Raw genomic sequence first — 49113 nt, 5'->3', positions numbered from 1 at the left:
CTCTTCAGTTCAATTCCAAGCAAATTTTCTGGCACGCAAGATCAAAGAAACATCAAGATATCTCTCGTCTTGCAGTGCAAGTGTTTGGCCATCGACCGAGCACTTACACCTATCGGTTATTCGTTTTGTTAAAGATCGGTGCAGATCGCTGCGTTTCGTTTCCGCCGCTGCGTTGTCTGCTGAGGAGGCGAACTATACGTCACGCCCCTAAACCCGTCAACACCTTTTGCGAGAAAAACCGCCATTTCCGCAAACAAAACCTACAAACCTTTGATTTGTAAAGAACCGGTCATTATTAGGCAGGAGCGATTTCTTCCGTACCCCCTGCCTAACCTTGCTCCAAGGGGGCGAACTAAATGCGAAAAAGCCCCGTAAACCGGGGCTTTTACTGAAATGGGCGCCGGCTTTCAGGTAGGCGCCCACGCCAAGATGGCTCAAAAGCCTTGTTCAGCTGCGGTAGTCCGCATTGATTTTCACATAATCATAAGAGAAGTCGCAGGTCCAGACCGTAGCCCCCGCCGCGCCGCGCCCCAAGTTCACCCGCACAAGGATTTCCGGCTGGGCCATCACGCGCTGGCCGTCTTCTTCTTTATATAGAGGATTGCGTCCGCCGTTGACGGCGACCAGCACATCGTCCAGATACAGCTCCAGCCGATCAACATCCAGGTCCTGCACCCCAGCGTAGCCGATGGCGCACAAGAGGCGCCCTAGATTGGGATCGGAGGCGAAGAAAGCGGTTTTCACTAGCGGGGAACGCGCGATGGCGTAAGCGACGTCCTTGCATTCTTCGAACGAGCGACCGCCCTCGACCTTGACGGTGATGAACTTGGTGGCGCCCTCTCCGTCGCGGACGATGGCCTGGGCCAACGCCGTGGCGACTTGAACCAGTTCCACCTTTAACGCTTGGTAGGCTGCCTGCTGCGGAGAATCGATCAACGGACCGCCGCTCTGACCGGTGGAGATCAGGATGAAGCTGTCGTTGGTGGAGGTGTCGCCGTCCACTGAGATGCAGTTAAAGGAAACATCGGCCACTTCCTTCACCAATTGACGCAGCACCGGACGGGTTACCGCGGCGTCGGTGGCGATGAAGCCCAGCATGGTGGCCATATTGGGATGGATCATGCCAGCGCCTTTGGAGATGCCGGTGATGTTGACCGGGTGGCCCTCCAGCGTCAGGCGGGCGCTGACCGCTTTGGGCGCGGTGTCCGTTGTCATGATGGCGCGGGCGGCGTCGGCCCAGTCCGCGCCTTGTCGGCCCGGCAGCGCCACGGTGATCTTGTCTACCGGCAACGGCTCCAGAATCACGCCGGTGGAGAAGGGCAGAATCTGTTCAGGTTGGCAGCCCAGCTCATCGGCCAGCGTCCGGCAGACTTGCAGCGCGTCGCTACGGCCTTGTTCGCCGGTGCCGGCGTTGGCGTTGCCGGTGTTGACGACCAGCGCGCGGATTTGCACGCCGGCGTCCAGATGCTTTTTACAGATTTGCACCGGCGCGGCGCAAAAGCGGTTTTGGGTGAACACGCCGGCAACGGTGTTGCCCTTGTCCAGACGGATGACCAGCACGTCGTTGCGGTCGGCTTTCTTGATGCCGGCGGCGGCGACGCTCAGTTCCACGCCGGGAATGGGGAAGAGATGTTCGCCGCTGACAGGCTTGAGGTTTACTGCCATCTATCGCTCCAGATCAATCAATATTATTCGCATCGATTGTAGCGGATTTGTTCCGCCGGACTGGAAACTAAAACGGCTGGCGAATCAGCCCGCCTCGGCCGCCGCCGCGCTCAATAATTCGAGCAGCGCCTCGCCGTAGCGCGCCAGCTTGAGTTCCCCCAAGCCATAGACCTTGGCCAGGCCGGCACGGGAAGTCGGATGCTTTTCCACCAGGTCTCGCAAGGTGCGGTCGGAGAACACCGCGTAGGCCGGCACATTGTGTTCGTCCGCCATTTGTCGGCGCCAGCCGCGCAGCGCCTGCCACAGCCGCTCTTCGCGTTCGGTGCGCAGCCAACGGTCGGCGCTGGCTGTGCTGCGCGACGCTTTGTCGTCGGCCACCGGCCGCAGATAGACTTTTTCCTGACCTTTAAGCACGCCGCGGCATTCATCGCTCAACACCAGCGATTGGCCGCGGGCGATGTCGACATGCAGCAGCTTGCGCGCTACCAGTTGGCGAACGATGGAGCGCCAGACGCGTTGGTTGTAATCGCGGCCGATGCCGAAGGTGGACAGCTTATCGTGGCCGTAATGGCCAACGCTTTGATTGGCGCGGCCCAGCAGCACGTCGATCACATGGCCGGCGGAAAAGCGCTGCTCCACCCGGTAAATGCAGGACAGCAGCTTTTGCACCGCCACGGTGGCGTCGAAGGTGATGGGCGGATGCAGACAGTTGTCGCAATGGCCGCAAGGGCGACTCTGTTCGCCGAAATGCGCCAGGATGTGCTGGCGGCGACAGGACGCGGCTTCGCAGAAGGCCAGCATGGCGTCAAGCTTGCCTAATTCCACCTGCTTTTGCAGTTCGGCCATTTCCCCGCCCTCTATCATTTGCCGCAGTTGCACCACGTCGTTGAGTCCGTAGCACAGCCAACTGGCGGCGGGCAGGCCGTCGCGGCCGGCGCGGCCGGATTCCTGATAGAAGTTCTCCGGGCTCTTGGGCATGTCGATATGGGCGACGAAGCGCACGTCCGGCTTGTCTATGCCCATGCCGAAGGCGACGGTGGCCACCATGACCACGCCTTCGTCGCGCAGGAATTCGCGCTGATTCGTCTCGCGCTGCTGATGGCTGAGACCGGCGTGGTAGGGCAGCGCGTGAATGCCGTTGTCGCACAACCATTGCGCGGTGTCTTCCACGCGCTTGCGCGACAGGCAGTAGACGATGCCGGCGCTGCCCGGGTATTCGTTGCGGATGAAGTCGAGCAGCTGCTTCTTGGCGTTGTGCTTTTCCACCACTTGGTAGAACAGATTGGGCCGGTCGAAGCTGGATAGAAAGACGCGCGCGTCCTGCAGCTTCAAATAATCAATGATGTCGGCGCGGGTTTGTTCGTCGGCGGTGGCGGTCAGGGCGATGCGCGGCACTTGCGGGAAACGTTCAGCGAGGAAACCCAATTGCTGGTATTCCGGACGGAAGTCATGGCCCCAGTGGCTGACGCAATGCGCTTCGTCGATGGCGAACAGGCTGATGTTCAACTGCGATACGAACTCTTGGAAGCGCGGCGTCAGCAAGCGTTCCGGCGCCACGTACAAGAGGTCCAGCGAGCCGGCGCGCGCCTGGCGCGCAATGTCGCGCGCTTCGTCCAGCGGGGTGGCGGAATTGAGACAGGCGGCGGCCACGCCCTGTTCCACCAGGGTAGCCACTTGGTCCTGCATCAGCGCGATCAGCGGCGACACCACGATGGCGACGCCCGGACGCATCAGCGCGGGGATCTGGAAACAGAGGCTTTTGCCGCCGCCGGTGGGCATCAGCACCAGCGCGTGGCCGCCCTGGGCGACGTGATCGACAATCTCCCCTTGCTGCCCGCGGAATTCGGGATAGCCGAAGATATTATTGAGTAGGGAGAGCGCGTCCTGCATAAGCCGTCTTCTTGCGAGAAGGGGACTATTGTACGGCAAGTGGCCGGCAGCGTCCCGTCTCGGGCGCAATGGGCAAAAAAAGGGCCGCTGGAGTGCAGCGGCCATAAAGTTGGATGGAGACAATGTGAAACGAAGAGGAAAAATGCTCTCGCACTACCATGGACCTGTGGGACACTCGCGAAGTTCCGTTTTTTACATTTATTTTTGGCGTTCTTTTGTAAAAAAATACTTACATGGCATTGAGGATTTTTTGCGGTGCAATGCTGTCGAAGGCTTCCAATCGACAGCCTCCGTCCGGCGCCGCCCAAACCGCTCCGCGCGCCAGGCTTGGAGCCTTTCTTCCGCTGTGCGACACTGACCGACGATTTCGTGGAGGCATCAATGCGTAATATTTGGCCCGTCCTGTTGGCGGCCGCAGTGATCAGCGGCTGCGCCAGCGCCCCCAGCAAAGCACCCAGCCCGTCGACCGTCGGCAAGCCTGTTCAATCCGGCGCCAGCCCGGCCAACGCCGAATGGCAAAATCTGGGGGTTTCCCCCAACGGCAACATTCTGAACGAGCTGGACAAGTTGTCGGTCCGCAAACAGGGCCAAGTGGTCAGTTTCCGAGACCGCAAGACCATCTTCAATCTGAAGAAGGAAAACTTCCTGTCCACGCCGCGCCACAAGGTGTCGATCAATACTTGGCAGATAGACTGCTCGCAACGCACTTTCCGCCTGCTGGACATGGTGTTGTTCGATGAGAACGGCCGCCAGATCGCCAGCTTCACCTATAATGACGCTCAGATAAAACCTATGCCGGTGGTGCAGAATTCGGCCAGCTATCAACAAATGTTGCTGGTATGCAAGGGCGACCCGGGGTTCTGAACCCGCTTTACCCTGCCCGCTCGCGGCCCGGCCCCGCGGCGCGCCAAACGCGAGCGGACGTCTTCTGCGTAGCGGCCCCGCCGCCCAACCGGCCCCATGCCTGGAGCACCCATGCAAGCGATCCGACGAGTGGTCTTCAATCAAAAAGGGGGGGTGGGTAAATCCACCATTACCGTCAACCTGGCCGCCGTCGCCGCCAAGCAGGGCAAACGGGTGCTGTTGGTGGACCTGGACCCGCAAGGCAACGCCAGCCATTACCTGATGGGATCCGCCGCTAGGGACGAAGCGCCGTCGCTGGCCGGCCTGTTCGAGCAAATGCTGAGCATTTCCATGTTCAGCAAGGAGCCGTCTGACTTCGTCCGCGCCACGCCGCTGCCCGGGCTCAGCCTGCTGGCCTCGCACCCGGACCTTGCCGAACTGATGGGCAAGCTGGAAGCGCGCTACAAAATGTTCAAGCTCAAGGAGGCGCTGGACAGTTTGAGCGGCCAGTTCGACGAAATCTGGATCGACACCCCGCCGGCTTTGAACTTCTTCACCCGCTCGGCCTTGATCGCCGCTGACCGTTGCCTGATTCCCTTCGACTGCGATGCCTTTTCCCGCCAGGCCCTCTATAACCTGAGAGTGAACACCGAGGAAATTCGCGCCGATCACAACCCCGAGCTGTTCATTGAAGGCATCGTGGTCAACCAGTTTCAGGCCCGGGCCAGCTTGCCGGTTCGCCTGGTGGAGGAACTTAAGCAAGAAGGCCTGCCGGTGCTGTCCTCTCCGCTGTCTTCATCCGTGAAAATCCGGGAGTCACACGATGCGGCGCTTCCCATGGTGTACCTGGACCCTCGCCACAAACTGTCGCGCGAGTTCGAGGCCCTTTATCAGGAGCTGGCGCGGGATGGGCGGCAAGCCTAAGCGCCCCGGATCGCCGTCTGTCGGCTCGCGCGGGGGCGGCTCTCCTTGAATCGCCTGAGCTCGCTGCTGGTCAGCGGCCTGCTGAGCGTCGGCCTGCTGTCCGCCGAATACTGGCTGATGATCAACGATGAACGCGCCGAGCTCATCGACCGTCAGCATTACTGGGGTGAACTGAGCGCCGAACTGCTGCGCGTGCGAGTGCAGGCGATGCTGGACCACTCCGCCGTGCTGGCGCAAAGCCTGGCCAACAGCCCTCAGCCACGCTCTCTGGCCGTGTTAGCGCGCAGCACCATACGCGACGATACGCCCTTCGGCGGGCTGGGCATCATCGAATATGTGCGCCCGGAGCTGCGCGAGGCGTTCGAGAGCCGCATCGCCAACAGTATTCGCGTGCTCCAGGACCGGCATCTGGCGCCCAGCCCCCGCCGCCCGCTGTACTATCCAATTTCCAGTTATCTGCCTGACGACAGCAACGCCCTGCCCCAAGGCCTGGACCTGGGCGGCGTCGGCAACGCCCGTCGCAAAATGGACCTGGCGCGCCACAGCACCCAGCCGGTGCTGATGCCGACCACGCTGCCCGGCAGCAACGGCAGCCGTCTGGACATCGTGGTGCGGCTAAACGACGACAACACGCTGCTGCTGTTGAATCTGCGCAAGGACAAGTTAATTCAGGACAGCCAGCGCGAACCCGGCACCGCCAGCCCCTTGCGCCATGTGCGCATTGTCGCCTGGACCCAAGAGCAGCCCGACGCGCCCTTGCTGGACTCTCAGCCCACCCGGCCGCTGCCGTCGACGCCGCCCCTGTACACCATCCGCCACAATCTGGGCGGCAACGAGATTTTATTCGGCGCTTACCCGCAGGGCGTGGCCGATCCCGGCATGCGTCTGACCCACTGGGCCATCCTGGCCACTACCGCCGGCTTTTTGCTGGCGATGTTCTGGTTCCAGCAACAACAGGCCCAATCCCGCCGCCGGATGCAGGATCAGCTCAAGCGCAGCCAGCAGCAGCTGGAGATGAATACGCGCACGCTGCGCGAGCAAATCAACGACAGGGTGATGTCCGAGCAAGCGCTGGCGCAAAGCGAGGCGCGCCAACGCGCCATCCTGCAGGCCAGTTCCGACGCCATCATCCTGATAGACCACCAAGGCCTGGTCTTGCAGATCAACCCGGCGGCGGTACGCTTGATCGGCCAATCGGCGGACATGGTGCGTCAACTGCCGATAGGCAAACTGCTGGACGAGTTGTACGACCGCAATCCGGCGCGCAGCTTCGAACACATCGCCCAAGAGCATGAAGGCCGGCCCTTCGAAGCCAGCTTGCGCCGCAGCGACGAGCATCTGCTGCCGGTAGAGTTGTCTCTCAGCCGGGTCACTTTGCCGGACGATTGGTTCTACGTGGTGGTTTGCCGCGACATTTCCATCCGCAAGGAACAGGAAGCCGCGCTGATCGAGCTGAAAAACAGCCTGGCCGAGCAGGTGGAAGTGCAAAGCCGCCAGCTGTCCGCGCTGCTGGACGCCAGCCCAATGGCGATGGCCTACATCGTGGATCGCAATCTGCTCCAGGTGAACCGCGCCTTTCTCGACCTGTTCGAGCAGCGCGAGGAAGCCATCCTGGGCCACAGCACGATGCCCTTCTTCGAATCGCCGGAACAATGGGAGCGCACCGGCAAAGCGCTGTACAGCCTGCTCAACGATGGCAAGGTGGTGCAGACCGAACAAAGGCTGCGCACCGGCACCGGCAAGCTGTTCTGGTGCCGGCTGTACGGCAAGGCCATCAACCCATCGGTGCCTAAGCTTGGCACCATCTGGCTGTACCAGGACTTTTCCGCTCAGCGCGCGCTGGAGGAAACCCTGCGCCACGCCAAAGTGCTGGCCGAGGAAAACAGCCGCGCCAAAACCGAATTCCTGGCCAATATGTCCCATGAGCTGCGCACGCCGCTGCACGCCATCCTCGGCTTTACCGAGATGGGTCAGGCCCGCTCTCGCGGGCAGAACGACGACAAGATGGCGCAATACTTCAGCCGCATCCAGAGCAGCGGCAACCGGCTGCTGACGCTGCTCAACGATTTGCTCGACCTGGCCAAGATGGAAGTGGGCCGCATGGAATACACCATAAGCCGCAACAATCTGTGCCAATGCCTGCGCGATATCTGCGACGAAATGACGCCGCTGGCCGCGCTCAACGAAATCCGCATCGATCTGAACTGCTCGTCGGAACAGCTGAGCGCCGACATCGATCCCTTCCGCATCGGCCAAGTGATGCGCAACCTGTTGTCCAACGCCATCAAGTTCAGCCCCCGCGGCGGTGAAATCGGCGTCAACGCCTGTTTGCGCCAGGACGACGACGGCGAGAACATCCTCGTCACCGTGGAGGACGCCGGCCCCGGCGTGCCGGAGTCCGAGCTGGAAAGCATTTTCGACAAATTCATCCAGAGCAGCAGCACCAAGACCGGCGCCGGCGGCACCGGCCTGGGGCTCGCCATTTGCCGCGAAATCATCACTGCCCACCATGGGCGCATCTTCGCCAGCAATTTGCCGACACACGGCGCGCTGTTCACCTTCATCATTCCGCGCACCCGGCCGGCCGGCGCCACGGAGGACACCAACCATGCCCCACAAACTACTACTCGTTGACGACGAACCCTTCAATCTGGAGCTGATGGCCGAGCTGCTGCAGGACGCCGGCCACGAAGTGGTCCAGGCGGAGGACGGCGAAACCGCACTGGCCATCTTGCAACGCGAAGGCGAAACCTTCTCCACCGTTTTGCTGGACAAGATGATGCCCGGCATCAGCGGTTTCGACGTGCTCAAGCGGATCAAAAGCGAACCGCGGCTTGAGTTTTTGCCGGTCATCATGCAAACCGCCATGGGCGCGGCCTCCAGCGTGCAGGAAGGGCTGGCCGCCGGGGCCTTCTACTACCTGACCAAACCGTTTTCCCGCGACATGCTGCTCGCCATTGTCGAAGCGGCGATAGGCCACTGGGACCGCTACGCCCATTTCCGGGAGCTGGCCAATCTGCACGTCGACGCCTTGCGTCATCTGAACAAAGCCACCTTCACCTGCCGCAGCCACAAGGAAGCCCAAACCGTCACCGCCCTGTTGGCCAAAACCTGCGCCCATCCGGAGCGTGTGGCCACCGGTCTGTTCGAACTACTGGTCAACGCCATCGAGCACGGCAATCTGGACATCAGCTTCGACGAAAAAAGCCACTACATGGCCGAAGGGCAATGGGAGGCCGAGCTGGCTCTCCGCATGCAGGATCCAGTGCTGGGACTGCGCCAAGTCTGCGTGGATTTCAGCCGCGAACCGGAACAGATGCGTTTCACTATCAGCGACATGGGCGCGGGCTTCGATTGGGAGCGTTACCAGAACGCCGAGCCCGCCTCGCTGATGTCCAGCCACGGTCGCGGCATCCTGATCGCGCGCAAGCTGTCCTTCGACGGCCTGCACTACCAGGGGCGGGGCAATATCGTGGTAGCCCACGTCAATAGCGGGGACTGAGAGTCTGTGCAATGCCTGCCGCTGTTGGGCGGGAACGACGCATGCGCGGCGTTCCCGAGTGAGTCCGCCAGGCGCCAGGCTCAAGGCGGCTCGCCGCAATCGCCGCGCTCACGCCAGTAACGGCGCTGACTGTCGCGCCAACAGCTCCACTCCACCCCGTCGCCGAACGCCAAGGTCAGCGCGCCGTCCAGATCGGTGCGCAGCACGGCGACGCCGGCCTCCTCCACCCGCCTCAGCACAGACGGATGCGGATGGCGGTAGCGGTTCAAATAGCCGGCGCTGATCAGGACCACTTCCGGCCGCGCCGCCGCCAACCAGGCGGCCCCGGTGGAAGTGCGGCTGCCATGGTGGCCGGCAGCCAACACCGTGCTGCGCAGGCGCAGGCCAGGTTGATCGGCCAGCATGCGTTCCACCGCCTCCGGCGCATCGCCGCTGAGCAAGAGCGCGTGCCTCATGCCGGCCACTCGCAAGATACAGCTCTGCGCGTTCTCGTCATTGGCCGGCGCCGTGTCCGGCGGGCCCAGCACATCGAAACGCACCCCGTCCCATGCCCAGCTCTGTCCGGGACGGCAGCCGTCGCCGCTCAATCCCAGCCCCGGCAAGGACTCCGGCTGGCCGGCCAGCACCCGCCCCACCGGCAAAGCCGTAGCCAGCTCGGCGGCGGCGCCGTCGTGATCGCTATGGTGATGCGACAGCACCAAGCCATCCAGTTCCTTCACCCCCAAGCCGCGCAACTGCGGCAACAGGACTCTCTCTGCCCCGCCAAGACCGGTATCGAACAACAAGGAACGGCTCCGGGTTTGCACCAGCACCGCCAGGCCCTGGCCCACATCCAGCATGGTGGCGCGGAATTCGCCCTGTGCCGGCGGCGGGGGCTGGTAAGCCAACATCGGCAGCAACATCAAAGCCGCCAGCCCTCGTCCCGGCACGCCTCGCGGGGCGATCAGCCACGCCGACCCCAGCAAGGCCAGCAAGAACAGCGGCAGAGGCGTTCCGGCCAAAGACAAGGCCGGCGCTTGCGCCAACCACTCCACCCCCCAGTAAAAGCCGCGCACCAGCCAGGCGGCCAAATGCAGCGGCCACTCCAGCGGCAACAAGGCGGCGGCCAAAGCCAGCGGCGTCAGCAACAGCGACACATAGGGGATGCCCAGCGCGTTGGCCAGCGGCGACACCAGCGGAATGCCGCCGAACCACCAAGCCAGCGGCGCCAGCGTGCATACGCCCGCCGCCCACTGTCCCGCCAACGCCGCCTGCCATTTGCCCGGCGCGCGGCGTCTGGCGATGGAGCTGGCTATCAAGGCGGCCACCAGGCCGAAGGACAGCCAAACGCCAGGCGCCAGCACGCAGAAAGGATCGATCAGCAAGACCACCGCCAAGGCCAGCCACCAGATGCGAAACGGCGACAAGCCGCGCCGCAGGCACAGCGAGGCCAGCCCGACGCCCAGCATAAATAGCGTGCGCTGGGTCGGTACCGAAAAACCGGCCAGCAAGGCATAGGCCCCCGCCGTCAGAAAAGCCCCGCCGGCAATCAGCAAGCGCGGCGGAAAGCCCAAGACCGGCAGTCTTCGCGACAGCCAGGCCAACGCCGCCGCCGCCAAACCCGCCAACATGGTGATGTGCAGGCCGGAGATCGAAACCAGATGCGTCAGCCCGGTAGCGGCGAACAAGCCCCAATCCTCTCGCGCCACGCGTTGTTGCGCGCCCACCGTCAACGCGGCGATCAAGGCCGCTTCGCGCGATTCGCCCAACACCCGCTCTATGCGCGCCACCAAGGCGGCGCGCGCGCGATCCACCCAGGCCAGCGGCGCGCGGCTGTCCTCCAACCGGCGCTCGCCCGGTCTCAACGAACCGCTGGCCAACACGCCTTCCGACCACTGCCATTGTTCCACGTCGAAACCGAATGGATTGGCCGTGCCGCGGCTGCGCTTGAAACGCGCCTCCGCCCGCCAGCGGCTGCCCGTCGGCCAATCCCGTTGAAGAAAATCCGTCAGCCGCACGGTTTGCGGCAAGTTGACGCCCGGCGTCAGCGTGCGCTCCACCTCCATGATCAGCCGCGTCCCATACTCGCCGGCCTGCGGCAGGCCACGCACTTCGCCTATGAAGACGATGGAACGCTGCTGCCAGTCGGGCGGCAGTTGCTGCGCCATACGGTAGTCGGCGCGCCAGGCGGCGTAGCCCAGCCCCAGCAGAAAGGCGGGAATCAGGGCGGCCCAAGGCCCTGCCCGCGACGGCAGGCAGGCCGCCAGCGCCGCGGCGCCCACCGCCAGGCCCAAGCACCCCGTCGCGGTGGGCAAGGCCGGCAAGGCAGCGCAAATGGCGATGCCGCATAGCAGTGCGATCAAGACAGGCATGCCGGCATCTTAGACAGCGATGCCGCGCCATCGCAATCTATTAAACACATTCACTAAACTACCGGCCACTCATCATGCTATATGTATTTTTCGCGCGCAAAAATCGCACTCATAGCAGATAAATATCAAAAAAATAACAAGTACAAATGCGTATTGCATTAGCAGACCGCTGGGCTACACCTAGGACAAGCGCTTTCAAAAACGCCCGGTCGCCACGACGCCCCGCTTGGCCCCGAGCAGTCTGAAGCGCGGCAGCCGGCCTCACTTTAAACACCGTTTTCCCATCTGGCAGCTGCCAGGCGGATCACTCTCAGGAGGAACACATGGACGCATACATGGGCACCATTACGGTCTACGGCTTCAATTACGCGCCGCAGGACTGGGCGCTGTGCCAGGGCCAGACCTATCAGGTATCGCAGTACGAAGCCTTGTACTCGCTACTGGGCACGCTCTATGGCGGCACCGCGTCGCAAAACTTCAAGTTGCCCAATCTGACCGGCCGCATGGCCATTGGCACCGGTCCCGCCCAACCCGCCTATAATCTGCCTGCCTACAACCCCGGTCAGTTCGGCGGCACCCAAAACGTGGCGCTCAGCGTGGCCAACTTGCCGGCTCACTCCCATACCGCCACCTCCATGGCGGTGACCTTCCACGCCGCTGGCACGCCAACGCCTGCCACCCCGGCTAGCGCGCCCAGCGCCAGCAATCCCTACTTGGGCGCTTCCGGCGCCGGCACCGGCTTGGCCACCATCTGGTCCACGGCGCTGAACAACCCGGTGTCGGTGCAAGGCTTGTCCGCCACCGGCAATACCGACCTGACCGGCGGCAACGCTCCGGTCAGTGTGCTCAACCCCTTCCTGGCGCTGAATTTCTGTATCGCCATCAACGGTCTGTATCCGGTTCGTCCATAATCACAATATGCGGCCCTCGCCGCTTCCGGCCGCCTCTCCGCCGCAGGGGCGGCGGCCTTTGCCTTCAGGGGACTTCGCCATGCTCGCCACCGTCCAAGCCGAAGATTTCATGCATCTGCTCGGCAAGCACTGCATCTTCCGCAACCCGCAACATCCCGATATTTCGCTGCAAGTACAGGCCGTCAAGTTGCGGCCGCAGGCTCAATCACCGCACCAGACCGCGCGGCGCACTCCTTTTGTGGTGGAGCTGGCCGCCGAAGGCGCCACCAATCTGGAAGACGCGGTGGGCCAACTGGAGCTGCCGGCCACCGAGCACAGCGACGCCATCCGCCTGGATCTGGTGTGGATAGGCCGGGTGATTCCCGCCGGACGCGACCCGGCTCTGGCCTACTTCCAGCTGCCTTTCAACTGAGCGCCTGTGCAAGTCCCGCGATCTCGCGAGCTAAGGCGAGACAAGGCGAAAACCGCTGAGAAAGCGGAGTGTACATACGGTACATGAGCATTTCGAAGCCGTTTTCAACGCCCTTGTCTAACTATTCCGTCAACGCGCAGCAGATCGTGAACAGGTTCTAAGCCGGCCCGCCGGGAGCGGAAGCTCCCGTCAGGCCGCCGACGCTACAACCCGACTCGAGCCTCGCCCTGCGGCGAGTGGCGCTCGGGCCGCCATACCAGCTTGTCCGCCATGTCGCCGGCTTCTTCCAGTACAAAACCCAATTGGTGATAGAGCCGGCGCGCTTGCACATTGCTGTGCCACACCACCACCGCCAACGGCGCGCGCACTTGCCAAGCCGCCTGCTGCAAGCCCATCAGCACCTCCTTGCCGTAACCCAGGCCGCGCGCTTCCGGCACCATGGCCAGGAAGATGATGCGCACTTCGTTATGGCCGAAATCCACCATCACCACGCCGACGCTGGCTCCGGTTTTTTCAATGACGAAGTGCATCGCATCCGGATAGTTGTCGCCTGCGCCGCGTTGCAGCACCTGGTATTGCTGTTCCTGCACAGTGCGGATCAGTTCCTCCTCTCCGTCTATCAGTTGCAAATCCGGACGGGCGCTGCGGTAGAGGCCGGCAATGAAGGCCTCGTCGAGATGTCGCGCCGGGCGCAAATGCAGGCCTTCGGCCAGCGAGGAAGTGTTCAAGAATGAGGACATGATGAACGGCTCCTTTCCAAAACCTGTTGCGGGACGCGCCGACGGCGCGCCCGTTTCGTTCTACGCGCCAACGCGCGCAAGGTCTTGCAAATCAGGCGAAACCCGCCCTTACAACCCCGCCTCCCGGCGGAACACCGCCAGCAACTGACGCAACCCGCGCTCCAGCAAGCTGTAACGCTCGCCTTGCAGCCTCGCTACGCCGGCCAGTTCCCGCAGCGGCGCGCCGCTGCGGTCGCAGCGCTCCAGCCGTACGCGGAAGGTGGCCACCAGCGGCACCAGGCCGCGGTCCCGTTGCTCGGTGGGAACCGGCCCGCCATAGGTGGAGGCTAGCAAGGGCTGGTCCAGCAATGGCAGATTCAGCCTGTCGATCTGGCCCAGCCTGCATTCCACGCTCCAAAACTCCCCGCCGTCGGCGACGAAGCGGGCGACATGCCCCGGCTTGAGTCCGTTCAGCGCCGCCTCCTCGACAAAGGCCTCACCCTTGACCCCGTCGGGCCCCACCACGTCCAGCAGATGTTCGCCCTCGGCCAGCGCGGTGCCGGCGCGCAGCGCATCGCTGACGTCCACGACTCGACCGGCGAAAGGCGCCGCCAGAGTCAGCCTGGCCATCTGCTGGCGCAAAGCGGTCACTTGCTCCTCCGCCACCTGCCATTGCTTGCGCAAGGCGGGACCACGCTGTTGCAGCTCCAGGTCGAACGGTTGCTGCGCGGTCTGCCAGGCCAGATCTCGCTCACGGGCGCCGGCCAGCGCCAGTTGCGCCTCCAGCATCGGCGAGCTGAGTCTGGCCATGATCTGCCCCGCCTTGACCAGTTGACCGTCGCGCACCAAAACTTCGGCCACTTCGCCTGCCGCCGGCGCGTACAGCCCCTGCGACTGCAAGGCGCCCAGCACGGCCGGGCTGGCCACCTCGCGCTGCCACGGCAGAATCAACGCCAGCGTCAGGACCAGCAAGGCCGCGGCGCTGCGGCGGGTTGCGCGGCCCCAGCGCAGATCGGCTCGGCGCTGCCACCACACCATCAGTTCGCCCACCACCGGGCGGGCGATGAACCATCCCAGCTCCACCGCCAGCAACAGCATGCCCAAGGCCTTGAAGAACAAGTGGTAGACCAGGAAGGCGATGGAAAGAAACAACACCAGCCGGTACAGCCAGGTGGCCCAAGCGAACAGGATCAGCCCGCGTCGGCGCGCGGCCGGGAAGTGCTCCGGCACCGGGTCGTCCAGACCCAACAAGGTTTTGCGCAGCTGCCAGCGCGCCAGCGCGAAAGCGCGATTATGCAAGTTGGGCAGACCAAGATAATCCGCCAGCAGGAAATAACCGTCAAAGCGCATGAAGGGGCTGGCGTTGATCGCCAACGTCGCCAACCAAGTGGTGGTGGCCAGCAGGAAAACCCCCGCCCGCAATGGACCGTCCGGCAAGAAGCTCCACAACAAGGTGGCCCAGGCGGCCAGAACCAGCTCCGCCAGCATGCCGGCGCCGCCGATCAGCAGCCGCTGACGGCGCGCGTTCAGCTTCCACGCATCGTTGGTGTCGGTGTAGAGCACCGGCATCATCACCAAAAACGCCACGCCCATGGCCGGCACCCGGCAACCGAAGTGGCGCGCGGTCAGCGCGTGCCCCATTTCGTGCAGGATTTTGGCCAGGCTCAGCGACAGACCGATGCCTATGGCGGCGCTGACCCCGCCATAGGCGGAAAAAGTGTGGGTGAACTCGTCCCAGCGCCGGGACACCAAGGCCAACGCCAGCAGCAGCACCGCACCCATCGCCATCCAGAAACGCGGATGGAACAGCCAGCCGGTCCACGGCAGCAGACGATTAAGCAGGGCCTCCGGCCTCAACAGCGGCACCCGGAAGAACAGGTAGTTCTTCAACAGCCACATCGCGCGGCTGGGTCGGTTGGCCTCGCGCAACTGCCACAGCCAGCCGTTCTGCTCGACGCTGACGGCCTGCAGCAGTTGGTGGCGGGACAAGAACAACAGTACGGCTTCGATGTCTTCCGCGCCAAGTTGCAGCGTGGTTTCGGCATTGACGGCTTGCAGCACCGCCTCGGCGGTGCCCAGCCGCCAACGCGACAGGATTTCGAAACTGGCCCAGCCCAATTGATAGAAGCGGTGGGCGCAGGGATCGTGCAAGGTCCAGCTAGGCGCGCCGTCGGCCAGCACCGGGCCAGGATGCAGCGTCAGTTCCTGACGCAGCGCGGGTAAGGCGGGAGATGGCATGCTCACCACCCCAGCCATTGCCGCGCGGCGGTCAGCGGCCGGCGCAAAGCGTAATAAATCAGCGGCACCCAGTCGCCGTAGACGCGGGCGGTGCCCATCTGCCCCAAGCGCGGCTTGTCGCCGTCAACGAAGCGGGCTTGCAGCCGGTAGGCGAGCAGGCCACCCTCCACCGCCTCGGCCTTATAAGCGACGCGGAGGATTTCGGCGTCGTAGGACTCGGTGGGCGAGGCATTGGGATAGAGGGTGATCTTGCCGCCGGGGGCCACATCTATGGCTTCCGCCGCCGGCAGCCAAGCGGCCAGTTCCACGTGGGCGGGGTCCGCCAGGGTCATCACTTTTTCACCCACCGTCACCGCCTTGCCCTGCCAGTCGTTTCGATCGGAAAACACCACTACGCCGGCGCTGGGCGCGGTGACGTGCAATCGTTGCAGTTCCAGGCCGGTGTATTCGGCGGCTATGCTTTTTTCTTCCAGCTTGGCGCGGTCCTGCGCCATGGCCAGCTTGCCCTTGTCGTCGGTGACCGCCAGCTGGGCGCTGGCCCGAAAGCTTTCTTGCGCGGCGTCTCGCTCGCGCGCGGCCATGGCGAACTGACCAGCCAGCGAGGTGGCGTCCAGATCAAACAAGGGGTCGCCGGCTTTGACGCGCTGATTGGGTTGCACCTGGATGCGGTCTATCACCCCGCTGAGCGGCGCGCGCAGCAGCACCGGGTTTTGCGGCGTCACTTCTCCGCGCGCCAGCACGCTGAGGCGTATCGGCATGCAGGCCAGCAACAGCGCCGCGATGAACAACCTCCTCTGCTTGCGACCGGGCCTCAGCCATTGCTGCGCCAGCTCCCGCCAGTTGCGTCTGGGCGCGAAACGCAGCAACGCATGGCCGTAGCCGTGAGCCAACTCTTCCGCCAACTTGCGCTCGTAATCGCTCCACGGCATTTCCCGCGCCAGCAGCCAGGCGCCCTGCTCGCCCAGAGGCAGCCACAGCGCGTGGGCCGGCAGCCAAGAGGACCAATCCTCGGCCAGCTCCGTCGGCAGATCGCCGGCTTCGAGCAAGCGGCTGTCCTGTCCGACTTCTGGCCCGCCAGCCTCCGCCAAATGGCGGAAGACGCGGGACAGCCATTGCATGTAAGGCGCGGTGGGATCCAGCTCCGCCAGGCCGGACAACGCCGTCACATGGCGATGCAGACCCTCGCGCCAGACCGCCGCCTGGCGGTATGGCAGTAGTTGCTGGCTTTCGTTGACGATGATGAAACCCAGCTGCTCTGCGCTGACCGCGTCGCGCGCGCGGTGCAGTAGCTGCAGCAGGCCGGCTAGTTCCCGGCTTCTATCGGCGTGCCCCATGCACCGCCTACTTGAAGCTGGCCCAGCCGCTCATCCCCGGCAGCAGGCTGGCGCCGTTGCCTTCGATGACGCCCACCGCGAGGATGGACTGGCTGACCGGATCTATCTGCGCGCCCAGGCGTTCTATCCTGGCCGGGAAGCTGGCGCCCAGCTCGTCCACCGCCACGGTGAACTTGCTGCCGGACTTGAGCTTGGCCAGCCATTTGGACGGCACCAGCATGCGCAGCTCCAGCGAGCCGGAGTCGACGATGTCCAATACCGGATTGCCCGGGCTGACATATTGGTGCACCGCGGCGATGCGGCGCGCCACGCGGCCGTTGAAGGGCGCGCTGATCACGCATTTGCCGACGATGGTCTGCATATAGCTGGCGTCGGCGGCCGCTTCCTTGGCTTTGCCCTGGGCCTGGGCCACGTCCAGCGCGCCGGCGGAATTGAGCTTGGCCAGTTGGTTGTTCACCTTGAGCAACTGGCTGGCAGCCTCCAGCGAGGCCTGGGATTTGCGCAACTGGGCGCGGTAGCTGCCGCAGTCGAACTGCACCAGAGCCTGGCCCTTGCTGAAGCTGGCGCCCTCAGGCACCGGCAAGGCCGCGATCTTGGCCGCCACCTCGCCGGACAGGGTCACGGCGTTGCGCGCCATCAACTGCACGCGGATACGGCCGTCGCTGGCGTTGGTCACCGGCGCTGGCAACGGTTTGGCCGGCGGCGTCGCTGCCTGGGCCCAACCCGCCGCCAGCAGGCAGACCGTAGTCCGAAATACCGTCAACTTCATGGCTTGCTCCCCGCCACCTGACCCTGCCAACGCATTTCCGCGCCCTTGAAGGCGGCGGACAAGGCCGGCAGATCATAGCTGGCGGTGCTTTCCGGCAGCGGGTCCATCCCCAGGCTGGAGCCCATCTGGCCGTAGGCGTTTTGCAGATCGCCGTAGCTTTGGTACAGCCGCAGCGTGGAGAATACCGCGTTGGCGTCGGCCAGGATCGCCGGCAGGCGGCCCTGCACGCCGCTGTCTGTGGCGTTGCGGTTCTGCACGTAGATGCGTTGCTCCACGTCGTTGAGTTCTTGTTCCAGCCCGAACTGGCGCGAGCGGCCTTTGAGATCGAGGTAGGCCACGTGCACCTGGGTCAACACCGCCATGTTCAGCGCCATGCGCTGGGTCTTGGCCACTTGCAGCTGGGCGTCGGCGGCCTTGGTGATCGGCCCGGCGCTGAACAGATTGAGCAGGTTCCAGCTGATGCGCAGGCCGGCGTCGCTCCAGGAGTTGTTGACCAGGAATTTATTGCTGTCGTAGTTCTGTCCGATGCTGAATTCCAGGCCCGGCAGCAGCTTGGCGATGGCCTTGCGGGTTTCGGTGACGCCGATGCGCTCGTTGTAACGCGCCTCGTTCAATTCCGGCCGATTCAGCAGGGCCATTTCCTCCATCTGCTCCAGCTTCAGGCCCAAGGCCGGAGTGGGCAGCCCTGCCGGCACCGCCACCTTGAAATCGGTGCCCGGCGGCACGTTCATGATGGCGGCCAGCTTGGGTTTGGCCTGGGCCAGCGCGTTGCGGATCATGCCCATCTGGCGGATCACGTCCAGCAGTTGACGGCGGTAGTTCAGCGCTTCCAGCGGCGCGCGCAGCTTCTGCTTCTCCACCTGTCTCGCGTCTTCCAGCGCGCGGTTGGTTTCGGCCAGCAGCGAATCGATGCGGCCCTCCAGCTGCTGCGCGCCCACCGCCTGCCACCAGGCTTCACGCACTTGCTGCATCAGTTGCTGCGCCACTTTGCGCTTGCGCTGCTGCAAGATCAGCATGCGGTCGGACTGCTGCTGCGCGGTGTAGTAGCTGACGCCGAAGTCCAGCACGTTCCAGCTCAAGTTGAGGTCCGCGGTATGGCTGCGCTTCTCCGAGGAGATGGACGGCACCAGCGATTGTTCTCCGGTGGCGACGTTCTGCGACGAGGAGGCGTTGTCCTTGTTGCGCGCGGTGTAGCCGGCGGCCAGCGCCAGCTTGGGCAACATGTCCAGGCTGGACAGGTCCAGCTGACGCTGCGCCATCGCTTCTTCCATCAATTTGACCCGGTAATCCAGGTTGTACTTCAACGCGCGCGCCATCGCCTCTTGCAAGGTCACCGGCCCGGCCAGCGGTTCCTGGCTGCCGAACATGGCCTGGCGATCCGCCGCCAGCGTGGCTTGGCGATCTCCCAGGCTCATCGGCGTAGGCGTCACCGCGCAACCGGTCAAAGCCAGCGCGGTCAGCGCGGCCAGCGTTCGAAGAACGCCGAGGCCGGCCCCTCCCCCCTGTGTTTGTTGCGTCATATCGTCCCCTGTGCGTTTGTTTGTTTAGTGAAGTTATGGATGAAACCCGCGGTCAAACCACGTCCTCCGCCTGCAGCCATTCGGCAATCTGCTGGTCGAAAGCGGGTCTGCCATGCTGGCGGAATTGCTCGTGCAAAGCAGGTTTGCCGGCCGCCGCAACCTTCTCCGTTGCCGCGGCCGCCTGCCCGCCCGCGCCGGTTTTCAACTGCATATGCGTGACGCCGCGATGGCCGTTTTGGTCGCTGACCGTCACTTCCAAAGACAGGGATCGGCTCCAGCCTGCCGGCGGCGTGCCGCTGAAACGACCGGTCTGAGGATCGAACTTCAGCCAGGTCGGCAACGGCTGACCATTGCTCTGACGCACCTGAATGTTCAGCACCGCGTCCGGGTTGCGGGTAATCACGGTGCCGGGCGGCAGGCTGAAGTTGAAGCCCTGCCCGGCCACCAACGGCCGCACGCCCAGATCCGGCATCACTTGCAGCGGCGCGCCCGAGGTGCCGCCCAGATTGGAAACAAAGGGCAGGCCGGCGTTGCCTCGTCCAAACGGTTCGCTCGGCGTCGGCGCGAAACGGTCCTGGCCAAAGGAAAGCTGGACGGGATTGCTCGTCAGAGGCCCTACCGGACCTTGCGGCGTCTGCGCGGGGCCGTTGCTCACCCCGCTCACCGCGGCCAGCACGATATTGGGCGTAATGGGCGCGATGTTGATGACCGGCGCCGTGTTGGGCTGCGGCGGCGCTTCCGCCGGCGGCAACGGCGGCAGCACCACCGTGGTGGCGGAGCTTAGTTGATAGGCCGGAGCCACCGTCTGCTGCTGGGTCACGTTGCCGGCCAAATCAGCCGCCACGCCGGACTTGAGCGCCAGCGCCACTGAGCCCGCGCCGCCCACCCCGGTCAACTGCACCACGTAGTGGCTATCGCTGATGCGGACGATATTGCCGATGCTGGCGCGGGCGCCGCCGCTGGTGATCACGCTCAGATCGCTGGCGTTCAGGCCCACGATGGGTTTGTTCAGCACCAGGTCGTAACGCAGGCTGCTGGCGGAGCTGGAAACCGGGTCCAAGCGGGTGAAGGACTGCGGCGCCGGCGCGGCGGTGTCCACGGTAAACGTGAACGACGCCGACTGCGCGCTGATGTTGCCCGCCACGTCGGTGGCCGTGGCGCGCACGCTGTGGTTGCCGTCCGCCAACGCCTGACTCAGATTGAACAACCAGACGCCGCTGCCGTCGGCGGTGGCGGTGCCGACCTGCACGCCGTCGATAAACACAGCCACCTTGCTGCCGGCCTCGGCCAGGCCAGTCACGCTGGGACGGTTGACGTTGGTGATGCCGTCCCGGTTACTGGAGCCGGAGTCGGTGGCCTGAGTCAGGCCGGTATTCGCCGGGCCGTCCGGCGCAATGGTATCCACCGTGATGACGTAGGCCGTCGACTGCCCGCTGGCGTTGCCCGCCAGATCGGTGGCGGTGGTGCGGATGCTGTGATTGCCGTCCGCCAGAGAGCTGCCAAGGTTGTAGCTCCAAGCCCCGCTACCGTCCGCCGTCGCCGTGCCCACCGCCGTGCCGTCCACGTACACCGTCACCGTGCTATTAGCTTCCGCCGTGCCGGTAATCGTCGGCTGGTTGTTGCCGGTGACGCCGTCGCTGTGGCTGGACCCGGTATCGGTGGCGCTGCTCAAGCCAACCCCGCTAGGCGCGGCAGGCGCGGCGGTGTCCACGGTAATGCTGTAAGCCGTCGACTGGCCGCTGGCGTTGCCCGCCAGATCGGTGGCGGTGGTGCGGATGCTGTGATTGCCGTCCGCCAGAGAGCTGCCAAGGTTGTAGCTCCAAGCCCCGCTACCGTCCGCCGTCGCCGTGCCCACCGCCGTGCCGTCCACGTACACCGTCACCGTGCTATTGGCTTCCGCCGTGCCGGTAATCGTCGGCTGGTTGTTGCCGGTGATGCCATCGCTGTGGCTGGACCCGGTATCGGTGGCGCTGCTCAAGCCAACGCCGCTAGGCACGGCAGGCGCACTGGTGTCCACAGTGATGCTGCGCGAGGTGGACTGGCCGCTGGCATTGCCGGCCAGATCGGTCGCAGTGGCGCGGATGCTGTGATTGCCGTCGCTCAAGGGCGTGGAGATGCTATAGCTCCAGGCTCCGCTCCCATCCGCCGTCGCCGTGCCCACCGCCGTGCCGTCCACGTACACCGTCACCGTGCTATTGGCTTCCGCCGTGCCGGTGACCGTGGGATGATTGTTGCCGGTGATGCCGTCGCCATGGTTGCTGCCGGTATCCGTCGCCGTACTCAAAACCACGCCGGACGGCGTCGCGGGCGCGCTGCTGTCTATCACCACGTTGTAGGCGCTGGATTGGCCGCTGCTGACGCCGCCGCTGCTGACCACGGCGGTGATCGCGTGCGCGCCGGAACTCAGGCTGGAGACAAAGCTGTAACTCCAGGCCCCGCTGCCGTCAGCGACCGTGCTATCGATGGGCACCCCATCCACATAGATGATGACAAGGCTGTTGGCGATCCCGGTGCCGGTCACCGTGGGCGTAGTGTTGCTGGTGACGCCGTCGCTTTGGCTGCTGCCGGTGTCGGTGCCGCTGGTCAGGCCGGAGACGCTGGGCGGCATCAGTTGCAAGGCAATATTGCGAGTAGCTGCGGCGCTGTTCTTGGTCCCGTCGTTGACGGTGAAACTGACGGTGCGAACGCTGGTGTTGGGCGAACCGGCGGTGTCGTTGTAAGTGACCGCGCGCAAGGCCGCCTGCCATTGCGCCAGCGTGGCCGTCGCGCCGCTGGACGTCAGCGTCAGCACCCCGGTGCCGGCGTTGTAACTGGCCGTGATATTGCCGAAGGTGCTGCCGCTGGTGTTGCTGAAGGCCAGCACATCCTCGCCGCTGTGGAAGTTGCCGGTAATGGCCACCGTGGCGCTGGCCAAAGTGGTGTTGTCCAGATCGGACACGGTCAAACCGCCGTCCACCGGCGTGGCCGCGCCGCCCACCACATAGGCGCCGGCGCTGCCGGTAGTGGTGGCGATAGGCGTTTGATCCGTAGCCGCCACAGTGACGCTCCGGGTCACGGCGGCGCTGTCCTTGCTACCGTCGTTGACGCTGAAGCTGATGGTGCGGGTGGCGGTATTGGGCGTCACCGCAGTGTCGGTATAAGTGACCGCGCGCAGCGCGGCCTGCCATTGGGCCAAGGTGGCTGTAGCGCCGCTAGAGGTCAGCGTCAGCACTCCGGTACCGCTGTTGTAGCTGGCGCTGATGTTGCCCATGGTGCTGCCGTTGTTGACGAAGGCCAACACGTCCTGACCGCTCTGGAAGTTGCCGGTAATCGCCACCGTGGCGCTGGCCAAAGTGGTGTTGTCCAGATCGCTGACCGTAATACCCGTGTCCACCGCCACCGGCGTGGACGTCGTATTGTCCCCGGCGGTGAAGGCCGCACTGCCGCCGCTGGTGTTGGCGATCGGGGTTTGATCGGTTGCTGCCACCGTCACACTGCGGGTCACCGCCGTGCTGTTCTTGCTGCCGTCGTTGACCTGGAAGCTGACGGTGCGGGTGGCGGTGTTGGGCGTCACCGCCGTGTCGGTGTAGGTCACCGCCCGCAAAGCCGCCTGCCATTGCCCCAGCGTGGCCGTGGCGCCGCTGGACGTCAGCGTCAACACTCCGGTGCCGCTGTTGTAACTGGCGGTGATGTTGCCGAAGGTGATGGCGCTGGTATTGCTGAAGGCCAACACGTCCTGGCCGCTCTGGAAGTTGCCGGTAATCGACACCGTGGCGCTGGCCAAAGTGGTGTTGTCCAGATCGCTGACCGTAATGCCCGTATCCACCGCCACCGGCGTGGACGTCGTATTGTCCCCGGCGGTGAAGACCGCGCTACCGCCACTGGCGGTGGCGATCGGGGTCTGGTCGGTGGCGGTCACCGTCACCGCGCGGGTGACGACGCTGCTGCTGGCGCTGCCGTCATTGACCTGGAAGCTGACGGTGCGAGTCGCAGTGTTGGGGCTTACCGCGCTGTCGGTGTAGGTCACCGCCCGCAAAGCCGCCTGCCACTGCGCCAACGTGGCGCTGCCGCCGCTGGAAGTCAGCGTCAGCACCCCGGTGCCGGCGTTGTAGCTGGCGGTGACGTTGCCCATGGTGCTGCCGTCGTTGGTGAAGGCCAGAACGTCCTCGCCGCTCTGGAAGTTGCCGGTGATGGACACGGTGGCGCTGACCAGGGTGGGACTGGCGCTGTCGGTGACGGTGAGGCCGCCATCCACCGCCACTGGGGTGGAGGCGGTATTGTCGCCGGAAGTGAAGGCGGCGCTGCCGCCGCTGGGAGTCACCACCGGCACCACCGCCACATTGACGGTGGAAGCCAAGGCCAGCGTGGTGGTGTCCACCCCGCCGTTGCTGGTGCCGCCGTTGTCCTTGACGCTGGTCAGCGTCACCACGCGGTTGCCGGCGGTGGGGCTGCCGTTGCTGTCTCGATAGGTGATGCCGTTGACCACGCTGGCCGCGGTGCTGCCGGATATGCCGCTGCTGCTGATGGATACGGTAGCGGTGCCGCCGGAGAGGGAGACGGTGACACTCAGGCCGTTGCCGCTGGTGGTGACCGAGTTGCCATTGCTCAGCGCCACATTGCTGCCGTCTATGGACAGGATTTCGCTGCTGCCGTCATGCAAACCGGACACGGTCAGGGTCAGCAGGATGATGCTCTGGCTGGATTCAATTGCGCTAACGCTGGCGCCGCTGAACACCGCCACAGCAGAGCCGCCCATGGCGAAGGTGGGATTGCTGGCGGTGGCGCTGGTGGTGGGCGCGTCGTTGACCGCCGCCACCGCCACCGTCACATTGCTGGAGCCCGTGCCGCCGCGGCCGTCGTTGACGCTGACGTTGACTGTGCGGGTAGCGGTGTTGGGATCGTTGCTGGTGTTGTTGTAAGTCAGCGCCGCCACCAGCGTGGCCACCCGCGACGGGGTGGCGTTGCTGTTGAAGGTGACGATCAGATCATGACCGCCGACACCATCTCCGCTGGCGGCGATTACCCCTATGCTCACCCCGCCCACCGTCACCACGCTGCCCACGCTGGTGCCGCTGGACAAGGTCACCGTGCCGCTGGTGTCGATGCCCAGCACATCCAGGCCGCTTTGGCCGTTGGCGGAAATGTGCACGGTCAGATTGCCGCTGTTGAAGTTGGGGGTATCGCTATCCGTCACCGTGACCGCGGTGCCGGTATCCAGTTTCACCGCGCCGCCTTTCTCGGCGAAGGTGGGATTGTCGCCGTTGAGGTTGCCTATCACCGGCGCGGCGTCCGCCGCCACCGTCACCGTCTTGGTCACCGCGCTGCTGTTGATCGCGCCGTCGTTGATGGCGAAGCTGATGGTGCGGGAACTGGTGTTGGGCGACAGCGAGCTGTCGGAATAGGTCACCGCGCGCAAGGCGGCCTGCCACTGGGCCAGGGTGGCCGTGGCGCCGCTGGAGGTCAGCGTCAGCACCCCGGTGCCGCTGTTGTAGCTGGCTGTGATATTGCCCATGGTGCTGCCGTTGTTGGTGAAGGCCAGCACGTCCTCGCCGCTGTGGAAGTTGCTAGTGATCGACACCGTGGCGCTGGCTTGAGTGCTGCTGTCGGAATCGGACAACGTGATGCCGCTGTCCACCGTCACCGCAGTGCCGGTGCCGCTGCTATAGGCGCTTGAACCGCCGCTGGCGGTCAGCGCCGGCGCAAAACCGAAATTGATGGCGTTGATGGCGCCTATGCCTATCATGCCGGTCACATTGTGACCGTTGGCCGCCAACACCCGGAAGGAATCAATGCCCTGGAAAGCGCTGTTGCCGGAGACATTGAAAGTCACCAGCCCGCCGCTGCCTTGCAACACGTCGCCCACGTTCAGCGTCAACGTCGCGCCGCTGACCGCGGAACCGTTGATATAGCCAACCAGTTGCAGATTGCCGCCGGCGGTGCCGGAGTCGAAGCCATTCAGCACGACGCCGATGGAATTCAAGGTGAAGCGGCTGCTATCGTTGGACTTGACGCTGAAATAGGAGATGGGAATGGTGCCGTCGCTATAGCCGTCCACCGTTTCCGTGGTCACCGAGCCGGCTTTTTCGACAATAATCGTCTGGCCGCCGTTATTGGTGGAACCCAGTTGCAACGAGAAATCCCAGCCCTGGAGGTTACCAGCGTTCACCACGCTGCCGGATGGGTTATAGGTGTTGCCATCCGATGTGGTGAAATCGGTGGTGCCGGTTACCGGCCGCGCCAGCAAGGCGTCGTAGCTAAAATGCAAGGCATCCACGTCGATATGGCCGCTGTTGCGTTCCAGCGTCCAGTCGCCGCCCAGCCTTGCCGCGCCGGTGGCGTCGGTGGACGCGGCCACGTCGGCCTGGGTATAGCGGGACAAGGCGCTGACGAAGGCGGCCCCGCTGCTGCCGGCGGCGATGTCGCAACCGTAGAGCAGAATATCGCCGTCGGCGCGCAAGGCTTGGCCTATGGTTTTCAGGTCCGCCTGACGGCTATCCAGCTTGGCGGTGGTCAGCTCCACGCTGCCCAACATCAGATCCCCGCTCTGTCCATGGGAAATCACATGGATGGCGGCGTAGCCGTGATGGGTTTTCGCCCATTCCGCCATCTGGCTCAGGCCGTCCTGGCCGGCATTGAGCACCACTACTTCCATGCCGGCCGGCATTTGCGACAGCAGGCTCTGGTAATTGACGACATTGGACTCGACAAACACCACCTGTTTGGCCGGCGCGGCAGGCGCCAAGGCCGCGGCGAACTTCTCCGCCAGCCTCTCCACCGCGGCGGACCGCGGCGCGGCCGGCGTCTCCGCCGGAGCCGGTCGCTCCATGGGGTGCGGCGCGTCCGCATGCGCCGAGGCGGCGGCGGCCGTAGCGGCCGCCGCGCCGTCGAACATCAACCTGGGCTCCAAGGCCTGCAACAGCAGGCGGGAGCGTTTGAGAACCGGTGTCTTCTTATTACTGCCTTGCGATTGCCCCGCTGATTTCCACCACCCCATCACGCTCTCCCCGATCATTTCGGCTTAAAGCACCGGTCGAACCACGCCTATGACTGCATCCAAAAAGCTGCTCAGCGGATTAGAACCTGTATCAAAGCAAAAATAAATGACAATTAAATAAATTCAAATCAGAACAACTGCGACAACGTAACAAACCAGGCCGCCTGTAAGCTGACAAAAGCTGTCAGCCGCAAGGAAGAAGGCCCCTCTTTAAAAAATAGTTGTTCCTCACGCGAAGTAAGCTAAGTGCAAATACGTAGCGCGCACAATATTTATTCAACATATGAAATATGCCGTGGCTTGCCCTCGTCCGCGCCATCCCGTATCGTTCGTCCGCTGTCCGCCCATCCAAGGATTTCTCCATGCCCGCCACCCCGCTGTATTGCGCCGCCGACGCGCGCCAGGACGCCGCCCGCGCGCTGGCCGAACGCTTTGCCCTGCCTCTGCTGACGCAGAGGCCCGAGCAAGGCTATTGGCTGGAACTGGGCGAAGAACGGCTGGAACTATTGACCACCGGCAAGCACGGCGCGGTGTATGCGGAATTCGTCGAAGGCGCGGCCAAGCATCGCCGCGAGCAGGGCGGCGGCCGCGGCCAGCCGGTGGCCAAGGCCATCGGCCTGAAAGGCGCCAAGGAACTGCCCTATGTGGTGGACGCCACCGCCGGCCTGGGCCGCGACAGCTTCGTGCTGGCCGGATTGGGCTGCCGCGTCACCTTGGTGGAGCGCTCGCCGGTGGCCGCCGCGCTGCTGGCCGACGCGCTGGAACGCGCCGCCGGCCACCCGGACACCGCCGACATCACCGCGCGCATGCAACTGGTGCACGCCAGCTCCATCGCCTGGCTGGCCGCGTTGAGCGAGACCGAACGGCCGGATGTGGTCTTCGTCGACCCGATGTTTCCGGATACCGACAAGAAAAGCGCGGCCGCCAAAAAGGACATGCAAGCCTTTCAGCAGGTGATAGGCGACGACCAGGACAGCGCCGCGCTGCTGCAAGCCGCCATCGCCGCGGCCAAGTACCGCGTGGTGGTGAAACGGCCGCGGCTGGGCGCGGCCATCGAAGGCGTGAAGCCATCTGCGGTGCTGGACGGCAAATCCACCCGCTTTGATCTTTACGTGATCAAGGCCTTGCATCCCGTTCAGGGCTGACGCCATCGGGCGCTTGCGCCCGCTCGTTCATCCCATAGTCCCGCAACACCGTCGCCACCCGTAGCCGGTAATCGGCGAACAAAGCCTCCCGGCCCTGCCGCTGCGCCGCGCGGTGCGGCTCCAGCCGCCGCCAGAACGACAACGACAACATCTTTTCCGGTCGATTCAAGCTGGCGAAACGCTCGATGGACAAGAAACCGTCCGCTTCCGCCAACTCCCGCCCCAGACGCTCCGCCCAGCCCAGATACCCGTCCCGGCCGCCCTCGGCCAGTTCCACCTCGAAAATTACCGCAATCATTCCGCACTCCCTTCCTCGTCGTAGATGCGCACGCGCGCATTGGACAGCCGGCGAAAACGCGCCGCCGCCGTCAAGGTTTTCCAATCCGGCCGCATCGCCGCCAAGGCGGCCAAGCCGCCGCGGGCAATCTCCAACGCCAGCGCCTGGCCCGGACACGCATGCCGGCCCGCGCCAAACATCAAGCCTTCGCCCGGCCCTGCCGGGTCCAAAGCCGCAGCGGCCAGTACCACTAATAATGAAGCGCCGGCCGGCACCGTCTGCCCGCCGTGAGACCACTCCCCCACGGTAAAGCGACGGGTGTTGTGCAAGACCGGATCCTGCCAGGCCAGCCAGGCCCAATCCGCCGCCGCGCCCGCCGCCAGCGGACAGCCATGGGCCTGATACCAGACCGCGGCGGCGAACAGACCGGCGCCGGCGTCCAGGCTCTGGAACAGCAGGCCGATCACATTCGCCGTCAGCGCCGCCTCCTCCTCCGTCCACTCGCGTCGCAATACCGCCAATAGGCCGCCGGACCGCGGCAAAGCCTTGGCCACCCGAGCCTGCAAAGCCGCCAAAGCCTTCCCCCCGCTCGCCAGCGCCTCGGCGTCGGCATCCGCCGCCAAGGCCCGCGTCAAGGCCGCCACCTCCGCGACCAAACCCGGCGCGTCCTCCATAGGCAGCCCCAGCAAACCCGCCAGTGACAGCACCGGCAAACCCTGCGCCATCCGGTCCAGCAAGCCTCCATTCAATGGTTCGCGCGCCAGCCAGTCTCGCGCCAGACTTTCCGCCAAACCTCCGGCCTCCGCGCCCGCCACCGTCGCCAAGGCCCGGTTCAAGGCCGCCTTCAAGGCCGGATGGCGAGGCGCCTCGCTCATCCGCGCCCACAGACAGAAAGTCCGAGCCACGCCGCCGTCGCCCAGTAGCGGCGGCGCGGGCTGCTCCAGCGGCCGCACCCGGCATGTCGCTGAAGCCAGCGCCGCCTGTACCGCCGCGTGGCCGGCGGCCACCCACAACCCCAGGCCGGCATCAAAATACAATGGCTGTCGCTGCGCCAGATCCCGGTAATAGGGATAGGGATGGGCGTGGACCACCGCCGCCAGCGGGTCCGAGGGCCAGGCGCTCACGCCGCCGCTCCCAGATACCGCCGCCGCGTCAGCTCCACGCAGCGCGCGCGCGAGCTACCCGCTCGTTCATGCGGCGCAAACGGCGCCGCTACCTCGTCCAGCCAATCCACCGCCCACGCCAGGCGCTCACGTTCGGCCGGCGCCAACCCGGGCCGGCGTTGACGATCCGTCAACGCGTCGATCAGCGACACCAGCGCCTCCTTCTGCGCGACCTCCCCCGGCAAGCCGGCGCGGGTGCACACCCCGTAGCTTCCGGCCAGGAAATCCCGCCACACGGCCGCCAAGTCCGGCTCCGCCTCGGCAGGAGGCAGCTCCAACGCCGCCAGCCCCTCGCGCCACGCGCTCTCAAAGCCGGTACGCAAACGCTCCGGCTCGCCGCCCAAGGCCAGCGCCTGCCCCAACCAACACAGCATGCCTCGCGGATACCAGGCCGACTCCGCGCTCAAGGCCGCCGAGCCCATGCAGGACGCCGCCTCCCCGGCCAGCGTCAGCCGATACGACGGCCACGGCGCCGCGCCGGCCCGCTGCCAGCCGCGCAAAGTGTCCAGGCTCACGCCGCTGCGCGCCAACAGCTCCGGTTCCGCCAGAAAATGACGGCGCAAATAGTCCAGCAAATCCTCCACTCCCGCTCTCCTTGTTCCAACTTGACGATGGGTTTATCGTAGCCGGCGGCGTCCGCCAAAGTTTCAGCCAAGGATGAACCATGCTTGCAACCCCGCACGACCGCATACCCGACATCAGCCGCCTGGCCAGCCTGCTGGCCGATCCCGGCCGCGCGCTGATGCTGCTGCTGTTGCAAGACGGCCGCCTCTACCCGGCCAGCGACCTGGCCCAGGCCGCCGGCCTGTCGCCGCAAGCGGCCAGCAACCATCTGGCCAAGCTGCTGCACGGCCAGGCGGTGCGGGTGGAACAGCGCGGCCGCCACCGCTATTACGGGCTGGCCAGCCCCGCCATCGCCCATGCGCTGGAAGCCTTGTCCGCCGCCGCCGGCCACCACGCCGCGGTGCGCCCCAAGGGCAACGCCGACATCCGCCTGGCGCGCAGCTGCTACGACCACCTTGCTGGCCGGCTGGGCATCGTCGTCGCCGACTTCCTGCAACAGCAGCAACTGCTGCAACGGCGCGAGGAGCGCGAGTTCGCGGTGACGCCGGCCGGCTCGGACTGGCTGGCGGCGCGGCTGGACATTCAACTGGACGGCATCGCCCGTCCGCGCCGGCCGCTGGCGCGGGCCTGCCTGGACTGGAGCGAACGCCGCGACCACATCGCCGGCAGCCTGGGCGCGGCCCTGTGCCAGGCCTTTTTGCTGCGCGGCCTGACCGAGCGCCGCAACGACAGCCGCGCCTTGCGGATCACGCCGGCCGGTTACGCCTTCTTGAAGCAGGAATGCGGAGTGGGCAGCGAGCAGCTGCGGGGGGAGTGAGGGGGATATAAGGTGGGTATCGCCGGACGGCGATACCCACGCGGCGGAGGTCAGCGATTGCGCAGGCGGATGCGACGGAAACGCGCCTCCAGCTTGAGCCGTTGTCCCAGCGCCAGATAGAACTGATGTTGGCTATCGACATGGCGGTAGACCCTGACCCGGTCGGCACCCAACAGCATCATGATTTCCAGATAGTTGAAGAAACCCATCCACTGGCCGCGACCATCGCGGTCGTCAAAATCGATGTCGCGCGCCACACGGCTGAGCAGGCCCTTGCCGACGTATTCGCGGTTGTCCTTCATCCATTGCAGCAAATGCGCCGCACATTCGCGGCCGTAGGCGCTGTCGGCGGGGTAATCCTTACGGGGCGTGGGCATTTGCCAGTAATGCGCATAGGTGCGGCCGGGGCAGAAACGAACAAAGGGAAGCAAGGCTTCCTGCTGCTCCAGCGAGTGCAGTTTGTAGCGGCGGCGACGGGGGAAGTTTTGAGCGTGATGCATGGTGTTTCTCCTGCTGTGACACAAGATAAACCACCTGCCGGGGGAAGCTGAGGTGAGGCAGGCGCGTGGCAGGATTGGCGTACCGGGCTAGCATTAAACCGGCGAGTGCATGGCACTCTCCTCCCACACGCCTGCCGAATGGCGCTGCCATGGCAAAGCAGCCCACGCAGCATGCTGCGTAGGCCCAGGGTTAATGCTAGCGACGGGACGCCAATCCCGTGTGCCGCTTGTTTTGGCGACAACGGGGGGATTGTTGCCGAGGGGGCGGTTGGGGTCAAGGTGGGGTGGTTGCTTTGCTTGAGCGTGGCTTACTTGTTGAGTGATCTGGTTTTGAATCCGCTACGCGGATATTGATTTAGGTGCCGCTTTCCGCGCGGCGAACGGGGAGGGGGCGGGCCGCCGCCCCCTTCCATCCCCGCTCGTCCCCCAGGACGCGAAACCCGGAGCGCGCCCCGCGAGGACACTTGGACGCTACACAAGGTGGTCTTTTTTGAATAAGAGGGGTCGTTTAGCAAAGTGGGGCATTTCTGTGGGTAACTTGGCCCCATTGCTCTTGTCTGTGGATAAGCCTAGCTCCCTATAAAGAAAGCATGTATCCGACGCGCCCCAGGTCCCTTCAAGCCTGCCGACGGGTGGCAGGCCCGAGGTCTTAAGCGGCTGCTTGTTCGAGCAGCGCGACGTTAGCGCGGTGCGAGTTCAGCCGCGCCTCGGGCCTGACGGGAACCGGCGGGAAGCCGTAGGCCAGGCTTGCAGGGCGGCCTTTGGGGTGAAGGGGAATTTGGCCGCGCAAATTCCCCTTCCTGCCCGCCGGGCAGCCCCGGCAATCAAAAATATCATCCGCGCAGCGGATTCAACAAAACAACTCTCTCCAAGCACAAAGCTATCTAAAGACCGTAAGCCCCTCCACAAAACCAATCCCAAGCCATCGGCACACCCCCGCCTCCCCTGCTACACTAAACCCCCGCCATGACCCCGGCATTCCTGCCATGCACACCGCCCCCGCCCTCATCATCATCGACATGCAACAAGGCATGAGCCGCCCCGAAGCCGGCCCGCGCAACAACCCCCAGGCCGAAGCCAATATCGCCCAACTGCTGAACGCCTGGCGCCAGGCCGGCGCGCCGCTGGTTCACGTGCGCCACATTTCCCGCACCCCCGGCTCACCGTTCTGGCCCGGCCAGCCCGGCGTCGAATTCCAGCCGGCGCTGACCCCGCTGGCGAGCGAACACGTCATGGAAAAGAACGTGCCGGACGCCTTCGCACACAGCGGCCTGGAACGCTGGCTGCGCGTGCGCGGCATCGAACAACTGCTCATTGTCGGCGTCAGCACCAACAACTCGGTGGAAGCCACCGCCCGCAGCGCCGGCAACCTCGGCTTCCGCACCCTGGTGGCCGCGGACGCCTGCTTCGCCTTCGACAAAGTGGACTACGCCGGCACACCCCGCAGCGCAGATGAAGTGCACGCCATGGCGCTGGCCAATCTGGACGGCGAGTACGCTCGCGTCGTTGAATGCGCCGACATTCTGCGGCAACTGCAATAAACCCTGATCAGGAGCTCAACCATGCAATTCGGTTACACCATTCTCTACGTCTCCGACGTCGCCGCCTCGCTGGCCTTCTTTGAAAACGCCTTCGGCCTGAAGCGCCGCTTCCTGCACGAATCCGGCGATTACGGCGAGCTGGACACCGGCGCCACCACTCTGGCGTTCGCCGCCCACCCGCTGGGCCGGATGAATCTGCCGGAAGGCTATGTGGCGGCGGACGCCTCGCCGCTGCCGCTGGGCATGGAAATCGCGCTGGTCACCGACGACGTGGCCGCCGCGCACGCCCAGGCCTTGCGCCACGGCGGCGTTGAACTGCAAGCGCCGTCGCTCAAGCCCTGGGGCCAGACCGTGTCCCATCTGCGTTGTCCGGATGGCTTGCTGTTGGAGTTGTGCTCGCCCATTTCCTAAAGAACCTGTTCAAGGTCTGCCGCGCTTCGGCGATACGGCGTTGAAAACGTCTTCGGAATGCTCATGCACTTCTTGTAGATTCCGCTTCCTCAGCCGTTTTCGCCTTGCCTCGCTCTTGCTCGCGAGACTTTGAGCCGGCTCTAAAGCGCCAGCCCAGAACCAGCAACAACACAGCGCCGGCCACGGCGGCCAACGTCAGTTGCGGCCACGGGCCGAAGCCGCGCAGCGGAAACAACAGCAGGCCGGCGGCGGCCAGCGGTACGGACGCCGTCAGGCCCTGGCGGACCAGCCTTGGCAACAGGCCCTGACCCAAGCGGGCGGCGAGCAGGCCGCCGGTCAGCCATACTCCCGCCAAGGCGGCCAGCGCCAGGCCGGGCAAGCCCAGCCAGCGCGGCAGCGTCAGCAGCAGCGCCGCGCTCAACGCGCTGCCCGCCAGTTCCAGCAGCATCGGCCCGCGGGTATCGCCGCCGGCGTAGCAATAGCGCGCCAACAGCGCGTTCCAGGCGCCGAACACAATGCCCGGCGCGTACAGCGCCAGCAGCAGCGGCAGGCTGCTCGCCGCCAGCCCGGCCGGCAGCAACAAGGCCACCAGCGCCGGCGCGGCGCCGATCAAACCGGCCGCCGCCGGCAGGGTCAACAGAGTGCAGGCGGCCAGGCCGCTATCCAGCAACCGCAGCCGGTCCGCGCCCAGCGCTCCGCTCATCTTGCTCAACAGCACCTGGTTCAAACTCATCAGCGCGATCAGCGGCAGATTGATCAGCTTGCGCGCCAGGTTGAGCAGGGTAATCGTTCCCTCCCCCAACAACGAAGCGGCCACCCGCTCCAGCAAGCCCAGGCCCTGGCTGGCGGCGCCGCTGGCCAGCAAGGGCCACAACTGCCGCCAGGCCTGGCCGGCTTCGCCGCGGCCGGCGCGCAGCCAGGGCCGCCAACCCAGCCGCCAGTTGCCGGGCAGCAGCGCCGCCGCCATCAGCAGGCTGCCGACAAGAAAGCATTGCGCCAGCGTGGCCGCCTCCGCGGCCGGTCCGGCCCAATACAGGTATGACACCGCCGGCAGATTGAACAGCAGCGACCCCAACCCGGCCAGCAGGAAACGGCCCTGGGCTTGCAGCGGCGCCGCCAGCGCCGCCTGGAGCAACAGGCCAGGCGCCAGCCAGGCCAGCCAACGCAGCGCGGCGGCGGCCTGCGCCGCGTGAGCGGCGTCGACGCCGGGCGCCAGCGCCCGCGTCAGCCACGGCGCGGCCAGGCTCAACAACGCGGCCAGGCCCAAGCCAACGCCCAGCCAGTGGCGCAGTTGACCAGCCAGCCAGGCGCCGCGCCGCGCCGGCGTCTGCGCTTGCCACAAGGGCAGCAGCGCGGCGGACAGCAAACCGCCGGCCAGCAGAGTGCGCAAGGCTTCCGGCAGGAACATCGCCACCAGAAAGGCGTCGCTGCGCCCGCCGGCCCCCCAGGCGGCCACCAGCAGCCACTCGCGGGCGAAACCGGCCAACAGGCCGGCCAGCGTGGCCAGGGTCAATAAGGCGGCGGAACCGAACATGGGCTCAGTGTCATTAGTGGAACAGGGTGAACAGCCCTTTGCCGCCCACCTTGTAGTTGAGATCGCGCGGCCGCTCGCCCATGGGCTTGGCGCCGCTGCCGCCGACGATCTTGTACGGGGCCACTTCCTTGCCCACCACGGTGTTGGCGGTGACCACCGCGCCGCGGCCGATGCGCGCGCCGTGGCCGATCAGCGCGCCGGTGGCGATCCAGGCGTAGTCGTCGATGTAGACCGGCGCCGATACCGACCAGAATTCCGGCGCGCTCAGGTCGTGGCTGCCGGCGATGATTTTGGCGTAGGAGGCAATGGCGACATGATCGCCGATGATCAGCCCGGCGCGGGCGTCCAGCAGGCAATGCCAGGCCACGCAGCTGTCCGCGCCTATCACCAGATTGTTGACCCCCAGCACCTCGGTGTTGCGCCACACGCTGGAGCCCTTGCCGATGCGCGCGCCGCCCAGGCGCAGCCAGGCCAAGCGCAGATGATGGGACGGCAGTTTGTTGATCAGAATGTTGTAGCACTGCTCCCAGGCGCGCAGCCAGCGGTCCTTGAAAGTGGGCCAGTTGAGGCCGTAACGCGGCACCAGTTGGGTGGGCACTTCGTCGCGCAGCAGCGCGTAGAAGCGGCTCGCCAACGGATGCGGGATGCGGCTTTCCATATTCACGGAAACGATGGAGACGCGCGGCTCCGCGGCGTCGCCCTCTTCGAAGGCCACATTATTGGCCAGCATCCAGTCGTAGGCGGCGGCCAGTTCCGCCGCCGGAACGCCAAGGCGCGCGGCGTAGCCGTCCAGGCGCTCGCGCAGCGCGCTGCTGTGGTAAATACGGTGGCGTAGCGTCAGCGCCGGCGGCGCGGGGGGAAGGTCGGTCGGGTTCATCGCGGTTTCGCTTTCGAATCGATTGGCGCGGAGCCTGCCGGCGCGGAGAGGGTCAACAGCGGGTCGCCGCGGCCGGCCAGCCGGCGCGCCGCTTGCAGATTGACGCCCATCAGCAGCCAGAACAGGCCGATCAGCACCATGGTGAAGCTGTAATAGTGGTCAAACAGACCGGTGAGCAGCGCAGCCAGCAAGCCGGACAGGGTGCCGAGCCAGATGGCGCGCTCCGGGTCCAGCGCGGACAAGGGGCCACGCGGCCGCGCCTCGCGCCACCAAGCCACGGTGACGGCGACGAATAGCAACATGCCGGGCGCGCCCAGCTTGTAGACGAAGTTGAGCCACAGATTGGAGATGCCGAGCAGGCCGCTGTCCGGCGGCGGCGGATCCACCTTGAAACCCAGGCCCAGCGGGTAAGCGCGCACCGCGTCGGGGAAGCGGCGGTATTCGTCCATGCGCACCTCGGTGCTGGCGTTGCTGGCGGAAAAGGTCGTGGCCAGACGCTGTTGCAAGGGCGGGTAAAACAGGACCAAGGCCAGGCCCAGCGCCGCGGCCAGGCCGATGATGCGGCCGGCATGCGGCGCGCGCCGCCAGCTCAGCCAAAGCAAGACCAGCGCCAGGCTGACGATGGCCCCGCGTGAAATGCTGAACAACAGGCCGGCCGCGCCCAACAGCGCCACCGTCAAGCCCAGCAGCCGGCGCCAGCCGCGCTGCGTCAAACCGTAAAAGAAAGCCAGCGGCAGGAAGAGCGCCAACGCGCCGCCGGTGAGGTTGGGGTGCACCCAGGGCGAGGCCATGCGGGTGTAGTTGGCGGAGAAGATGTCGCGCACCGCTTCCGGGTGGGCGTAGCGCAGTTTCTCCAGCACCGGGATGAAGCTGTTGGCGTCGCGGTCCTTGAGAAAGTAGCCGATGGACAGCAGCAGCATGGCCAGCGTCCCCAACAGCAACATCACGATCAGACGGTCGCGGCTGCGCTCGTCCGGCAGCAACAGCGGGGCCAGGAACAAGGCGGACAGATTAAGCAGCCAGCGCGCCCAGTTGACCGGGCCGTTGCCGTCGGCCTGCACCATCAGCTGTCCCGCCAAAAACGGCAGCAGGCTGAAGGCCATCAGCCACAACAAGCGCCGCTCGACGCGGCCGCTCGGCCATTGCAGGACGCCGACGGCCAAGCGCGGCAGCGCGCCCAGCCAGGCCAGGCCCAGCAGCGCCTCGGATACGGTGACGCGCACGCCCAGTTGCACCGTGGAATAGGGCGTCAGGGTGGCGGCGAAGCCGAACAAAACCAGCCCCAGCAGCGGCGCGCGCAGCACGGCGACTCCGGCGCAGGCGGCGGCCAGCGCCAGCGCGGCGGCGGCCGGGCTGAAGGCCAGCAAGCCGCCGAACAATAGCCCGCAGACCAGGGCGAGCGCGCGGTTCAGCGGCGTCATGCCAGCAGCCGGTCCAATAGCTGATCCACGCGGCGGCGATAGGCATCCATATCGTAGCGTCGCGCCCAGGCGCGGTTGGCGTCGGCGTCGCCGTCCGGCCCGGCCGCGGCCAGCCGGTGCATCAGGGCTTGCAGCCCGCTGGCGTCGTTGGGGGCGAAGCGCGCCGCTTGCGGCGGCGCGACTTCGTCCAGCGCCGAGCCTGTGGCCACCGCCACCGGCGTGCCTTGCGCCAGCGCCTCTATCACCGGCAGGCCGAAGCCTTCCGCGTAGGACGGTTGCCACAGCCGTTCCGCCGCCGCGTACACCGCGCTCAACATGCCGTCGTCCAGATCGCTGAGCCAGATCAGCCCCTCCAGCCGACGCAGTTCCGCCGGCAGGTCTTCCGGCCGCGCCACCAACGCCAATGCCGGCAGGTCCGGCTGGCGCTGACGCGCCTTCCTCCATTGCTCAACAAACCAGGGCATGTTCTTGCGCGGTTCGCGCGCGCCCACCGCCAGCCAGTAGCGCGCCGGCAGCGAGGCCGGCAGCGCCGCGGCCGGCGCGGCCGGCTGCGGCACCGCGTTGGGCAGCAGCGCCAGTTTGGCGCGCTGACGCGGGAACAGCCGCGCGGCGGCGTCGGCGGTGAATTGCGACGGTGTCCATATCGCGTCGGCGCGCTGCAAGGAGCGCGCGGTGCCGATCCAGTCGATCACGCGGTAAGCCAGCGCGCGCAGCAAGCTGACGTGGTAGTTGTCCAGGGTCAGCTGGAACACATCGTGCAGCAGCATGGCGTAGCGCACGCCGCCGGGCGCGCGCCAGAGCGGCAGGCCGGTGTTGGCGGTGGCGATGTACAGGTCCAGCCGACGGGCGCGGATGGCCCGCGGCAAAAAACGGCATTCGAAATGCCAACGCTCGCGTGGGCGGTGCAGTCCGTCCGCAGGACTGGGCCGCGCCGGGCATTCGGCCAGCCGCCGGTGGGGATGGTCTGCCGGACAGGCGGTGAAGCGCAGCACTTCCACGTTCGGCCGCGCCGCCAACGCGGCTTCCAGCGCCAGCACTTGCCGCGCGATGCCGGAGCGCGGCGCGGCGGTGACCGGACGGTAATCAATTCCGATGCGCATGTCTCAGCTCCCGATACAAGGTTTCCAGCTGGTCGGCGGCGATGGCCCAATCGTGCCGCCTCCTCACGTATTCCCGCCCGGCCGCGCCCAGGCTGGCGGCGCGCTCCGGCCGGCTCAGCAGCGCGGCGGCGGCCTCGGCCAGCTGCTCGGCGTCGTCGCCCCTCAGGTAATCGCTGTCGGGCCGCAGGTCCAGTCCGGACGCGCCCTGCGGCGTGCTCAGCAGCGCCAGGCCCGCGGCCAGCGCCTCCAGCACTTTGAGCTTGGAGCCTCCGCCCTGACGCAGCCCGGCGATGAAGGCGGCGGCGCGGCGCTGCTGCGTCGAGAGTTCCGGCACAAAGCCCAGCCACTCCAGGCGCTCGTCCGGCCACCGCCGCGCCCAGTCTTCCGGCATCGCGTAACCGCATATCGCCAGCCGCGCCCGCGGCAGCCGCCGCCACAGCCGCGGCATCACTTCCTCCGCCAGCCAGACGACGGCGTCGCGGTTGGGCGGGTATTCGAAATTGCCGACGAACAGCAGGCGCTGGCTGGCGTAATCCGGGCGGACTTCGGCGAAGGCGTCGGCGTCCACGCCGTTGATCACCACGTCCACCAGCCGGCCGCTGTGCTGAGCCATTGCCTCGGCATCCTCCCAGGTGACGGCGGCGACGCGCTCGGCGGCGTTCAACGCCAGGGCCGCCCAGCGCCGATAACGCCAGCGGTCCCACCACACAAAGGGCGCGCACCAGCGCGGCAGGTGCTGATAAGTGGCCGCGCCCAGCTCGGATTCGACATTGTGCTCGGTCAGCAGGAAAGGCTGACCGTGGCGGCCCAACACGTCCAGAAAGGGCTGCAAGCCGTAACTGTGCTCGATTTGCACCACGTCCCAAGGCTGGCGCAGCAGGCCGTCGAAGGTTCGGCTCAAGTCCGGCGCCAGGCCGTTGACGCTGGCCAGCAGCGGATACGGGCCCAGCGCGGCGGCCAAGAGCGTCAGCGGGTGTTTCAGCGGACGGCGCGGCAGCACGATCAGCCGTTCAACAATGCTTTCCAGCTGGCGGCGGCAGGCGTCGCTGGCCGGCTCCTTGCTCTGCACCAGCAAGGTGATGCGATGGCCGCGCGCCGCCAGCGCGCGCAGCAGTTGGAACTGACGCAGCTTGCCCCCGCTGGTGGTGGGCCAGGGCAGATAAGGCAGGGTCCACAAGATACGCAGCGGCGGACACGCGCCGGTGTAACCGAGGGAAAGAGGACGGTGAAGAGACCCCGGTTTCATTCTCGCCACTCCAAAATTTGCAGCTGCGGCGTCACCGTCACGCGCAGGCTGTCTCCGGCGGCGCTCAAGGCTGTGCTGCCTCCGCTCAGCGGCTGACGCAGCGTGGCGCGGGCGATGCCGGGCAAACGCGCCGCGCCGCCGCTCGCGCTCCAGAACATCCACAGGTGCGCGCCGTCCGGCTTGCGCCAGGCGATGCTGTACAAACCATCCGGCGCGGCGTCCAAGCGCGGCGGGGCCGCCGGCTCCAGCCGCGGGCCGGTAATGGCGAGGAAGCGCGCCAGGGCCTTGTAGGCGGGCTTGGGTTTGCCGTCGAGATCCAGCAGGCCGTAGCCGCGGTCGCGCGCGCTGGCGCGCTGGTCCAGATCGGACAACGCGAACAGGAAGACGCGGTCGTAATCCAGCGCGCTCATCAACGCCAGCCGACGCAATAGATAATCCGCCTGGCCGTCGCGGCCGATGATGTCCTGCTCCTCCTTGGGCCCGGCGTAGCTGGACCAGCCCCATTCGGTGGCCCAGATCCCCGGCGCCTTGACCTGGCGCAGCCGGGCGTTGATCTGCTGCGCGCGCAGCACGAAGTCCCGCGTTTTAGGATCGTCGCCCTCCGGCTGCTGGCTGTACGGATGGTAGGCGACGATGGTTTTCAGGTTCAGGCTTCCCTTCTTGCCCAGCTCCTCCAGCATCAGCCCGCCGCGCACCGGCATCTGACTGTAATAAGCCATGCCGGCCATCACCACCGGCTTGCCCGGCGCAGCGGCGCGCAGCGCTTCGGCGCTGGCCTGCAACAAACGGCCGTACCCTTCCGGGCTGGGCAGCGGCCGCCAGAAGCCGGGCAGATTGGGTTCGTTCCACACCTGCCAGGCATCCACCGTCGGATAGCGCCGCGCCAACATGGCCATGCGCTTGGCGAACACCTTGTCGTCCTTGGGCGGGTACTGGTCGCTGGAGCCAAGCAGCGGCGGCACGCTGCTGGCGAAGGGCGCCGACCCCACCAAGTAAAAGACCGATTTGAGCTTCTGCGCCTTTAGCGTGTCCACCAGTTGGTCCAGCGGCGCAAACACAAACTGGTTTTCCTTGGGCTCGTGGCGATCCCAATGCAGGTCCACGCGCACCCAGTTCAGGCCAAGCGACTTGAGCTGCTGCATCTGGCGCTGGTATTGCGGCGGCGTGAACCACAGGAAATGCGCGTTGACGCCAAGGAAATCGCGCCACACCACCGGCCGGCCGGCGGTTAGCTCGGTGGTTTCCGCGCGCGGGCCAGCCGCGGCCAAACCCAGAACCGCCGCCAGAACCAACATCCGCCGCGTCGCGCCGCCGCGCGCGCTAGCCATGCGCTCTCTCCCGCAGCGCCGTCTGAAACAATTGCAGAAATTGCGTCGCCACCCGCGGCCAAGCGCGCTCCCGCCCCAAGCTCCGCGCCTGCTCGCTATGCTGACGCAAGCGCTCCGGCTGACGCAGCAGCCCGCTCAAGGTCCGGGCCAGCGCCGCGCTGTCGCCCCGGGGGTACACCGCGCCGTTGCCGAAGGAGGCCTCCTCGGCCAGGGCGCGGGCGTCGGAACAGACCACGCCGCGGCCGCAGGCCACCGCCCAGGACAGCGCGCCGCTGGCGCCGCACATCCGGCCCAGCAAGGCCAGCTTCCACGATTCCCGATAAGGCAGCACCATGGCGTGATTGGCCTGGATCAGGCCGGGGATCTCGGCCGCCGGCAGGTCCGGCCGCCATTCCAGCATGTCCCGGTGCAGCCCCAGCAGGATGGCTTGCTGGCGCAGGGATTCCAGATAAGAGCCGGAGCGGCCGAAGGCGACGTCCGGCGCCACTCCGCCCGCCAGGGTCAGCCTCACCCGGTCGCGGGTATCCGGCTCTTCCTGCAGCAGCGCCAGCGCGTCCAGCACATCCTCGATGCCCTTGCCCTGGTAGATGTAGCCGAAGTACAGCAGCCGCAACGGCCCTTGCGGCGGCAAGGCCGGCAACGGCTGAGCGGCGATCTCGCAATTGCCGTGCGCGATATGGAACACCCGCCCGTCCGGCAGCCGCATCCGCCGGGCCAGGCGCTCCGCGCCGATGGTCGTCAGCGTCACCAGCCGGGTCAAGCGCCGGGCCAGCCGCCGCTCTCGCGCCAGCGTCAGCGGAGCGGCCAGCAAGGCGGCGGCCTGGCCAAGCGGGCGCGGCAGCCGCCGCGGCAAGCCGGGCGGCCTCCAGACCAGGCGTTCCGGGTCATGAACGGTGGCGGTCAGCCTCAGTTCCGGCTGATGACGCGCCAGCCACTCCAGCGCCATGAACTCGCCGCAGCGCCCGCCTCCCAGCTCCGCGTGCACCAAGTCGAAATCGCTCCAATTCACGTTCTGCATCTGCCAGGACAGTTCCAGAGCGTTGCTCGCCAGCGGCTGCCCCCCCAGCGGAGAGACGACGCTGACGCCTTCGTTTTCCAAAGCCAGGCGCCAGGCGTCGGCATAGTCGGCAATGCCGTTCTGCTCCGACGGCAGCGGAGCCAACAGGGCGATCTTCATCGGCCTTCTCCTTTCCAGCGCGCCGCGCGTTTCAGCACGGCGGCGGGGATTTCAAAACGGCGGCGGTTGAGCACAATGCCGTCCACCTGTCCAAACGCGGCACCCAGGATGGCCAGCGCGTTTTCCACCACCGGCGCCGTGGAGGCGCGCGCCTCCACCACCAGCAGGATCAGATCGGCGCGCTTCAACTGCACAAAGGCCTGTTGATTGTCGAGCAGCGCCGGCGCCTCGATCAGCGCCACTTCGCCGGGGCCGACGCGCGCGTCGCCGGCGGCCAGTCTTGCCGGCACGCCTCGCTCGGCCAACACGCGCAGGAACTGGCCGGCGATGAAGCTGACGCCCTCGCCGCGCCGCGAGGACACCAGACCGATGACCAGGCCGTCCCGCGCCAGCTTGTCCGCCGGCAGTTGGCTGTAAAGTCGATAGATGCTGGCTTCGAACGCCGGAGGCGGGGTTTGGCCCGGCTCCAATTCCATCAGCGTGCTCCACAACGGCACGCCAAAACGGCGCTCAACGCCTCCGCCGTCGTGAATGCGCTGGTCCAGCAGGTAGCACAGGTAGAGCGCGAACAGCCCCACCGCCAAGCCGGCCGGCACCGCGGCCAACAGGATGGCCAGGCTCTTGGGAAACACTCGCGCCGGGCTAAAGGTGGCTTGCTCGATCACCGCGATATTGCTGATGCGGCTGTTGTCCAGCTCACGGTCGATGCGCGCTTTTTCCAGACTGTCGCGGTAGAGCAGGTAGTTCTTTTCCGCTACCGCCAGATTGCGCTCCAGCCGCGACAGCTCCGGCTCCACGCTCAGAATGCGCGCGCGCTCGTCCTTCAGCGCGGCGATGGCCTTGTCGTAAGCCGCCACCTTGGCCTTTAGCTCGCCGGCGCGCATGCCGCGCTCCAGCTTGCCGCGCTCCAGCAGATTGACGAGGTCGCTGGGCACGCGGTTTTCCGAGCGCTGCACCGTGTCTTTTTCGCGCGCGATCAGCGCCTTGAGCGCGGCGATGTTTTCGTCCAACTCGCGGATGGGCGGCGCGTCCGGCAAATAAGTCTTGAGCTTGTCCAGCCGCTCCAGCTCCAAGCCGTTGAGCTTGAGCTTGAGATCCTGCTGCGCCGGATTCAGGCTCAGTTCGCGCTCCTTGGTGATTTCACGCGGCAGCTTGCCGCCGCTGGCCTGGGCATTGGCGATGCCGCCCTGCGCCGCCATCCAGTCCGCCTGGTCGGCGCTGCGCGCCGCCTCCAGCTTGTTGAGCTGGTCGGTGAGGCTGTCCAGCCTCTCCTTGGAACTGATGCCGTCGATCTGGCGCAATTGCTGGCCGATACGTTCCTTGTAGCCGGCGATCTGCTCGGCCAGCTTGCCGCTCTCGGTTTCGTAAAACGCGTACAGGCTTTTGCGGCCCAGCGCGCGGCTGCGCTCATCGACGTACAAGGACAGCCACTTGGCCAGCACTTGCTGCGCCACCGCCGGATCGTCCCAGCTGAAAGCGATTTCCATCACCGCGGAGCCGCTCTGATGGCTGACGCTGAATTGTTTTTCCAGCCTGGCGGCCAGCCGCTCTTGCGGGGTCTGCGTTTCCACCACCCCGATCAGGGCCAGCGCGTCGCGCGCCCCGTCCAACACCGTACCCACCACCTGCTTCGCCTGATGCTTGAAGGTTTTCCACCAGCCTTGCGGCGGTGGAGAACGCATCTCGTTCAGGTAGTAGTCGGCGACTTGGTGGATGATGGGACGGCCGGTCAGCAGCTTTTCCTCATCCACGATGGGATCGCGCTGGGTGCTGGGCGCCACCAGCGTTTGGCGGTCGGCGTACTCGATCGGCAACGTACTGGTATCGCGGCCGGGCTTGACCAACAGCCGCGCTTCGGACTCGTAGCGGGCCGGCAGCAAGAACGCGCCCAGCACCGCCACCAGCACGGTGGCGGCGAACGCCCATTTGAACTCCCGCCGGAAGATGAAGAACAGGCGGGCCAGATCGCGGAAGGAGCGGATTTCTATCATGTCGCTATCGTCGGTGCGGACCAGAGGCTAACCGCCGGCCTTGATGGTGGGGTTGTTCTGGATATTGACGTTGTTGCTGCCTTTGCCGCCCAGGTCGTAATTCAGGCCTATGCCTATCGCCTTGGAGAAGGGCAGCAGCTGGTTGACGTACATGTCCACGCCTTCCACCGCCTTGCCGATGGCGGATTTGGGCACGAACACGATGTCGCCGCGTTGCAGCATGACGCCGCGCCTTCCGGCGGCAGGGTCCAGCATCCGCGCCAGATCGGTGAAATAGATTTGATACAGGCCGGTCTCGTCCATGCGCAGCAGCGCCACGTGCTCGCTGTCGGCGGACGGCAGCACGCCGCCGGCGCCGATCACCGCTTGTTCTATGCTGGCGGCGGCGCTCAGCTCAAAGGCGGACGGATTGCGCACCGCTCCGCCGACGAAGACGCGGTTGCCCGGCGCGATGGCGATGTTGACGGTGACTTGCGGCTGGCGGTACCGCGCGGACAGCCGGTCGGTGATCTCCGCCCCTATCTCCTCCGGCGTGCGGCCCCCGCCGCGGACCAGGCCGGCGTTGGGATAGGAAAAACTGCCGTCCGGACGCACGAAGAACAGCGCCATCTCGTCTTTTTCAGCCGGGGATTGCGCGTCGCGGACAATGCGCAGGGTGTCGCCGTTCATCACCCGCGTCACCGGCGGCGGCAATTGGCTGATGTCGCGCAGCGCCAGCTGCCGCGCTTCCACGGTCTTGGCGTCCGGCAGCGCGATGGTGCTGGGGGTGGAACAGGCCGTCAGTCCGCCCAGAACGGCAAACAACAGGACGGCGGCGAGTTTGACGGTGGTCATCGCATTCATTTCCAATAAGCGGGGAACATGCTGAGGCGGCGCTTGAGCGCGCGCGGCAGCCAACGTTCGACATGGCCCAGCCGATAGCCGGCCAGCTTGAGCGCGCAGCGCAGCAGCACTTCGGACTGCCGCCAGGGCTGGCCGGCGCGGCGAACCGTCTCCAGCTCCGAACGCACAAAGCGCCGCCCTTCCGCGCCGGCGCGGCCGAAGCGCTCGGCGATCCAGCGCTCGCGGCCGTAAAACACGCCGATGTCGAAATAGCGGCGCATTTCTTCCAACAGCCCGTAATCGTGCGAATGGTGGACGCAGGCGGCGGCCTCGTAGCGCACCGCCCAGCCGGCCAGCAGCATGCGGCCGGCGACGTGAGCGTCCTCGGAACCGATCACGTCCATGGGGAAACCGCCCACCTCGCGCAAGGCCTCGCGGCGATAGGCGGCGAAGGAGTCCGAACTGAAACAGGTCTTGATGCCCAGTTCGGCGGCGTCGGCCAGCCGCTTGGTGCGGCTGAACGGCGGGTAATTGAAGCGGCGCGCATGCGCGCCCAACAGGCCGGCGTCCGGCTGCGGCAGCTGGCGGCCGTAGGCGACGCCGATGTCGTCGTCCGCCAGCAGCGCGTCGCGCAAGCGGCGCAAGGCGTCGGGCCCGGCCGGGATGGCGTCCTGGGTCAGATAGATCAACACCTTGGCGTCGGTCAGCTCGCTGGCCAGCCGGCGCGTGCCGCCGTGATTGAAGTCCGCTGCGCGCACCGACACCACGCTGGCGCCGGCGGCCAACAGGCGCGCCCGGCTGCCGTCGCTGGACTCGCTGTCCAGCGCCAGCCATTCGTCCGGACGCAGGCTTTGCGCCGCCAGCGCCGGCAGCAGCCGGTCCAGATGGCGGCCGGCGTTGCGCACCGGCAGGATCAAGGCGGTGCGGCTCACGGCGCGGCCTCCGAGCGGCCGTAGTCGTCGGCGAAGCGCACGATGTCGTCCTCGCCCAGATATTCGCCGCTCTGCACCTCGATCAACACCAAGTCGATCAAGCCGGGGTTGCTCAATCTATGCGTTTCGCCGGCGGGAATGAAGGTGGATTCATTGGTATGCAGCAAGCGCTCTTCTTGGCCGTGGGTCACCATCGCGGTGCCGCTGACCACGATCCAGTGCTCGCTGCGGTGGTGGTGCATCTGCAAGGACAGCGACGCGCCCGGCTTCACCACGATGCGCTTGATCTTGTAGCGTTCGCTGTCCGCCAGCACGGTGTAATGGCCCCAGGGCCGCTGCGAGCTCAGATGCAGCCGCCAGGCAGGATGATTCTGGTCCTGCAGCCGCCGCGCCAGCTCGCGCACTTCCTGGCTGCGTCCGCGGTCGGCCACCAACAGGGCGTCCGGGGTGTCCACCACCGCCAGATTGTCCACGCCCAGCATCGCGATCAAGCGGCCGCGGCTCTGGATGAAGCAATCATGGCTGTCCCGCAGCAAGGCATCGCCGCTGACGCGGTTGCCGTCCGCGTCGGCCGGAAACTGCTCGGCCAGGCTGTCCCAGTTGCCGATATCGCTCCAGCCCAGTTCGCAGCGCACCACTGCCGCGGCGCGGGTGCGCTCCATGACCGCGTAATCGATGGAAATGTCCGGGCAACGGCCAAAACGCTCGCGCTCCAGCGCCCGCAAGCGGTGGTCCGCGCTCTGGGACGCCGGGCTGTGCGCCAGGCAATCCCGCACCGCCGCCAACACGTCGGGCGCGTGTTCGGCCAGTTCCTCGCACAAAGCCGCGGCGGAAAAGCAGAACATGCCGCTGTTCCACAAATGACGGTCGCCGGCCAGATAGCCTTCGGCGGCGGCAAGGTCCGGCTTTTCCACGAAGCGCGTCACTTCCTGCCCGTCGGCGCCTATCGCCGCGCCGGCCTCGATGTAGCCGAAACCGGTTTCCGCACGGCTGGGCGTCAAGCCGAAAACGACAATGCGTCCGTCGCCGGCCAGCCGCGCGGCTTTCTCCACCGCGGCGGCGAAGGCGGCTTCGTCGGCGATCAGATGATCCGCCGGCAGCGCCAATAGCAAGGGATTCGCCGCCGGTTCGCGCTCCAGCAGGTCCGCGGCGGCCGCCGCCAGCGCTGGAGCGGTATTGCGCCCTTCCGGCTCCAACAGCAGCTCCAACGCCAACCCGCCGGCGTTGACCGCCCGGCATTCGTCCAGGGTGCGCAGTTGCGCCTGCTGATTGGTGATGATCATCACCCGCTTCACCCCCGGCAGGCGCGCGGCGCGCAGAAAGGCCTTCTGCAGCAGGCTCTGATCGTCGGCCAAGCGGATGAAGGGTTTGGGAAAAGCCTGCCGGGACACCGGCCACAAGCGGGTACCGGCGCCGCCGGACACGATGCAGGGAATCAGTTCTGGAATTTGGGTTTGCATGGCGGCCTCAATAGGCTTCGTCGGCCGACAGCACGGCCGGCAGAGTGCGGATCAGAATGTAGGCGTCGAACCACAGCGACCAGTTCTCGATGTATTCGAGATCGTGCGCCACCCGGCCCTCTATCTTGGCCAGCGTGTCGGTTTCGCCGCGGTAGCCGTTGACCTGGGCCCAGCCGGTAATGCCCGGCTTGACCCGATGGCGGGCGGAATACTCCGCCACCGCGTCTTCGAACAAGACACCGGCGGCCTTGGTGGCGGTTGCGTGCGGACGCGGCCCCACCATGGACATGCTGCCGCCCAGCACATTGAGCAATTGCGGCAGTTCGTCCAGGCTGGTCTTGCGGATGAAGCGCCCAACGCGAGTCACGCGCGGGTCGCTGCGTGTGGTTTGCGCCTCGGCGTCGGCGTCGGTCCGCTCCACGTACATGGAGCGGAATTTGTAGACCTCGATCAAACGGTTGTTGTAGCCGTAGCGCCTTTGCCGGAACAACACCGGCCCCGGCGAATCCAGCTTGATCAACAAGGCGATCAGCAACATCAGCGGCGCGGTCAGCGCCAGCGCGCAAACGGCGAGCAGCACGTCCTCGCAGCGTTTGAGCAAGGGGGACCACCCCTTGAGCGGACGCTCGGAAATATTGAACATCGGCAACCCCGCCACCGCGGTCACCCGATGATGAGCGTGCTGCAAGCCCGCCATGTCCGGCGCCAGCAGCACCGTCACCGGCAAGCGTCGCAGCATGCTGACCAAGTCTCCCATCCGCTTGACCGCCGCCCAAGGCAGCGCCACCAGGATTTGCTGTACCTCGCCCTCACGCACCATCGTCTCCAGCCGACGCATGCCGCCCAAATAAGGCAGGCCGGCCATGGCGTGCTGCAAGCGGTCCGAACGATCGTCCACAAAGCCAATCACGCAGGCGCGGATGTCCGCGTTTTCCTTCAGAAAACCGGCCAGCAAATGGCCGCTGGCAGTACAACCCAGGATCACCGTGCGTTGCAGGCCCACGCCGCGACGCACCAGCCGGCGGCACCAGACGTGCACCAACAAGCGCTGCGCCAGCAATAAGGCCAGCGTCGCCGTAAACCAGACCGGCCACAGCCGGTCCGGCAAGGCGGCCAAGGCCGGGGACAGCCCGCGGGCCAGCCACAAGACCAAAAACAACATCACGCACGCCGCGGCCAAGGGCCGCAGGCGCAACTGACGCAAAAACATGCTTCCGCCGTAAACGCCCAGCGCCTGAAAAGACAGCAAAGCCAGCGCGCCGACCAGCAACAAGAGCTGTCCGGCCTGCCCGCGGGCCGCCGCGGCGGCCGGCTCAAGCAGCAGCAACACACAGCCGGGCGCCAGCACCATCGCCAGGTGCGTCAACCGGGCCAACAGCCGCAGATAGGTCAAGGTCTCGGGGTAGAACTGCACCAAGCCATCCACATTGCGAATTCGCATATTGCAAACCATTAAGTTTAATTTGATTAAACAAATCCACCTTTTCAGTTTAAAATTTTAATTTAATGTCTTTAAACCTTTTGCGCAATATCGCAGCAAAGCGCCCCCAGCGCAACCAGGATTTGCGCTGTACCTTGAAATCTGTTGTCAAAATGAATGTAAAGCGAAGTTGGCAGGCTGACTGCGCGGCGATTTATCGATTAAAATCACGACATCAGCCTTAGAAGGAACGATGCGATGTATCAGTCCGATTTCACCCAATTCATCAACGGCTTCCTGGAAGAACACCCGGAAGTGGACAGCCAGCGCCGCGAGCTGCGCCTGACCCTGTGGGACCGTCAATTGAACGCCGACGACCAGAAACGCTGGAAAGAATCCCGCGTTCCGCAACAGCCCTACGTTTACCAGCCGGAATAAACCCGGCTCCCCGCCTGACCCGACGCCCGCGCCGCGGGCGTTTCCGATTGCACTGCATACCCCATGACCAGCCGCACCCTGGCGCTAGACGGCGCCTTGCACGATTACCTGCTGAACATCAGCCTCAGCGAACATCCGGTGATGCGCGAGCTACGCGAATTCACCGCCACTCTCCGCCTGGCCAAGATGCAAATCGCGCCGGAACAAGGTCAGTTCATGGCCTGGCTGGCTCAACTGATAGGCGCGCGCCGCTATCTGGAGATCGGCGTGTTCACCGGCTACAGCTCGCTGGCGGTGACCTTGGCGATGCCGGCGGACAGCCGCACGCTGGCCTGCGACGTCAGCGAAACCTTCACCGCCGTCGCCCGCGACTACTGGACCCGCGCCGGCGTCGCCGATCGCATCGAACTGGTGCTGCAACCGGCGCTCGCCACCTTGCGCGAGCAACTGGCCGCCGGCCAGGCCGGCCAGTACGACCTGGCCTTCATCGACGCGGACAAGCCCGCCTACCGCGACTATTACGAGGCCTGCCTGCAACTGGTGCGCCCCGGCGGCGTGATCGCCATCGACAATATCTTCCTGTCCGGCCGCGTGGTGGAACCCAAGCCGGAAGACCCGCCCGGCGTGCACCTGATGCACGAATTCAACGCCAGCCTGAAGCACGACCCGCGCATCCGCATGTGCGTGCTGCCGGTGGGGGATGGGCTGACCTTGTGCACGCGGCGGGTCTAAGAGCCTGTTCACGATCTTTTGAGCAACAGCACGAGGAAGGCTAAATGGATGAACTGCAAGCTGGTATTGAGTTTCCGCTCGCAGTTCTTCCATAACCGTCGGCATTTCTCAAGCCAAGCAAATGAGCGCTCCACCACCCAACGTTGAGGCATCACCGCAAATTGGT

At 65.7% G+C, this 49113-nt stretch carries 39 protein-coding genes; 13 read left to right on the top strand and 26 right to left on the bottom strand.

Going from position 1 to position 49113, the window contains the following annotated elements:
- Positions 1-281, top strand: a 281-nt coding sequence (locus B0T39_RS25965; RefSeq protein WP_217806303.1) for a hypothetical protein, incomplete at its 5' end; no start/stop codon positions are given.
- Between the two features lie 166 nt (positions 282-447).
- Here B0T39_RS25965 and argJ read toward each other — a convergent pair.
- Both argJ and recQ read right to left on the bottom strand, forming a co-directional pair.
- The gene (gene argJ / locus B0T39_RS20685) at positions 448-1665 is read right to left on the bottom strand and encodes a bifunctional glutamate N-acetyltransferase/amino-acid acetyltransferase ArgJ (protein ID WP_081549995.1); all 1218 of its coding nucleotides are present in this window, start codon (positions 1663-1665) and stop codon (positions 448-450) included.
- An 84-nt stretch (positions 1666-1749) separates the two neighbouring features.
- Positions 1750-3555 carry a DNA helicase RecQ gene (recQ, locus tag B0T39_RS20680; protein ID WP_081549993.1) on the bottom strand — a complete coding sequence of 602 codons (1806 nt, stop codon included), beginning with the start codon at positions 3553-3555 and terminating at the stop codon, positions 1750-1752.
- 381 nt (positions 3556-3936) lie between these two features.
- Between recQ and B0T39_RS20675 the strand changes: the two genes are divergently transcribed.
- From B0T39_RS20675 to B0T39_RS20660, 4 genes are all read left to right on the top strand, one after another.
- Positions 3937-4419, top strand: a complete 483-nt coding sequence (locus B0T39_RS20675; protein WP_081549991.1) for a surface-adhesin E family protein — start codon at positions 3937-3939, stop codon at positions 4417-4419.
- Between the two features lie 111 nt (positions 4420-4530).
- Positions 4531-5322 (top strand): ParA family protein, encoded by a 792-nt coding sequence (locus tag B0T39_RS20670; RefSeq protein WP_081549989.1) that lies wholly within the window; start codon positions 4531-4533, stop codon positions 5320-5322.
- A 45-nt stretch (positions 5323-5367) separates the two neighbouring features.
- A complete protein-coding gene (locus B0T39_RS20665) occupies positions 5368-7956 on the top strand; it encodes a sensor histidine kinase (RefSeq protein ID WP_081549987.1) in 2589 nt (862 codons plus the stop codon).
- Entirely contained in the window at positions 7931-8824 is an 894-nt protein-coding gene (locus tag B0T39_RS20660) for an ATP-binding response regulator (RefSeq protein ID WP_081549985.1), read from the top strand. Before B0T39_RS20665 ends, B0T39_RS20660 begins: the two co-directional genes overlap by 26 nt.
- An 80-nt stretch (positions 8825-8904) precedes the next feature.
- Here B0T39_RS20660 and B0T39_RS20655 read toward each other — a convergent pair whose 3' ends face one another.
- On the bottom strand, positions 8905-11175 hold the full coding sequence (locus B0T39_RS20655; RefSeq protein ID WP_081549983.1) for a DNA internalization-related competence protein ComEC/Rec2: 2271 nt from the start codon (positions 11173-11175) through the stop codon (positions 8905-8907).
- A gap of 323 nt (positions 11176-11498) precedes the next feature.
- On the opposite strand from B0T39_RS20655, the gene B0T39_RS20650 reads away from it, so the two are divergent.
- Positions 11499-12086 carry a phage tail protein gene (locus tag B0T39_RS20650; protein ID WP_019104296.1) on the top strand — a complete coding sequence of 196 codons (588 nt, stop codon included), beginning with the start codon at positions 11499-11501 and terminating at the stop codon, positions 12084-12086.
- 79 nt (positions 12087-12165) lie between these two features.
- Positions 12166-12498, top strand: coding sequence for a hypothetical protein (locus B0T39_RS20645; RefSeq protein ID WP_043642328.1), 333 nt, complete (start codon positions 12166-12168; stop codon positions 12496-12498).
- A 203-nt stretch (positions 12499-12701) separates the two neighbouring features.
- Here the strand turns inward: B0T39_RS20645 and B0T39_RS20640 are convergent, their stop codons facing one another.
- From B0T39_RS20640 to B0T39_RS20615, 6 genes are all read right to left on the bottom strand, one after another.
- On the bottom strand, positions 12702-13238 hold the full coding sequence (locus B0T39_RS20640) for a GNAT family N-acetyltransferase (RefSeq protein ID WP_081549981.1): 537 nt from the start codon (positions 13236-13238) through the stop codon (positions 12702-12704).
- Positions 13239-13346: 108 nt separating this feature from the next.
- Complete coding sequence (locus tag B0T39_RS20635; RefSeq protein ID WP_254894619.1) at positions 13347-15455, bottom strand: HlyD family efflux transporter periplasmic adaptor subunit; 2109 nt, start codon at positions 15453-15455, stop codon at positions 13347-13349.
- A 2-nt stretch (positions 15456-15457) separates the two neighbouring features.
- Entirely contained in the window at positions 15458-16789 is a 1332-nt protein-coding gene (locus tag B0T39_RS20630; RefSeq protein WP_081549979.1) for an efflux RND transporter periplasmic adaptor subunit, read from the bottom strand.
- A gap of 7 nt (positions 16790-16796) precedes the next feature.
- Complete coding sequence (locus B0T39_RS20625) at positions 16797-17558, bottom strand: efflux RND transporter periplasmic adaptor subunit (protein WP_081549977.1); 762 nt, start codon at positions 17556-17558, stop codon at positions 16797-16799.
- Complete coding sequence (locus B0T39_RS20620) at positions 17555-19078, bottom strand: TolC family protein (RefSeq protein ID WP_081549975.1); 1524 nt, start codon at positions 19076-19078, stop codon at positions 17555-17557. Before B0T39_RS20620 ends, B0T39_RS20625 begins: the two co-directional genes overlap by 4 nt.
- 52 nt (positions 19079-19130) lie before the next feature.
- Positions 19131-26051 (bottom strand): Ig-like domain-containing protein, encoded by a 6921-nt coding sequence (locus tag B0T39_RS20615; protein ID WP_176219619.1) that lies wholly within the window; start codon positions 26049-26051, stop codon positions 19131-19133.
- Between the two features lie 362 nt (positions 26052-26413).
- Here B0T39_RS20615 and B0T39_RS20610 point away from each other — a divergent pair, with 362 nt between their 5' ends.
- Positions 26414-27196: a class I SAM-dependent methyltransferase gene (locus B0T39_RS20610; protein WP_081549971.1), complete on the top strand. Its 783-nt coding sequence runs from the start codon at positions 26414-26416 to the stop codon at positions 27194-27196.
- Here the strand turns inward: B0T39_RS20610 and B0T39_RS20605 are convergent.
- Genes B0T39_RS20605 through B0T39_RS20595 form a run of 3 tightly spaced genes read right to left on the bottom strand, consistent with a single transcriptional unit; the run spans position 27168 to position 29220 of the window.
- A complete protein-coding gene (locus B0T39_RS20605; protein ID WP_081549969.1) occupies positions 27168-27494 on the bottom strand; it encodes an antibiotic biosynthesis monooxygenase family protein in 327 nt (108 codons plus the stop codon). The genes B0T39_RS20610 and B0T39_RS20605 overlap by 29 nt on opposite strands.
- On the bottom strand, positions 27491-28597 hold the full coding sequence (locus B0T39_RS20600; protein WP_081549967.1) for a hypothetical protein: 1107 nt from the start codon (positions 28595-28597) through the stop codon (positions 27491-27493). The genes B0T39_RS20605 and B0T39_RS20600 overlap by 4 nt, the downstream gene beginning before the upstream one ends.
- Positions 28594-29220 (bottom strand): DUF6058 family natural product biosynthesis protein, encoded by a 627-nt coding sequence (locus tag B0T39_RS20595; protein WP_081549965.1) that lies wholly within the window; start codon positions 29218-29220, stop codon positions 28594-28596. The genes B0T39_RS20600 and B0T39_RS20595 overlap by 4 nt, the downstream gene beginning before the upstream one ends.
- 80 nt (positions 29221-29300) lie before the next feature.
- Here B0T39_RS20595 and B0T39_RS20590 point away from each other — a divergent pair, with 80 nt between their 5' ends.
- Entirely contained in the window at positions 29301-30017 is a 717-nt protein-coding gene (locus B0T39_RS20590) for an ArsR/SmtB family transcription factor (RefSeq protein ID WP_081549963.1), read from the top strand.
- A gap of 50 nt (positions 30018-30067) precedes the next feature.
- On the opposite strand, the gene B0T39_RS20585 is transcribed toward B0T39_RS20590, so the two are convergent.
- Positions 30068-30517, bottom strand: coding sequence for a hypothetical protein (locus B0T39_RS20585; RefSeq protein WP_081549961.1), 450 nt, complete (start codon positions 30515-30517; stop codon positions 30068-30070).
- A gap of 986 nt (positions 30518-31503) precedes the next feature.
- On the opposite strand from B0T39_RS20585, the gene B0T39_RS20580 reads away from it, so the two are divergent.
- Both B0T39_RS20580 and B0T39_RS20575 read left to right on the top strand, forming a co-directional pair.
- Positions 31504-32058: a cysteine hydrolase family protein gene (locus B0T39_RS20580; RefSeq protein ID WP_043642348.1), complete on the top strand. Its 555-nt coding sequence runs from the start codon at positions 31504-31506 to the stop codon at positions 32056-32058.
- A 21-nt stretch (positions 32059-32079) separates the two neighbouring features.
- On the top strand, positions 32080-32469 hold the full coding sequence (locus B0T39_RS20575) for a VOC family protein (protein WP_043642350.1): 390 nt from the start codon (positions 32080-32082) through the stop codon (positions 32467-32469).
- A gap of 61 nt (positions 32470-32530) precedes the next feature.
- On the opposite strand, the gene B0T39_RS20570 is transcribed toward B0T39_RS20575, so the two are convergent.
- From B0T39_RS20570 to B0T39_RS20515, 12 genes are read right to left on the bottom strand one after another with little or no spacing between them, the layout of a single operon-like run.
- Positions 32531-34003, bottom strand: coding sequence for a lipid II flippase MurJ (locus tag B0T39_RS20570; protein WP_081549959.1), 1473 nt, complete (start codon positions 34001-34003; stop codon positions 32531-32533).
- Positions 34004-34016: 13 nt separating this feature from the next.
- The gene (locus tag B0T39_RS20565; RefSeq protein WP_019101438.1) at positions 34017-34880 is read right to left on the bottom strand and encodes an acyltransferase; all 864 of its coding nucleotides are present in this window, start codon (positions 34878-34880) and stop codon (positions 34017-34019) included.
- Positions 34877-36301: an O-antigen ligase family protein gene (locus tag B0T39_RS20560; protein WP_081549957.1), complete on the bottom strand. Its 1425-nt coding sequence runs from the start codon at positions 36299-36301 to the stop codon at positions 34877-34879. Before B0T39_RS20560 ends, B0T39_RS20565 begins: the two co-directional genes overlap by 4 nt.
- Positions 36298-37401, bottom strand: coding sequence for a glycosyltransferase family 4 protein (locus B0T39_RS20555; RefSeq protein ID WP_081549955.1), 1104 nt, complete (start codon positions 37399-37401; stop codon positions 36298-36300). Before B0T39_RS20555 ends, B0T39_RS20560 begins: the two co-directional genes overlap by 4 nt.
- On the bottom strand, positions 37385-38647 hold the full coding sequence (locus B0T39_RS20550) for a glycosyltransferase (RefSeq protein ID WP_217806302.1): 1263 nt from the start codon (positions 38645-38647) through the stop codon (positions 37385-37387). Before B0T39_RS20550 ends, B0T39_RS20555 begins: the two co-directional genes overlap by 17 nt.
- Positions 38644-39975 carry a cellulase family glycosylhydrolase gene (locus B0T39_RS20545; protein WP_081549953.1) on the bottom strand — a complete coding sequence of 444 codons (1332 nt, stop codon included), beginning with the start codon at positions 39973-39975 and terminating at the stop codon, positions 38644-38646. The genes B0T39_RS20550 and B0T39_RS20545 overlap by 4 nt, the downstream gene beginning before the upstream one ends.
- Positions 39968-41152, bottom strand: coding sequence for a glycosyltransferase (locus tag B0T39_RS20540; RefSeq protein ID WP_081549951.1), 1185 nt, complete (start codon positions 41150-41152; stop codon positions 39968-39970). Before B0T39_RS20540 ends, B0T39_RS20545 begins: the two co-directional genes overlap by 8 nt.
- Positions 41149-43143 (bottom strand): GumC family protein, encoded by a 1995-nt coding sequence (locus tag B0T39_RS20535; RefSeq protein WP_081549949.1) that lies wholly within the window; start codon positions 43141-43143, stop codon positions 41149-41151. Before B0T39_RS20535 ends, B0T39_RS20540 begins: the two co-directional genes overlap by 4 nt.
- A gap of 27 nt (positions 43144-43170) precedes the next feature.
- Positions 43171-43977 carry a polysaccharide biosynthesis/export family protein gene (locus tag B0T39_RS20530; protein ID WP_081549947.1) on the bottom strand — a complete coding sequence of 269 codons (807 nt, stop codon included), beginning with the start codon at positions 43975-43977 and terminating at the stop codon, positions 43171-43173.
- A 5-nt stretch (positions 43978-43982) separates the two neighbouring features.
- A complete protein-coding gene (locus tag B0T39_RS20525) occupies positions 43983-44897 on the bottom strand; it encodes a glycosyltransferase family 2 protein (protein ID WP_081549945.1) in 915 nt (304 codons plus the stop codon).
- Positions 44894-46357, bottom strand: a complete 1464-nt coding sequence (locus B0T39_RS20520; protein ID WP_081549943.1) for a mannose-1-phosphate guanylyltransferase/mannose-6-phosphate isomerase — start codon at positions 46355-46357, stop codon at positions 44894-44896. The genes B0T39_RS20525 and B0T39_RS20520 overlap by 4 nt, the downstream gene beginning before the upstream one ends.
- A gap of 7 nt (positions 46358-46364) precedes the next feature.
- Entirely contained in the window at positions 46365-47798 is a 1434-nt protein-coding gene (locus B0T39_RS20515; protein WP_081549997.1) for an undecaprenyl-phosphate glucose phosphotransferase, read from the bottom strand.
- Positions 47799-48035: 237 nt separating this feature from the next.
- Here B0T39_RS20515 and B0T39_RS20510 point away from each other — a divergent pair, with 237 nt between their 5' ends.
- Entirely contained in the window at positions 48036-48215 is a 180-nt protein-coding gene (locus B0T39_RS20510; RefSeq protein ID WP_019101069.1) for a DUF3460 family protein, read from the top strand.
- A 63-nt stretch (positions 48216-48278) separates the two neighbouring features.
- Positions 48279-48947, top strand: coding sequence for a class I SAM-dependent methyltransferase (locus B0T39_RS20505; protein WP_081549941.1), 669 nt, complete (start codon positions 48279-48281; stop codon positions 48945-48947).
- A gap of 8 nt (positions 48948-48955) precedes the next feature.
- Here the strand turns inward: B0T39_RS20505 and B0T39_RS20500 are convergent.
- The coding region (locus B0T39_RS20500; RefSeq protein WP_141111204.1) for a transposase at positions 48956-49113 on the bottom strand (158 nt) is incomplete at its 5' end.

Source organism: Chromobacterium haemolyticum (genome assembly GCF_002081825.1).
Classification (GTDB): Bacteria; Pseudomonadota; Gammaproteobacteria; order Burkholderiales; family Chromobacteriaceae; genus Chromobacterium; species Chromobacterium fluminis.
This window is presented reverse-complemented; position numbering and strand designations above follow the sequence as displayed.

Coding starts and splice junctions, on each gene's coding strand:
- B0T39_RS20575 (WP_043642350.1), top strand. CDS start 32,080: ATGCAATTCGGTTACACCATTCTCTACGTCTCCGACGTCGCCGCCTCG.
- B0T39_RS20530 (WP_081549947.1), bottom strand. CDS start 43,977: ATGACCACCGTCAAACTCGCCGCCGTCCTGTTGTTTGCCGTTCTGGGC.
- B0T39_RS20555 (WP_081549955.1), bottom strand. CDS start 37,401: ATGCGCATCGGAATTGATTACCGTCCGGTCACCGCCGCGCCGCGCTCC.
- argJ (WP_081549995.1), bottom strand. CDS start 1,665: ATGGCAGTAAACCTCAAGCCTGTCAGCGGCGAACATCTCTTCCCCATT.
- B0T39_RS20515 (WP_081549997.1), bottom strand. CDS start 47,798: ATGCGAATTCGCAATGTGGATGGCTTGGTGCAGTTCTACCCCGAGACC.
- B0T39_RS20550 (WP_217806302.1), bottom strand. CDS start 38,647: ATGAAACCGGGGTCTCTTCACCGTCCTCTTTCCCTCGGTTACACCGGC.
- B0T39_RS20675 (WP_081549991.1), top strand. CDS start 3,937: ATGCGTAATATTTGGCCCGTCCTGTTGGCGGCCGCAGTGATCAGCGGC.
- B0T39_RS20545 (WP_081549953.1), bottom strand. CDS start 39,975: ATGGCTAGCGCGCGCGGCGGCGCGACGCGGCGGATGTTGGTTCTGGCG.
- B0T39_RS20660 (WP_081549985.1), top strand. CDS start 7,931: ATGCCCCACAAACTACTACTCGTTGACGACGAACCCTTCAATCTGGAG.
- B0T39_RS20540 (WP_081549951.1), bottom strand. CDS start 41,152: ATGAAGATCGCCCTGTTGGCTCCGCTGCCGTCGGAGCAGAACGGCATT.
- B0T39_RS20620 (WP_081549975.1), bottom strand. CDS start 19,078: ATGACGCAACAAACACAGGGGGGAGGGGCCGGCCTCGGCGTTCTTCGA.
- B0T39_RS20605 (WP_081549969.1), bottom strand. CDS start 27,494: ATGATTGCGGTAATTTTCGAGGTGGAACTGGCCGAGGGCGGCCGGGAC.
- B0T39_RS20505 (WP_081549941.1), top strand. CDS start 48,279: ATGACCAGCCGCACCCTGGCGCTAGACGGCGCCTTGCACGATTACCTG.
- B0T39_RS20570 (WP_081549959.1), bottom strand. CDS start 34,003: ATGTTCGGTTCCGCCGCCTTATTGACCCTGGCCACGCTGGCCGGCCTG.
- B0T39_RS20535 (WP_081549949.1), bottom strand. CDS start 43,143: ATGATAGAAATCCGCTCCTTCCGCGATCTGGCCCGCCTGTTCTTCATC.
- B0T39_RS20650 (WP_019104296.1), top strand. CDS start 11,499: ATGGACGCATACATGGGCACCATTACGGTCTACGGCTTCAATTACGCG.
- B0T39_RS20670 (WP_081549989.1), top strand. CDS start 4,531: ATGCAAGCGATCCGACGAGTGGTCTTCAATCAAAAAGGGGGGGTGGGT.
- B0T39_RS20635 (WP_254894619.1), bottom strand. CDS start 15,455: ATGCCATCTCCCGCCTTACCCGCGCTGCGTCAGGAACTGACGCTGCAT.
- B0T39_RS20655 (WP_081549983.1), bottom strand. CDS start 11,175: ATGCCTGTCTTGATCGCACTGCTATGCGGCATCGCCATTTGCGCTGCC.
- B0T39_RS20565 (WP_019101438.1), bottom strand. CDS start 34,880: ATGAACCCGACCGACCTTCCCCCCGCGCCGCCGGCGCTGACGCTACGC.
- B0T39_RS20590 (WP_081549963.1), top strand. CDS start 29,301: ATGCTTGCAACCCCGCACGACCGCATACCCGACATCAGCCGCCTGGCC.
- B0T39_RS20520 (WP_081549943.1), bottom strand. CDS start 46,357: ATGCAAACCCAAATTCCAGAACTGATTCCCTGCATCGTGTCCGGCGGC.
- B0T39_RS20560 (WP_081549957.1), bottom strand. CDS start 36,301: ATGACGCCGCTGAACCGCGCGCTCGCCCTGGTCTGCGGGCTATTGTTC.
- B0T39_RS20625 (WP_081549977.1), bottom strand. CDS start 17,558: ATGAAGTTGACGGTATTTCGGACTACGGTCTGCCTGCTGGCGGCGGGT.
- B0T39_RS20510 (WP_019101069.1), top strand. CDS start 48,036: ATGTATCAGTCCGATTTCACCCAATTCATCAACGGCTTCCTGGAAGAA.
- B0T39_RS20610 (WP_081549971.1), top strand. CDS start 26,414: ATGCCCGCCACCCCGCTGTATTGCGCCGCCGACGCGCGCCAGGACGCC.
- B0T39_RS20630 (WP_081549979.1), bottom strand. CDS start 16,789: ATGGGGCACGCCGATAGAAGCCGGGAACTAGCCGGCCTGCTGCAGCTA.
- B0T39_RS20640 (WP_081549981.1), bottom strand. CDS start 13,238: ATGTCCTCATTCTTGAACACTTCCTCGCTGGCCGAAGGCCTGCATTTG.
- B0T39_RS20645 (WP_043642328.1), top strand. CDS start 12,166: ATGCTCGCCACCGTCCAAGCCGAAGATTTCATGCATCTGCTCGGCAAG.
- B0T39_RS20615 (WP_176219619.1), bottom strand. CDS start 26,051: ATGGGGTGGTGGAAATCAGCGGGGCAATCGCAAGGCAGTAATAAGAAG.
- B0T39_RS20580 (WP_043642348.1), top strand. CDS start 31,504: ATGCACACCGCCCCCGCCCTCATCATCATCGACATGCAACAAGGCATG.
- recQ (WP_081549993.1), bottom strand. CDS start 3,555: ATGCAGGACGCGCTCTCCCTACTCAATAATATCTTCGGCTATCCCGAA.
- B0T39_RS20585 (WP_081549961.1), bottom strand. CDS start 30,517: ATGCATCACGCTCAAAACTTCCCCCGTCGCCGCCGCTACAAACTGCAC.